The organism is Gordonia sp. Swx-4, assembly GCF_030316175.1.
Lineage (GTDB): Bacteria > Actinomycetota > Actinomycetes > Mycobacteriales > Mycobacteriaceae > Gordonia > Gordonia alkanivorans.
The window spans coordinates 3,275,250-3,332,920 of record NZ_CP128197.1 but is presented as its reverse complement, the minus strand read 5'-3'; the positions used below and the strand labels follow the sequence as shown (position 1 = coordinate 3,332,920).

The window sequence follows — 57,671 nt, the reverse complement described above, 5'->3', positions numbered from 1 at the left end:
GGCCTTCCTGCTCGTCGATGTGTTCTCGGGGCGCAACCGGGATTCCGGCCGATCGCTGGAAGACATGGTCCCCGGAGCCGGACGCGATGAGGTCGACACCGACAGCGACGACGCCGGTTTCGCCGGCGGCCGAAGCGATGCCGACGAGTCCCGGACACGCCGGCATCCGACGGCGATGCCGTCGGCGCGGGACTCCGACACCGGTGAGGCGACGGTCGCTTATGAGCAGCCCTCCTTCGAACCCGGTATGGGCGCACCGTCGGGGCCGACGCCATCTCGGCCCGTGGTGCCCGAGAGTCGCCCGGCGCACGAGCGTCGTGAGGGCAACCTCGAGGACTACCTGCGGTCGGTCGGCGAGCCGGTCGGCCAGCCGAACTCCGGTCCGACGCCCGTTCCCGGTCCGGCACCGTCCGGCCGGGGTGCACCGGGGCAGCCGCCTCGTGCCCCGTATCAGGCGCCGGGTCAGCAGTCTCCCGGCGGTCAGCCGTCGCGTCCCGACCCGTCGCCGCTGCCGCAGTACGGGAACCCGCCGTCGGGTCCCCAGCAGCAGTACGGGCAACCGACCTCCGGGCAGCGGGCGTCCGGGCAGCGTCCGGCGTGGCCTCAGGGTCAGGACTCCGCGCGACCCGATCCCGCCCAGTCGGGTGAGCGACCGCAGGGGGAGCAGCCCGAGCCCCCGGAACCGCGACCCGGCCGGCGTCGTGCGGCGGATTTCGATCCGCTCGACCCGAACTGGCGTCCACCGCTCGACTGAGACCTCTTTCGTGACCACGCACCGCCCGGACAGCGATACCGATTCGCCTGTCCGGGCGGTGCGTCGTTACACTGGTTGACGCGTCGATCCGGCCATCACCGGGGAGCACCCGGAAGAACAGAGCCGTCGCCCGAACCAGGGCAGCGCTCCCAGTAGAACCGGGCGGGCGTGGCCCGTCACAGCCACGGGACCGTACGGGTAGACCCGCGCGATCCGATGAGTGGCGCCGGAATGCCGGCGCAAGCGGGGTGGTACCGCGCAGACCTTACGGTGTGCGTCCCCGTGCCGAGGAGAGACATCACCAGGCACGAGGAGACGAGCCGTGACCGACACGAACGAGACGGGCGCGAACGCGACCGGACGTGTGTACCCCAAGGTCGACATGACGGTTGGGACAGGGCGCAGCGCCCCCGATTTCCCGTCCGTGGAGCAGAACGTCCTGCAGTACTGGGATGCCGACTCGACCTTCGCCGCGTCCATCGGGAACCGCGCCGACGCCGAGGAGTTCGTCTTCTACGACGGACCGCCCTTCGCCAACGGTCTCCCGCACTACGGCCATCTCCTGACCGGTTACGTCAAGGATGTGGTACCCCGGTACCAGACCATGCGCGGCAAGAAGGTCGATCGCCGATTCGGTTGGGACACACACGGTCTGCCCGCCGAACTCGAGGCCGAACGCCAGCTCGGGATCACCGACAAGTCGGAGATCGAGAAGATGGGCATGGAGAAGTTCAACGAGTACTGCCGTGACTCGGTTCTCCGCTACACCGGTGAGTGGCGCGACTACGTGACCCGCCAGGCGCGCTGGGTGGACTTCGACAACGACTACAAGACGCTCGACCTCGACTTCATGGAGTCGGTCATGTGGGCGTTCAAGGCCCTCTACGACAAGGGTCTGATCTACCAGGGCTACCGCGTGCTGCCCTACAGCTGGTACGAGCAGACGCCGCTGAGCAATCAGGAGTCCAAGCTCGACGACGCCTACCGCATGCGCCAGGACCCGGCGGTGACCGTGCGGATGCCGCTGTCGGTGCCGGATGGGCCGCTGGCCTCGCTCGACGGTGTCAACGCGCTGATCTGGACCACCACGCCCTGGACCCTGCCGTCCAACCTCGCGATCGCGGTCAACCCCGAGGTCACCTACGTGCACGTCAAGGCCGCCGACGGTCAGCAGTACCTGCTGGCCGAGGCGCTGCTGGGCGCGTACGCCAAGGAGATCGCCGACCCCGAGGTGATCGGTACCCACCTGGGCAAGGACCTCGAGAACCTCTCCTACACACCGCCGTTCGATTTCTTCGTCGGACACCCCAACGCCCACCGCGTGCTGCTCGGCGACTATGTCACCACCGAGAGCGGCACCGGCGTCGTGCACCTCGCGCCGGCCTTCGGTGAAGAGGACATGGACCTCGCGACCGCCAACGGCATCGAGGTCGTGCAACCGCTCGATCCGGGTGGCCGCTTCACCTCGCAGGTTCCGCCGTACGAGGGCCAGATGGTCTTCGACGCCAACCCGGTGATCATCAAGGACCTCAAGGCGGCCGGCCGCATCCTGCGCCACGAGACCATCGAGCACTCCTACCCGCACTCGTGGCGGTCGGGACAGCCGCTGATCTACATGGCGGTGCCGTCGTGGTTCGTCGCCGTCACCCAGTTCCGCGACCGCATGGTGGAACTGAACAAGCAGATCACTTGGGTGCCCGAACACATCCGCGACGGCCAGTTCGGCAAGTGGCTCGAGGGTGCGCGCGACTGGAACATCAGCCGCAACCGCTACTGGGGCGCGCCGATCCCGGTGTGGATCTCCGACGACCCGGAGCACCCGCGCATCGACGTCTACGGTTCGCTCGACGAACTCGAGCGCGACTTCGGCGTGCGCCCGGACAACCTGCACCGGCCGTTCATCGACGATCTCACCCGACCGAACCCGGATGACCCGACCGGGCGGTCGACGATGCGCCGCGTGCCCGAGGTCCTCGACTGCTGGTTCGAGTCGGGCTCGATGCCATATGCGCAGGTGCACTACCCGTTCGAGAACCGCGACTGGTTCGACGGCGGGGACTCGGCCTCGGCGGTGGCGCACAATCCGGGCGACTTCATCGTCGAATACAACGGTCAGACTCGCGGCTGGTTCTACACCATGCACGTGCTGGCGACCGCGCTGTTCGACCGGCCCGCGTTCAAGACCGTTGCCGCACACGGCATCGTGCTGGGTGACGACGGCCAGAAGATGTCCAAGTCCAAGCGCAACTACCCGGACGTCAACGAGGTCTTCGACCGCGACGGCTCCGACGCGATGCGCTGGTTCCTGATGGCCTCGCCGATCCTGCGCGGAGGCAACCTCGTCGTCACCGAGCGCGGCATCCGCGAGGGTGTCCGTCAGGCGCTGCTGCCGTTGTGGAACGCCTACAGCTTCCTGCAGCTCTACGCAGATCGCCCGGCGACCTGGCGGACCGACTCGCAGAACGTCCTCGACCGCTACATCCTGGCCAAGCTCGCCACCACGCGCGAGGTGATGACCGAGGCGCTCGACACCTACGACATCGCCGGTGCGTGTGACGCGTTCCGTGAGTTCGTCGAGTCGCTGACCAACTGGTACGTGCGCCGTTCGCGGGCACGGTTCTGGGCCGGCCAGGAGGCGGACACCGACGCCTTCGACACCCTCTACACCGTGCTCGAGGTGGCCTCGCGGCTCGCGTCGCCGCTGCTGCCGCTGGCGACCGAGGCGATCTGGCGCGGACTCACCGGTGGCCGTTCGGTGCACCTGACCGACTGGCCGACCGCCGACGAGCTCCCCGCCGACGCCGATCTGGTCGCGGCGATGGACGAGGTCCAGGCGGTCTGCTCGGTCGCGTCGAGCGTGCGCAAGGCCAACAAGCTGCGCGTCCGCCTGCCGCTGCCCGGTCTGACCGTGGCATCGCCGACCGCGGCCGCACTCGAGCCGTACGTCGACCTGGTCAAGGACGAGATGAACGTCAAGTCCGTCTCGCTCGCCACCGACGCCAGCGAGTACGGCCGCTACGAGATCGCGGTCAACGCCCGCGCCGCGGGCCCGCGCCTGGGCAAGGACGTCCAGCGCGCGATCAAGGCCGTGAAGTCCGGCAACTGGTCGGTGGAGACGAACGCCGAGGGCGCGGAGGTCGTCGTCGCCGATGGCATCGAGCTCCACGCCGGCGAGTACAGCCGCAAGCTGGTGGCGGTCGAACCGGACTCCACCGCCGAGCTGCCCGGTGGCAAGGGTCTCGTCGTGCTCGACACCGCGGTGACCCCCGAGCTCGAGGCCGAGGGCTGGGCCAAGGACCGCGTGCGCGAATTGCAGGATGCGCGCCGCAACCTGGATCTGGACGTCTCCGACCGCATCACGGTGCGCCTCGTCGTCCCGGCCGAGCGTCTCGAGTGGGCACAGACCCACGCCGACCTGGTCGCCGGAGAGGTCCTCGCCGTGGAGTTCGACGTCACCGCCGACGGTGCGCCGGGAGCCATCGAGCTCGGCGACGGCGTCACCGCCGATGTCGCGAAGGTCGGCTGACCAGCTATTTCGCAATGACTGTCACCTTTCTGCCGCCGTCGGTGTCTCGAGGATGACCACCTCGAACACCGACGGAAGGCAGAACGATGAGCACCACCGACACCACGCAGGAGATCCAGACAGTCGAGCGGACGCACGTGGTCGTCCTGGGCGCCGGCTATGCGGGGGCGATGGCGGCCAACCGGCTGCGGCGCAACCCCGCCGTCGACGTCACGGTCGTGAACCCGCAACCGTTCTTCGTGCAGCGAATCCGGTTGCACCAGTTCATCGCACGGACGGGTGAGCCGCAGGCCGCATTCGGCGACCTGCTCGGCGACGGCATCGACGTCGTTGTCGACACCGCCGTCCGGATCGACGCCCGCGCCCGGCGGGTACATCTGGCATCGGGGAAGCACGTCGACTACGACTACCTGATCTATGCCATCGGCAGCCGCCATCACCTCCCGGACATCCCGGGCGCGGCCGACCACGCGCTGTCGGCCTCGGACTGGGCTGCGGCACAGCACCTCCGGGAACGCATCGATGCCCTGGACGCCGGTGCGCCGGTGGTCGTCGTCGGCGGCGGCCTCACCGGGATCGAGCTCGCCGGTGAACTCGCCGGACGCGGCTTCGCGGTGACGCTGGCCGGTGGCGGTGCCGTCGCTCCGTCGGTGGGTGAACGCGGCCGTCGGGCCACCATCCGGCAACTCGGCCGACTCGGCGTCGACGTGCTCGACAACGCTCGGGTCATCGCGGTCGAGACCTCGCGGGTCATCCTCGAGACCGAGGGTCGCGAACAGTATTTGCCCAGCGCGGCAACGGTCTTCGCCACCGGTTTCCAGGCCCCGGAGCTCGCCGCGGACAGTGGGTTGACCACCGACGGGATCGGCCGTCTGCAGACCGATGAGAGCCTGACGAGCGTCGACGACGATCGGATTCTCGGCGCCGGGGACGCGGTCGCAGTCCAGGGGATCACTCTGCGGATGAGCTGCCAGGCGGCTCAGCCGCTGGGGGCCCAGGCTGCCGAGGCCGTGCTCGCCCGGATCGCCGGTGACCGGCCGATCCCCGTGGACCAGGCCTTCGTCGCACAGTGCACGAGCATCGGGCGCCACGCGGCCACCCTGCAGTTCACCCGGCGCGACGACTCGCCCGCGCGAGCGGTGGTGACGGGCCGTCTCGCAGCTCTGGCCAAGGAAGCGGTGTGCCGCGGTACCGTGTGGAACATCCGCCGCGAGGCCGCGCACCCGGGCGCATTCAGCTGGTTGCGCGGTCGCGAGGTGACCGCCGAGCGTGAGCCGGTTCTGCAGTGACCGGCTCGCCGACGAGAGGCAGGGTTCCGGTGAACGGCAGGCACTCGGAGATGAGTGAGAACGACCGGCGGGCAGCTCGTTTCGCCGAGTTGCGGCCACTGCTGTTCACCGTCGCCTACGAGATGGTCGGGACCGCGGCCGACGCCGAAGACGTGCTGCAGGACAGTTACCTGCGGTGGGCGGAGGTCGACGACACCGAGATCGCCGACACCAAGGCGTATCTGGCGAAGATCGTCACCCGGCAGGCACTCAACGCGCTGAGGTCGCGGTCGCGGCGACGCGAGGAGTACGTCGGACCGTGGCTGCCGGAGCCGATCCTGACCGACGAGCGGGATCTCGCCGACGACGTGGTGCTCGCCGAGGCGGTGTCGACGGCAATGCTGATCGTGCTGGAGTCGTTGAGCCCGAACGAGCGTGCGGTGTTCGTGCTGCGCGAGGTGTTCGGCTTCTCCTACGACGAGGTCGGCGACATGCTCGGCAAGCCGGCGGCCACGGTCCGTCAGATCGGGCACCGCGCCCGGAACCACGTCGAGGCGCGTCGTCCCCGGTTCGACCCGGTGGATTCCGAACGCGCGGTCGCGGTGGTCGACGCGTTCCTCTCGGCTGCACAGTCCGGTGACGTCGATGGCCTGCTGACCATGCTCGCCCCCGATGTCGAGTTCACCGCCGACAGCGACGGCAAGGTCATGGCGGTGAAGCACCCGATCCATGGCGCTCTGGCCGTGGCCCGGTTGCTGACGGGCTTCGCCCGGCTCGGCCGTGACCTGGATTACCGACTCGAACCGGCGGTCTTCAACAACCAGTCCGGCGTGGCGATCTACATCGACGACCGGCTCGAGGGCACGTTCACTCTCCACATCGTCGACGGCGTCATCGAGCAGATCTACGCCATGCGCAACCCGGACAAGCTGACCGGCCTGGAGGAGCCGCGCACCGTCGCGCGGTGAACTCCCGCGCCCCGGTGGCGACCTGAATTCCTCAGCCGTGCAGTGGGATTGGTACTAGTGCCGGAACAGCCCCGACAAGGTCAGCTCGATCTGCGACCGGAACAGGTCGGCGGGGTGGGCGAGGGTGTCGTTGCCGTATTGGCCGAAGGTCTCCAGGCTGATCGCACCGACGAGGACTGCCCAGAGGGTCGTCGACGCGGCCATCACGTCGTCCGGGGCGTCGATGCCGAACTCGTCGCGGATGGCGGACATGTCGCCGGCGACCCCGGTTGTGGGAGTGGGCAGGTCGTCCCGCAACAGTCCCTCGGACCAGGCGGCCGCGCACTCGCGCAGGAGCAGGGCCGGGATGCGTGTGCCCGGCACCGTCGTCTCCTCGCCCGGCGCGGCATAACCGGGTACCGGGCTGCCGTAGAGGAGTGCCCAGCGGGCCGGGTCGGCGAGTGCCCACTCCCGGGCGGCCTCCGCGGCGGCGAGCAGTCGCGCCCGTCGGTGGTCGGCTTCGACGGCCGCAACCGCCAGGTCGATGGCGTCGCCGACGTCGTTGTACGCCTCGACGAGCAGCATCGTCAGCAGGTCGTCGCGGCTCGGGACGTACCGGTAGACGGCCGAGGACACCACGCCCATCTCCCGGGCGATCGCGCGCAGCGACAGTCCGGGCGCGCCATGGGTGGCCAGGTGCTTGCGCGCCAGTCTGCGGATCTCGTCGGTCATCATCGCGCGGTTCTCCGCGCGGCTTCGTCCGGTCGCCATGGGTCGATCCTCGCACACTTCGAGAGCAGTGCTCTTGATTTCTTGCGCGAGTGGGTGCAGACTCGAAAACGAGAGCGGTGCTCTCGAAACCTGCCACCCACCACGAAGGGCTCATCACGATGACCGGCACGACCCACTACCGCGCTCCCGAGGGATTCGACAACGTCTTCAACCGCACCGTCCGCTGGCTCGCCGACCACGGCGTCAACCTCGCCGGCGCGCAGAACCTCACCGTCCCCGGCCGCAAGACCGGCAAGCTGCAGACCGTCCCGGTCAACGTCCTGCGATTCGACGGCGGGGAGTACCTCGTCTCGCCGCGCGGCAACACCCAGTGGGCTCGGAACGCACGCGTCGCCGAGACCGTGGAACTCCGGCGCGGACGCCGTCGGACCGTGGTGGCCCTCGCCGAGGTCGACCCCGACCGGCGCCCGCCGATCATCGGCGAGTACCTGCGCAAGTGGGGTTGGGAGGTTGGCCGTTTCCTGCCAGAGGGGCTCGACGCCAAGCCGTCCGACGCCGACCTCGCCGCGCATGCCGGCTCGATCCCGGTCTTCGCCATCACGTCCGCCGGCTAGCCGATTTCCCCAGCGCGTCGGCTCACTAGACTCGGACAGGTGGTGCGCCCGGATTCCGACTCGACGCTCGCGGACGGTTCATCCGTACCCGAACGGTGGATGTCCGGCGGGGGATCGGGCGGGGCACCGGCCGGTGCCGATTCCGAACGCGGCGCACGCTGGGTGATGCACCTCGACATGGACGCCTTCTTCGCCTCCGTCGAACAGCTCACCCGCCCGACGCTGCGCGGCCGCCCGGTGCTCGTGGGCGGTTCCGGCGGTCGGGGAGTGGTGGCCGGAGCGAGCTACGAGGCCCGGGTGTTCGGGGCCAGGTCGGCGATGCCGATGCATCAGGCCCGACGCCTCATCGGCCCCGCCGGCGTCGTGGTGCCCCCGCGCGGTGCGGTCTACGGCAAGGTCAGCAAGCGGGTGTTCCGCATTGTGCGCGAAGCGGTTCCGGTGATCGAGACGCTGTCCTTCGACGAGGCGTTCGCCGAACCGGCCGAACTCGCCGGGGCCTCGGTGGCGCAGGCGCGAGAGTTCGCCGAGGAGGTGCGCGCCCGCATCCGCACCGAGTGCGGACTCGCGGCTTCGGTCGGATTCGGCAGCGGGAAGCAACTCGCCAAGATCGCCTCGGGGATGGCGAAACCCGATGGTGTGATGGTGATCCCGCCGTCGGGCGAGATCGATTTCCTGCACGGACTGCCGGTGCGCAAACTGTGGGGCATCGGTCCGGTCTCGGGGGATCGTCTCGCGCGGCTGGGAATCGACACCATCGGAGACCTCGCGCGGATGTCGACGGTCGAGGTCGCGTCGGTGCTCGGCGGCACCGTCGGACCTGCGCTGCATCGGCTCGCCCAGGGCATCGACGACCGGCCGGTCGCCGAACGCGCCTCGGCCAAGCAGATCAGCGCCGAATCGACCTTCGCCGAGGACATCGTCGACCTCGACGAACTGCGCAAGGCGATCCGCAAGGCCGCCACCGACGCGCATCGCCGGCTGCTCAAGGACGGGCGCGGCGCGCGCACGGTGGTGCTGAAGCTCAAACGTTCCGACATGTCGATCCTGACCCGCTCGGCGACCACCGCCGCCGCCACGACCGACTTCGACGACCTCGAACGCACCGCCCAGCGCCTCGCCCTCGACCCGCGCACGGTCGGAGCGATACGTCTTGTGGGAGTAGGGTTCTCCGGTCTCAGTGCGGTACAGCAGTACGCGTTGTTCGACGATCTCGACGCCGCGCCGGACGAGACGACCCACCACGACACCGCCTCCGCGGGTGGCGCGGCGAGCCCGTCGTCGGACTCCGGCGGCATCGTGGAGGTGTCGGAGACCGTGCACGATACGACCGTCGACACCGAGTCACCCGAACCCGTGCGGTTCGCCCCGGGCGGAAATCCGCAGAGCCGTGCGCCGTTTGCGCCGGGCGCCGACGTGACCCATCCCGAGTTCGGGCACGGCTGGGTACAGGGGAGTGGGCACGGCGTCGTCACCGTCCGCTTCGAGACCCGCACCACCGGCCCCGGGCGCACCCGCACCTTCGGCGTCGACGATCCCGATCTACGGCCCGCCGACCCGCTCGACAGCCTCGAGTGGGACCTTGGCGCCGACGACGAGTGAACGTCGCGGGAGCGCCAGTGCCACATCACTTCCCGGATGCGGAGAAGAACTCGGCGATCGTCTCGGGACTCGCCTTGGCGGTGAGCAGTGCGATCAGTGCCATGCGGGCCTGCGGCGCACGCAGCCACGGCGACACGATCGCGCCGGCGCGATGCAGATCGACGGCGCCCCCGCCGCCGCCGTAGGTCGCCGACACCTCGCCGTAGGGCACCCGGCTCGTCACCACGACGGTCACGCCGTGGGTGACGGCGAGCGCGACCTCGGCGGTGATGTCCGGGTGGGTGTTCCCCGAGCCCGTCGCGGCGAGCACGATGCCCGCGGCGTTCTGCGCGACCGCCGCCGCTATCAGACCGGGGGACACCCCGGGATACAGCGCGAAGAGGTCGACCCGGGCGGTCCGGCCGAGCGGGATCTCGTCGGTCAGCACCGGACGCGGCAGATCGGTGCGCACCGAGTCGAAGGCGACAGCGTCGGACGTCGACACCTTGAACAGCCCGCGCGCCGGCAGGATGCGACCGCCGGCCGCCACCAGGACGCCGCGGCCCCGATTTTCGGGATCGCCGACCGCGGCCAGTGCGGCGGCCAGGTTGCGCGGACCGTCCGCATCGGGGCGGTCGGCCGGCAACTGGGCGCCGGTGAACACGACCGGCCGCGAGTCGACACAGTAGAGATCGGCGAGGAACGCCGTCTCCTCCATCGTGTCGGTGCCGTGGGTGACCACGACTCCGGCGACCTCCGGGTCGGCGAGGGCGTCGGCGATCCCCCGCACCACCGCGAGTTGGTCGGCCACGGTCATCGCCGAACTGTCCACCGACATCAGATCGACGGTGCGGACGGCTTCCATCCCGGCGTTCCCGGCCCCGGTGTTCGAGGCTGCTGACAGCAAGTCGTCGGCGCCGAGCGCGGGCACGGCACCGTCGGTCGTGGTCTGCGCGGCGATGGTGCCGCCGGTGGTGATCAGCACGGTCGTCGACGGACCGGGCGGGGGAGAAGCGGACATGGTCGTCAAGCCTCACGGCAGGCCGCCGAACCGTCAAGCCTCGAGCGGCGCGGCGTGGAACCGGGATCATCCGCCTGCGTTTGGCATAGTGGTGTGGGTTGTCGCCGGGCCCGACCCGGCAGACCCCATCGGCGAGTCATGGGAGAGCGCCACGGCGCGCCCACGTCCACAGACATAGTGAGGGAGATCGTTGAAGTATCGGAAGTTTCTTGGCGCGACCATGATCGCGGCCGCATTGATGACCGGTGTCGCAGCCTGCGGTGGCGACGACAGCGACGCACCGCCCGCCCCGACCCTGACCAGCACCGCGGATGCCGGTGCCGGTGCCGCCGGTGGTGACACCGAGTCCGAGATCACCAACGACAGCAAGCCGCCGTCGATCGCGGCTCTCAACGAGCTCGTGGACACCGCCGTCGACCCGAAGATCCCGAGCAAGGACAAGATCGTCCTCGTCGAGGGTTCGGAGAAGGACCCGGCCATCTTCGAGGAGCTGGTCAACGCCCGCGCGGAGAACTCCGACGTCGACTGGGTCCTGGTGAACCCGGTCATCAGCGCCGGCCCGAACAAGGCCCGCGTCAAGGTTCGCATCGAGACCGCCGGCAACCCGCCGACCAACGCCGAGTCGACCATCGTCTTCGACGACGGCCGCTGGAAGCTCTCCAACCAGACCGTGTGCAACCTGCTCGGCCTCTACCAGGTCAAGAGCGCGATGTGCACCCCGGCGAGCTAGCCGGACCGTTCGGCTGACCCCGGAGAACCGGGTTGTCCTCACCGCCAGGTGACGGACAACCCGGTTTTCTGTACCAGGGGACGCGACGGGTCGGCCCCGACGAGTTCCCGCGCACCGGTGTAGGTCAGCTGACCGCCGACCGGCAGCCCGCGCGAGAGGTCGATCTCGACGCTGCCGCCGCCCTCGGAACTGAAGCGGCTGATGGTGAGGGTGTCGCTGCCGCCCGGGATCGCGAAGACGGAGTTCACCGGGGTCTCCTCGGCGGAGAACTGGATGGTCAGACGGTTCCCGTCCCAGGCCGACAGCCGGGCGTCGATCGTCTGCGTGACCGTCGCGGCCGCCGAGATGACGCGTTCGGTGCGCCACCGCGCACCCACCGCGATCGGCTCGGTCGGCAGCGCGATGGAGGTGTTCAACGCCGTCACCAGGGACTGTTCGACGGCCAGGCGTGCTTCCTGGCCCGCCTGCTCGGGAGGGGCGAGACGCAACGCGACCGGCGCGAGTCCGGGGCCGGTGGTCAGTCCCGCCTTCGTGCCCGTCATCGCCGACAACTGCCCGTTGAGGGAGGCGTCCGGAGACGTCACGGTGCCCAGTTCGAGTTCCAGCTCCGATTTCTCGGCGCACGAGAACCGCGCGGTCATCGGGGTCTCGACGGTCTCGGCATCCGCCGAACCACGGGAGGCGACATCGGAGGTCGTCACCAGCGTCACGGTCTGCGCGGACGAGGTGTCGGGAGCGGGAGCGGCCACGCGGCGCTCACCGTCACCCGGGTCGACCAGGGTGACCGTGGCCCCCGCAATCGGCACCGGCGCCGCTCCGGCCGCACGGGAGGGCGATCCGTTCGCGCAACCGGCGACCGTCGCCGAACTGGCGCCCGCAGCATCGTCGGACCCCGACGAGCACCCCGCGACCAGTACGGACACCGCCGTCAAGAGGGCGCACGAGGAGACAACGGACCGGAGGACACGACGATGCGAGGACACGGGTAGCCAGCGTATTCGACGGGTCGTGGACAATGAGGCTGTGGATGACCAACCCCTGACGGATTCCGGCAACGCGGATCCGCACGGCGCCGATTCTCCGGACGCCGACCGCGATCGAGTCCGATCGGACGACGCAACCCCCGCACGACGCTTCTCCCAGATGACCGCAGCCGTTCTCGGCGTCGCGCTCGTCGTCATCGGGCTGGACCTGCTGACCAAGGTGATCGCCGTCGCGACGCTCGACCCGCAGCGCCCGATCAAGATCATCGGCGACGTCGTCACCCTCCGACTCGTGCGCAACAGCGGCGCCGCCTTCTCACTGGCCTCGGGATACACCTGGGTGCTGACGATCATCGCGCTGGTCGTCGTGGCCGTCATCGTCCGCTACAGCAGCAGGCTGAAGTCCTGGGGCTGGGCGATCGGTCTGGCTCTCGTGCTCGGCGGGGCGATCGGTAACCTGATCGACCGCATCTTCCGCGCCCCGGCACCGCTCCAGGGTCACGTCGTCGACTTCGTCTCGGTCGGCTGGTGGCCGGTGTTCAACGTGGCGGATTCCGCCGTGGTCTGCGGGGCGATCCTGCTGGTGGCTCTGTCGGCGCTGGGTTTCGACTATGACGGCAGCCGCACCGGGTGGGCGGCCCGCCGGAACAGGCACGACGACGACGGCGAAGACGGGGGCAGTACCCATGCGTGAATCACGTGTCGTGCCTGTACCCGACGGACTCGACGGCATGCGCGTCGACGCCGGGGTCTCCCGCATGCTGGGTCTGTCGCGGACGGTCGTGGCGACCCTCGCCGAGGAAGGCGACGTCATGGTCGACGGGGTCGTCGTCGGCAAGTCGCACAAGCTCGCCGCGGGGACCCTCCTGCACGTCACCTTGCCCGAGCCCGACGAGCCGCTGCGGGTCGAACCGACGCCGGTCGAGGACCTCGAGGTCATCTACCACGACTCCGACATCGTGGTCGTCGACAAGCCGGTCGGTGTGGCCGCGCACCCCTCGCTCGGTTGGAGCGGGCCCACCGTCATCGGCGCGCTGGCCGCCGCCGGCTTCCGGATCTCGACCTCCGGCGCCCATGAGCGCCAGGGGATCGTCCACCGGCTCGACGTCGGGACGTCCGGCGTCATGGTCGTCGCCGTGTCCGAACGCGCCTACACGTTGCTGAAGCGGGCATTCAAACAGCGGACCGTCCACAAGGGCTACCACGCCCTCGTCCAGGGGCACCTCGATCCGCCGTCGGGCACGATCGACGCGCCGATCGGCCGTCACCGCGGCAACGACTGGAAGTTCGCGGTGACCGCGAACGGCAAGCCGAGCATCACCCACTACGACACCCTCGAGATGTTCGCCGCGGCGTCGCTGATCGACGTCCACCTCGAAACCGGTCGGACACATCAGATCCGCGTCCACTTCTCGGCGCTGCACCATCCGTGCTGCGGTGACCCGACCTACGGTGCCGACCCGGTCCTGGCCAAGAAACTCGGTCTCGAACGGCAGTGGCTGCACGCTCGGACACTGCGCTTCGCCCACCCCGCGGACGGGCGCATGGTCGAGTTCAGCTCGGAGTATCCCGACGATCTCCAGCACGCGCTCGACGTGCTGCGCGACACCTGACCGACTTGCCGGATCCGTGCTGGTGGTGGCGGCATTCGTTCGGTCGTCAACCGGCGACATCACCGGGCAACTCGCCTAGATTGAGAGGGTGTTCGAGCCTGGAACGGTGATCGCCGGGTACCGCGTCGAGCGACTCCTCGGCAGCGGTGGAATGGGCGCTGTCTTCCTCGCGCGGCACCCCGAGCTCCCCAGGTACGACGCCCTGAAAGTCCTGAAGGACTCGGCGGGCCTGACCGACAACAACTTCCGTCGCCGGTTCCTCCGGGAAGCGGAGGTGGCGGCGACGCTGGACCACCCCAACATCGTCACCGTCTTCAACCGTGGCCGGGCGACGGTCCCCGTCGCGTCGAAATCCGGTCAGTCCGACCTGCTCTGGATCGCGATGCAGTACGTGCCGGGCACCGACTGTGCCCGCGAACTGCACAGCATCGGACGGTTCGCGCCGCCGCGGGTCGCCCACATCGTCTCGCAGGTCGCCCGCGGCATCGACCATGCCAACCGCCGTGGCCTCACCCATCGCGACGTCAAACCCGGCAACATCCTGCTCGCCGAGGTCGACGAGGACTCGCCGGTCGATGAGCAGCGGGTGCTGCTGACCGACTTCGGCGTCGCCAAGATCTCCGACGAGACCGAGGCGCTCACGTCGGTCGGCACCGTCCTCGCGACCCTGTCCTACGCCTCACCCGAACAGCTCATGGGGCGGACGCTCGACGGCCGCAGCGATCAGTACTCCCTGGCGGCCTCCACCTTCCATCTGCTCACCGGCTGGGTGCCGTTCGACGACCGCGACACCGGGGCGGTCATCGGCGCACACCTCAAGGAGCCGGTGCCGCGGGCGTCCGAGCTCGTACCCGGACTGCCGTCGGGGGTCGACGCGGTGATCTCGAGGGCCATGGCGAAGACGCCCGAGGAACGGTTCGCGAACTGTCGCGAGTTCGCCGAGGCGCTGACGGTGAGTGTTCGGCCCGCGCAACCGCCGTCGGTGTCCGACGCCGAGGCCGTCACCGTGCGCGGACTCTCGCCCCGACCGGTCTCGCGGAACCATCCCGCCCCGATGCCGGCGACACGTCGCCCGGGTCCGCCCCCGGCTCCGGGACGTCCGGCGTACCGCGGTCCGTCGCCGGCCCCGCCCGGCGGAGAGGCCACCCGGCGGGCCGCACCCCGGCCGAACCCGAACCGACAGCGACAGGAGCGTCCGACGCCGTCCCGTCCGGCCACCGGCGCGGACCCCGCCGTGTGGCAGCACCCGCCGTCCGGCCCGCACCGCCAGACCAACGATCACCTCCGGGCCGCCGGGTCGGGGCCGATGGACCGGCCATCGGGCGGTCCGCCGTTCCCGGGCGCGACGATGTCCTCCGGCGGTCCGAGCCGGTCGAATCCGAACCGCCTGCCCCTGGTGCTGGCCGGGGTCGCGGCCGTCCTGCTCATCCTGATCGTTCTCGTGTTCGTCGTGGCGTTGTAACCCCGACGTGTCGGCGTGTGCGAGGCGGACATGGTGTCACAGCCGCCCCATTCGTCACGGCCCGGAGTGCCTTCCGGTGGGTGTCGGTGCGCGCGCCTAAAGTAGACCCGGACTCGGCGACCGGCGTGCGCACGATCAGCGCGCGAAACGACCACGGACACAGCAACCAGCGAGCACAGCAACCAGCGAGCACAGAAGAGGCACAGTGACGGACTCGTTTGTTCACCTGCACAACCACACCGAGTACTCGATGCTCGACGGTGCGGCCAAGGTGTCACCGTTGTTCGCCGAGGCCAAACGGCTGGGCATGACCGCGATCGGCATGACCGACCACGGGAACATGTTCGGTGCCAGCGAGTTCTACAACACCGCGATCAAGAACGACATCAAGCCGATCATCGGTATCGAGGCCTACATCGCACCCGGTTCGCGGTTCGACACCAAACGTGTCCAGTGGGGTTCGCGCGAACAGAAGAGCGACGACGTCTCGGGTTCGGGTGCCTACACGCACATGACGATGGTCGCCGAGAACGCGACCGGTCTGCGGAACCTGTTCAAGCTGTCCTCGCTCGCCTCCATCGAGGGGCAGCTCGGCAAGTGGTCCCGTATGGACGCCGACCTGATCGCCGAATACGCCGAGGGCATCATCGCGACCACCGGCTGCCCGTCGGGTGAGGTGCAGACCCGTCTGCGCCTGGGTCACGACCGCGAAGCCCTCGAGGCCGCGGCGAAGTGGCAGGAGATCTTCGGCAAGGAGAACTTCTACCTCGAGCTGATGGAGCACGGCCTCGAGATCGAGCGCCGCGTGCGCGACGGTCTCCTCGACATCGGCCGCAAGCTCGGCATCAAGCCGATCGTCACCAACGACTGCCACTACGTCACCAAGGAGCATGCCGCCGCCCACGAGGCGCTGCTGTGCGTGCAGACCGGCAAGACTCTGTCCGACCCCACCCGCTTCAAGTTCGACGGCGACGGCTACTACCTGAAGTCGGCCGCGGAAATGCGCGAGCAGTGGGACTCGGTGGTCCCGGGCGCATGTGACAACACGCTCGAGATCGGCGAGCGCGTCCAGTCCTACAAAGAAGTCTTCACCCACCGCGACCGCATGCCGGTCTTCCCGGTGCCCGACGGCGAGACCCAGCAGACCTTCCTGCGCAAGGAGGTCGCGAAGGGTCTCCGGGAGCGTCGTTTCGCCGGTACCGAGGTGCCGCAGGAGTACCTCGATCGCGCCAACTACGAGCTCGACGTCATCATCCAGATGGGTTTCCCGGCCTACTTCCTGGTGGTCGGCGACCTGATCCGCCACGCCCTCGAGGTCGGCATCCGCGTCGGCCCGGGCCGTGGTTCGGCGGCCGGTTCGCTCGTCGCCTGGGCGCTGGGCATCACCAACATCGACCCCATCCCGCACGGACTGCTGTTCGAGCGATTCCTCAACCCCGAGCGTGTGTCGATGCCCGATATCGACATCGACTTCGACGACCGCCGTCGTGGCGAGATGGTCCGCTACGCGACCGAGCGGTGGGGCAGCGACAAGGTCGCCCAGGTCATCACCTTCGGAACCATCAAGACCAAGGCCGCCATCAAGGACTCCGCCCGAGTCCAGTTCGGCCAGCCGGGTTTCGCGATCGCCGACCGCATCACCAAGGCGTTGCCGCCGCCCATCATGGCCAAGGACATCCCGGTCTGGGGCATCACCAACCCCGAGCACGAGCGCTATGGCGAGGCCACCGAGGTCCGCACGCTCATCGAGACCGACCCGGATGTCAAGAAGATCTACGACACGGCACTCGGCCTCGAGGGCCTGATCCGCAACGCCGGTGTCCACGCCTGTGCCGTGATCATGTCGTCGGAGCCGCTGACCGACGCGATCCCGGTGTGGAAACGTGCGCAGGACGGCGCGATCATCACCGGCTGGGACTACCCGTCGTGCGAGGCCATCGGCCTGCTGAAGATGGACTTCCTGGGTCTGCGCAACCTCACCGTCATCGGTGACGCCCTGGAGAACATCAAGCTCAACCGCGGGATCGACCTGGACCTCGACTCGCTGCCGCTGGAGGACGAGAAGACCTACGAGCTGCTCGCCCGCGGCGACACGCTCGGCGTGTTCCAGCTCGACGGCGCGGCCATGCGCGAACTCCTGAAGATGATGCAGCCCACCGGGTTCGAGGACATCGTCGCCGTCCTGGCGCTGTACCGACCCGGTCCGATGGGTGTGAACGCCCACACCGACTACGCCAAGCGCAAGAACGGTCTCCAGGAGATCCGGCCGATCCACCCGGAGCTCGAGGAGCCGCTGAAGGAGATCCTCTCCGAGACCTACGGTCTGATCGTCTACCAAGAGCAGATCATGCAGATCGCGCAGAAGGTCGCCGGGTACTCGCTCGGACAAGCAGACCTGCTCCGTCGCGCGATGGGCAAGAAGAAGAAGGAGATCCTCGACGAGGCCTACGACGGCTTCGCGGAGGGTATGCGCAACAACGGCTTCTCGCAGGCGGCGATCACCGCCCTGTGGGACACGGTGTTGCCGTTCGCCGGCTACGCGTTCAACAAATCGCACGCCGCGGGCTACGGTCTCGTCTCCTTCTGGACCGCCTACCTGAAGGCGAACTATCCCGCCGAGTACATGGCCGGTCTGCTCACCTCGGTCGGCGACGACAAGGACAAGGCGGCGATCTACCTCGCCGACTGCCGCAAGCTCGGTATCACCGTCCTCCCGCCGGACGTCAACGAGTCGCAGCGCAACTTCGCGGCCGTCGGTGCCGACATCCGCTTCGGTCTCGCCGCCATCCGCAACGTCGGGTCGGGCGTCGTCGGGTCGATCATCAACGCGCGCGAGGAGAAGGGGAAGTTCACCAGCTTCTCCGACTACCTCGGCAAGATCGATGTCACCGCCTGCAACAAGAAGGTGACGGAATCGCTGATCAAGGCGGGCGCCTTCGACTCTCTCGGCCATCCGCGCAAGGGCTTGTTCCTCGTGCACGCCGAAGCCGTCGAATCGGTGATCGGCACCAAGAAGGCCGAGGCGATCGGACAGTTCGACCTCTTCGGCGATGCCGGCGGAGCCGACGACTCGATGGCCGAGGTCTTCGCCGTCAAGGTCCCCGAGGAGGAGTGGGACACCAAGCACAAGCTCGCGATCGAGCGGGAGATGCTGGGCCTCTACGTCTCCGGGCATCCGCTGGCCGGCGTCGAACACGCCATCGCCGCGCACACCGACACCTCGATCACGTCGCTGCTGGAAGGCAACATCTCCGACGGTGCGCAGATCACGATCGGCGGCATCATCTCGTCGGTGACGCGCCGGGTGAACAAGAAGGGCGAGCCGTGGGCCGCGGTCACCCTCGAAGACATGGTCGGTGGTGTCGAGGTCTACTTCTTCCCGCGCGCCTACGTCGCGTACGGGATGGACATCGTGGCCGACAACATCGTGCTGATCAAGGCCCGCGTGAACCTGCGCGAAGACAGCATGATGATCTCCGCCAACGACCTCGCCGTCCCCGACCTGGAGACCGCCGGCGCGACCAAGCCGGTCGCACTCACGCTGTCCGCCCGACTCTGCACCCCGGATCGGGTGCAGGCGCTCAAGCAGGTGCTGACCCGACATCCGGGTATGGCCGACGTGCACGTCACGCTGGTCAGCGACAAGCGGCAGACGCAGCTCAAGCTGACCGAGTCCCTGCGGGTCGCGCCGAGTTCCGCGCTGATGGGCGACCTGAAAGCACTGCTCGGACCCAGTTGTCTGGGCTGATTCCTGGGCGACCATCACCATGGTTTCGCCCCGCCGAACATTTCTCTTCGACAGGCGCTATACTCGACGGCACGTCCAGTCACGCCCAGCCGTCGAGGGGAGTGTTCGCAGATGACCACGATGATCGGCATCAACGCGCACCGTCCGGTTCGGCGTGCGCAGCGCACGGTCGAGGTCTTCGGCGTCGAGTGGCCGGCCCACAAGGCCCACGCGGTCCTCGCAGGTGTCGCCACCGCCGTCGTGACCCTGCTGATCTTCGGATCGTTGCAGGCCACTGCGTGGGTGACGGCGGTGGCGGTCCTCGCGGTGTGGTGGGGTGAGCGCTACCTGCCCGGGAACGCGGCGGTCGCGCCCCGATCGAACCCGCCCGGGATCTCGTAGATCCGTCCGTCGAATCCGGCCCGGTACAGACGTCCGGCCGCGAACCCGCGGTCGCCGCGACCGTAGGAGAGCACGCTCGACGTCGGCAGTCCGCTCGCCAGCACGCAGTAGCGTCCGGGCGAGGTGATCCGGACGATCTCACCGGTCGCGTTGAACGGCACAACGGGCCGGTCACGTGAATCGAGCGTCAGCCCATCGGGGGTCGACGGTGCACCCACGCCGAGCAGGCTCTGCACCACGCGCGGATTCGTCGTCGAGATCCGGCTGACACCCGTGTTCACGAAGGTGCGCGAGACGTAGAGCCAGCGGTCGTCGCGGCTCAGGACCGCGCCGTTGGCACTCGGCAGCGCGCCCCACGCGGCGCTCACCGCCCCGCCCGGTGAGACCCGTCCGATGAGATTGCCGAAGTCGTTGGTGGCGTACACGTTTCCGCTCGCGGCCACATCCATCCCGTTCGCGGCCGACAGCCCGGTCACCCACGGCCGAAACGCGCGGGTGTTGACATCCAGGCGCCCGATGGACGCGTGGCGTAGCGCGTCACCGACGAAGACGCGGGGATCGGCTCCGTAACCGACCAGCAGGGTTCCACCCGGAGTCCAGGCGAGCGCGCCCGCACCGCTACCGCCGGGAACTCGCGCGATCGGGACCGCAGGTGCACCAGGGCCGTTCAGCCGATACACGCGACCCGAGATGAGGTCGGTGGTGTAGAGGCGTCCGCCGGCGTCGACGGTGAGGCCTTCGAGCGCGGCGCCCGGAACGACGCCGACGAGTCGGGCGGGGGCGGCACCCGGACACGACGGCGCAGCCGAGGCGGGCGCCGGACCGATGGCGGTGGCCAGACCCAGCGCCATGGCCGCGGACGCCGCGCCGGCGGCGATCCGGGTGAGGCGAGAGGTACGCCGGGACCGGCGCGGAGATGGATGGCGAGATGTCATGACTGCTCCCTGTTCAGGTGGCGGGTCGTACGTGCCTTCTCCTCGCGCGGCCCTGCATACCGTCCGCGTGCGACGAGCGACGTCGCGAACATACCCACCTGCGGGGTGGGGCAACCCCGGAATGAGGCCGACCGCAGCGGCCGAGCACACCGACCTTGCCGAAATCGATGTACCCGGGCGCCTCGAACGATCTCGCGCAGTGAGACCATGGCAGTCGTGAGTACGCACCACGTCCCCGTTCACCAGCACGGTCCGGCACTGAGTCTCGACGCCATCGAGGCGGCGTCGGAGCGAATCGCCGACGCCGTGGCGCGTACCCCGCTCGAGGCCTGCCCGCGACTGTCGGGGTCGGGTGCCCAGATCTACCTCAAGCGCGAGGATCTGCAGACCGTACGCTCCTACAAGATCCGCGGCGCGTACAACGTGATGGCCCAACTCTCGGCCGAGGAGCTGTCCCGCGGTGTGGTGGCGGCCAGTGCCGGAAACCACGCCCAGGGCGTCGCTTTCGCGTGCAAGAGCATGAAGGTGCCCGGACGGATCTACGTCCCGACCACCACCCCGAAGCAGAAGCGCGACCGGATCGCATGGCACGGCGGCGATTTCGTTGAGCTGAAGGCGATCGGGGAGACCTACGACGCCGCGGCGGCGGCCGCGCAGGCCGATGTGATGAGCACCGGCTCCGCATGGATTCACGCCTTCGACGACCCGCGGACCGCGGCTGGGCAGGGAACCATCGCGCGCGAGATCGTCGAACAGCTGGGCCGCGTGCCCGACGTCGTCGTCGCGCCCGTCGGTGGCGGCGGTTGTCTGGCCGGCATGGCCACCTATCTGCGCGGACTCTCCGACGAGGTGACGATCATCGGCATCGAACCGACCGGCGCCGTGTCGTTGAGTGCGGCGCTGGTCAACGGCGGGCCGATCACCCTCGACGAGATCGACCCCTTCGTCGACGGCGCGGCCGTGAAGCGGATCGGCACCATCGGCCACCGGGTGATGTCCGAACTCGGCGCGAGCGTCAGTGATCACCCGATGCTCGCCGGCATCTCCGCGACCCCCGCTGCGCAGATCATCGACGACGGTCCGGTGTCTCCGACCCCCGGGACGGCGCACATCACGCACGTCGACGAGGGCGCCATCTGCTCGGCGATGCTGGAGCTGTACCAGAACGAGGGCATCATCGCCGAACCGGCCGGAGCACTGGCGGTCGCCGCATTGGACAAGCTGCGACTGCCCGACGACACGGTCGTCGTGTGTCTGGTGTCCGGCGGCAACAACGATGTCTCCCGCTACGGCGAGATCATCGAACGCTCACTGGTGCATCGCGGCCTGAAGCACTACTTCCTGGTCGACTTCCCGCAGGAGCCCGGCGCGCTGCGTCGCTTCCTCGACGAGGTCTTGGGACCCGACGACGACATCACCCTCTTCGAATACGTCAAGCGCAACAACCGCGAGACCGGTGCCGCACTGGTGGGTGTCGAGCTCGGCAGCCCCGACGGCCTCGGTGCCCTGATGGACCGGATGGCGCGCTCGCGCCTGCACTGTGAGCGCCTCGAGCCCGGTTCGCCGGCCTACGAGTATCTGACCTGATCTACCGCAGCCCGACGATCACGTTATGGCCGGGCGACACACCGTCGGCCGGTTGCTCCCAAGCCAGCCGGATGTCGAGCGGCCAGGGGAGTGACACGGGCGCGTCGCCGGGGACGCACACCACCGACCACTCGCCGCGGTGCATCGCGAACCAGCCTGCCGCCTCGTCGAATTCGGCGTCGACGGAGGAGAACGCCGGATCATGCAGGGCTGCTTCGGTTTTCCGGAGCGCGATCAGTGACCGGTAGAAGTCGAGCACGCGGGCGTGGTCGGGCCGGGCCGGCTCCGACCAGTCCAGCTTCGACCGCTCGAAGGTCTCCGGGTCCTGCGGGTCGGGCACATCGCCACTGTCCCAACCGTGCTCGGCGAACTCCGCCTTCCGGCCCTCCGCGGTCGCCCGGCCCAGTTCCGGTTCGGGGTGGGAGGTGAAGAACTGGAACGGCGTTGCGGCGGCCCACTCCTCGCCCATGAACAGCATCGGGGTGAACGGGGACAACAGGATCAGGGCGGCCTTGATCGCGAGCTGTCCGCCGTCCAGGTTGGCGCTCGGCCGGTCGCCGATCGCGCGATTGCCCACCTGATCGTGGGTGCACGTGTAGGCCAGCAGCGACGACGCGGGCACCCGATCGGTCGGGATCGGCCGGCCGTGGCAGCGCCGCCGGAACGACGAGTAGGTGCCGTCGTGGAAGAACCCGCCCGTCAGGACCTTTGCGAGACACTCGAAACTGCCGAAGTCGGCGTAGTAGCCCTGTCGTTCACCCGAGACGAGGGTGTGGACGGCGTGATGGATGTCGTCGTCCCACTGGGCGGCCAGCCCGAGACCGCCGGCCGACCGCGGCAGGAACAACCGCGGGTCGTTCAGATCGCTCTCCGCGATCAGCGACAGCGGACGCCCGAGTTCGGCCGACAGTGCATCCGTCGCGGCGGCCAGTTCCTCGAGGATGTGGACCGCACGATGGTCGGCGAGGGCGTGGACGGCGTCGAGTCGTAGTCCGTCGACGTGGAACTCGGTGAACCAGCGCAGTGCGGTGCCGGCGATGAACGCCCGTACCTCGTCGGAGTCGGGTCCGGACAGGTTGACCGACGATCCCCACGACGTCGTGCCTTCGCTGAGATAGGGCCCGAAGTCAGGCAGATAGTTGCCCGACGGGCCCAGATGGTTGTAGACGACGTCGAGGACGACGCCGAGCCCCTTGGCGTGGCACGCGTCCACGAACCGGGCGAGTGCCGCCGGGCCGCCGTAGGTTTCCTGCACGGCGTACCATCCGACTCCGTCGTAACCCCAGTTATGGGTGCCGTTGAAAGCGTTGACCGGCATCAGTTCGACGAGATCGACGCCGAGATCGACCAGGTGGTCGAGCCTTTCGATCGCGGAGTCGAGAGTGCCTGCCGGGGTGAAGGTCCCGAGGTGGAGTTCGTAGATCACCGCGCCGTGCACATCGCGGCCCGTCCAGCCGGCGTCGCTCCACGACGAGTCGTCGACGGTGAACAGCGCCGACATCTCGTGGACGCCTTCGGGTTGACGGACCGAGCGCGGATCGGGACGCACCGGTCCACCGTCGATCGAGAACCCGTAGCGGAGGTCCGGACCGGTTTCGATCGCGGAGTCCGCGGGGACCCGCCACCACCCTCCCGCGTCGGCGGACAACGGTACCGACCGTGAACGGGAGTCCGAACCTCCGGATCGTACGACGAGGTCCACCCTGTCCGCCTCTGGGGCCCACACTCGTATCTCGTTCACCGAGGTCGGCGGTTGAAACGGAGCTGCATTGGAACGAAGTGGGGGGTTCTGTTCCCGTTGGTCGGCCGACCAAGTTGTGGTGCTCTGGTCGGTCGCGGACATCGTCGGGGAGTTGCTCACATCATGCAAGGTATGTCGGGGTCACCGAAGTCGCACCGCGCGATACTGTGAGGCCGCACACACTCGAAGATGAGAGTGGGGTATATTACGGCGACGCTCATGCCCATGGGGGCACCTCGAGCAGATCAGCCTAGCGGTTCGGGAGTTTGAGACAACACCGACGCACGGCGACCTGACGGCCGGTGAACGGGTAAGCCGAGACGCAAGGGTAGGGATTGAGCACAGACGCAGTCACCTCGGATGACGAGGAGGTCGGTCGGAAGAGACCGGGTGCGGTTCGGTCGTGGTTCGACAAACATGTCGTCGCGTCCTTCGACACCTTGGGCCTGGTGCACGGATAGGTGACAGGGTTAGTCACGCGGCCTGAGGGGCCTCGTGGTTGATGATGGTCTCGAATTCAATGGGGGTCAATCTGCCGAGGCGGTCCTGTCGTCTGCGGCGGTGGTAGGTCCGTTCGATCCAGTGCACGATGGCGGCCCGGAGCTCGTCTCTGGTGGCCCAGGATCGACGGTCGAGGACGTTGTTCTGTAGCAGCGAGAAGAAGCTCTCCATCGCCGCGTTGTCACCACACGCACCGACCCTGCCCATCGACCCGAGCATGCCGTGCCGGGTGATGGCCTTCTGCATCTTCTTCGAACGAAATTGAGACCCTCTATCGCTGTGCAGAACGCAGCCGGCCACGTCCCCTCGCCTGGCGACAGCGCTGTTCAGGGCGGCCACGGCCAGGCGGGACTTCATTCTCGAGTCGATCGAGTACCCGACGATCCGGCCCGAGTAGACGTCCTTGATCGCGCACAGGTACAGCTTGCCCTCGGCCGTCCAGTGCTCGGTGATGTCGGTCAGCCACAGCTCGTTGGGGCCGGGCGCGGTGAAGTCTCTCTTGACGAGATCGTCGTGTACAGGCGGGCCGGCCTTGCGGTGCTTGCCGCGGCCTCTCTTGCTGATGGTGCTGGTCCAGCCGCCGGCGGAGCAGATCCGCCACGCCGTCCGCCGGCACATCTTCTCGCCTGCGGCTTCGGCCTCGTCGGCGAGGTAGCGGTAGCCGAACTCCGGGTCTTCGCGGTGGGCGTCGAACAGGGCGTTGGCCCGGTACGCCTCGGCGAGCTCGGCGTCGGTGATCGGGTTCTTGCGCCACCGGTAGTAGGGCTGGCGAGCGATCTTGAGTACCCGACACGCCACCGTGACGGGGATGCCGTCAGCGGCCAGCTCACTCACGAGCGGGTACCACCTTTTCCCGGCAGATTCGCTTGGGACAGGTACGCCGCCGCCCGGCGTAAGACCTCGTTCTCCTGTTCAAGCAGGCGCACACGCCGCTTGGCCTCGCGCAGCTCACGCGATTCGGCCGACGTGGTGCCGGGCTTGATCCCGGCCTCCACGTCGGCCTTGCGGATCCACTTGTTCAGGGTCATCGGGTGGATACCGAAGTCGGCAGCGATCTGTTCGAGAGTCACACCGTCTTCACGGTTCTGGGCGACGCGGACAACGTCGTCGCGGAACTCCTGGGGATAGGGCTTGGGCACAGCTGGCATCCTTCCAGGCCGCCCGGCAGGGCAAGCCAGATCAGATGTCACCTACTCGTGCACCAGCCCCCTTCGGACGCCAGCTGGGCATGTTCGTCGAGGTGTTCCGTACGCTCTTCGTCGACCTCTTCAAGCGGCGTTTCCCATTCGGTGAGTTCATCCGACAGTGCGCCTTCATGGCGAGCACCTCGGTGTTCCCGACCCTGCTCGTCGCCATCCCGATCGGCGTCATCGTGTCGATCCAGGTGTCCAACATCGCCGGCCAGGTCGGCGCGACGTCGTTCTCCGGCGCGGCCACCGGCCTCGGCGTCATCCGTCAGGGTGCGCCCCTGGTCACCTCGCTGCTCCTCGCGGGCGCGGTCGGTTCGGCCATCGCGGCCGACCTCGGTTCCCGCACCATCCGCGACGAGATCGACGCCATGAAGGTGATGGGCGTCAACCCCATCGAGCGTCTGATCTCGCCGCGTCTGCTCGCCACGATGGTGGTCAGTTTCCTGCTCTGCGGCTTCGTCTGCTTCGTCGGCTTCATCACCGGTTACGTCTTCAACGTGTACTTCCAGGGCGGTACGCCAGGCAGTTACACGGGCACCTTTGCGTCCTTTGCGACGACCGCGGACCTGATGTTCGCGTTGGCCAAGGCCGTCATATTCGGCGCGATCGTGGCGATCGTCGCCTGCGATCGCGGCCTCTCGACAAAGGGTGGTCCCGCCGGCGTCGCCAACTCGGTGAACGCCGCGGTGGTCAACTCCGTCCTGCTCCTGTTCACCGTGAACGTGATCCTCACGCAGCTGTTCGCGATCCTCTTCCCGGCGAAGGTGGTGTGAGATGACCGCGTCACGGTATGTGCCACCCGCGCTGAAACCCCTGGAGGCCGCCAAGGCCGTCTATCGCGGTCCGCGCGACGCCCTCGCGGCGATGGGGCATCTCATCACCTTCCTCGTCCGCTCGATCGGCGCGGTCCCGCTGGCCTTCCGGCACTACAGCAAAGAAGTCTGGCGCCTGCTCGCCGACGTCGCGTGGGGCAACGGCGCGATCGTCGTGGGCGGCGGCACGGTCGGCGTCATGGTGATCCTCGGGATCATGGGCGGTGCGACCGTCGGCATCGAGGGTTACACCGCGCTGAACCTGCTCGGCATGTCGCCGGTGACCGGTGGTCTGTCGGCGTTCGCGACGACGCGTGAGATCGCCCCGCTGCTCGCGGCGACGGCGTTCACCGCGCAATCGGGTTGCCGCTTCACGGCCCAGCTCGGTTCGATGCGCATCGCCGAGGAGATCGACGCCCTCGAGGCGATCGCCATCCGGCCGCTGCCGTACCTGGTCACCACCCGCATGCTGGCCGCGGTCATCGCGATCGTCCCGCTGTACTCGGTGTCGCTGGCCGCCAACTACCTTGCGTGCCAGTTCATGTTCATGCTCCAGAGCGGCCAGGGCGAGGGCACCTACCTCTACTACTTCAACCAGTTCATCGTGTCCTGGGACATGGTGTTCTCGTTCATCAAGGTGATCGTCTTCGTGCTGCTGACGACGTTCATCCAGTGCTACTACGGATACTTCGCCGCTGGGGGACCCGAAGGTGTGGGAATTGCTGCCGGACATGCCATCCGGCTCGCGATCATCGTGATCGTGTTCGCGAACCTGGTCATGACACTCGTGTTCTGGGGCACCTCGCCCGGAATCAAGATCTCGGGATGAGGGAGCGCCGGTGAACATCGCAACCGACGGGCGTAACCCCTCGCTGATGCAATTCGTGCTGCGCGGCATCGCCTTCCTGCTGGTGCTGCTGGTGATCTTCGTGCTGCTGTTCATGCGGTACCAGGGAACCTTCAGCAAAACGGTGGGTGTGACCGCCGACCTCGTCGACATCGGTGACGGTCTGACGTCGGGCGCCGACGTCCGGTACAACGGCCTCATCGTCGGCTCGGTGAAGTCCATCTCGGTCGGCGATTCCGGCGACCGGGTCGACGCCGCGAAGGTGATCAAGAAGGTCGAGATCGACATCGTGCCCGCGCAGGCCGAGGGCATCCCGGCGTCGGTGACCGCACGGACCGTGCCGTCGAACCTGTTCGGCGTCAACTCCGTCGAACTCGTCCGACCCGCCGAGCCGGGTACCGAACGACTGTCGTCGGGTGACTCCATCCCCGCCGACACGTCGCTCGAGACGATCAAGCTGCAGGACGCGCAGAACGAGTTGAATGCCATCCTCGACGCGGTGCCGCCGGAGGAACTCGCCCAGGTACTCGGCGTCGTCGCCGACGCCCTCAAGGGCGGCGGATCGGTGTTCGGCTCGTTCGTCGGCGTGCTGCGGACCTACTTCGACGCGATCAACGCACAGTTCCCGCCGGGTGCACCCCCGGGATTCGACAACTTCGACGCCGCGATCAGCGGTCTCGCGGAGTCCTCGCCGGAACTGCTCGACGCCCTGGGGCGCAGCGTGATCCCGGCGGTGACCATCGCCGAGAAGCAGCGTGACCTCGCGGCGCTGCTGTCCGGCAACCAGGGACTGCTCGACCAGCTACAGCTGATGTTCGCCCGCAACGGCAACGGCGGTCAGCGACTCGTCACCGACCTGAACCGCATGCTCGGCGCCACCGTGCTCGAACCGAACTCGTTGCCGCAGGCGGTCATCGCGCTGAACAACCTGGCGGCTCGGGTGCTCACGGTCTTCACCGGGACGAACGGACACGTCCAGCTCAACATCGGCGTCAGCTTCGGTGCCTTCGTCCGCTACACGCGTCAGAACTGTCCGGTGTACAACGGCGGCCCGTACGGCACGCTGCGCGGGCCGGGTTGCGTGGGGCCGGGAACCGGTACCGGACCGACGATGTCGGGTCCGCTGCGGATCTATCCGTCCGACGGCATGCGCAAGAACCGTCCGGTGGGCATGGTGACCACCGACGCCGACAACAAGACCCTCGGCGCAGTGCTGCGCCGGGCGCCGTCGGCCGCCGACACGATCATGCTCGGACCGCTGGTCCAGTCCATCGACGCACGTGACGCTGCCACTGATCAGGGAGGGGGACGATGAGCGCGGCCTCGGATTCGATCCGCAAACCGTTGATCGGCTTCACGATCTTCGGTCTCGTCGCGTTGCTCGTGACGTATGTGATCTTCTCGACCCTAGAACGATCGGTGTCGGGATCGACCAACAACTACACGACGTTCTTCACCGACGCCTCGGGACTCGCCGCCGGCGACGACGTCCGCATGGCGGGCGTCCGCGTCGGGCGCGTCGACAAGATCGAACTCGACAACGGGCGCGCCCGAGTCGAATTCGAGGTGCAGAACGACCAACAGGTCTACACCAACACGCGCGGTGCGATCCGCTATCAGAACCTCATCGGTCAGCGGTATCTCAATCTGACCCTGGTCGAGGGCCGCGACAGCAAGCCGCTGGCGCCCGGGTCGACGCTGGAGTTGCCGTCCGAGGACTCCTTCGACGTCACCAAGCTCCTCGCCGGATTCCAGCCGGTGTTCGAGACCCTCGACGCCGAGCAGGTCAACGCATTGTCGCAGGGTCTCCTCGAGGCTTTCCAGGGCAATTCGGTCTCGTTGAGCTACACCGTCGCCGAGGTGGGCCGGCTGGCCGAGGACACCGCCAACCGCGACATCGTGATCGGCGCGATCATCAACAACCTGAGCACCGTCATGCGTGACCTGTCCCGTCAGGGCGGTCAGCTCGGCACCGTGATCGAGTCGATGTCCGATCTGATCGCGAACCTCAACTCGAACTCGGCGGCGTTCGGCAGCGCGGTCTCCGACATCGGCCGCACGGCAGACGGTTTCGCCGACGTCCTGAGCCGCAGCCGGGGCAGCCTCGCCGCCGCCGCGACCAACGGGCGGATTGCCACCAGGACGCTCATCGAGAACGGCTCCAAGCTCGACCGGATGGCCGTCGACGCGCCGATCTTCCTCGGCCACTTCCCGCTGGTACTCGGAGAGGGTGCATACCTGAACATCTATGCCTGCGACCTCGACGTCGCGATCGGTGATGTCCTGCTGCCGCCGGGGATCTTCAACAAGATCGGTGGCACTAATCATTCGGTGGTGTGCCGATGAGCTGGTTCCGCAAGAAGTTCCGCAGCAACACCCGCGTCTGGTACGGCGTGATCGGGGCGGTCGTCATCGTCGCACTTCTGCTGGGCGTGACGGCGCTGGCCGGTGCGCATCTCGGGAAGAAGACGCTCACCGCCGACTTCGCCCAGGCCGGCGGAATCCGGCCGGGGGACAAGGTGCGCGTCGCCGGCATCGACGTCGGGGAGGTCACCGAAACCGAACTCGCCGGCCAGCACGTCGCGCTCACCATGAAGGTCGACACCGACGTCAAGGTGACGAAGAACGGCATGGCCGAGATCAAGATGTCGACGCTGCTCGGTCAGCGCTACGTCGATGTGTCGCTGGGCGATTCGCCCGAGGAAGCACCCGACGGCCACATCGAGCGGACCGCGGTGCCCTACGACCTGAACCGCACCATCGAAGCGGGTGCACCGATCCTGACCGGTATCGACGACCAGACCCTCTCGCAGAGCATCCGCACACTCAATCGTCAGCTCGCCGGTGTCCCCGCGATCACCGAGCCGACGTTCGAGGCCCTGACGCAGATGTCGGAGGTCATCACCAACCGCAAGGACCAGATCAATCAATTGATCGCCGACACCAAGACGATCACGAACATCGTCAACGACAACCAGGCGCAACTGGCGGTGATCGTCGGCCAGGGACGCGACCTGACCCAGAAGATCGTGGCCCGTGAGGAACTGGTGACACGCCTGCTCGACGGCATCGCCGAACTCACCGAACAGGCCAGTGCGGTGGCAGGGGAGAACGCCAACCAGTTCGCCCCGATCATGGCGAACCTCAACACCATCACGCAGGGGCTGGAGAAGAACCGCAACAACCTGCGCAAGCTACTGGAAATCCTCCCCGTGACGGCTCGTCTGACCAACAACGTCATCGGCGACGGCCCCTACGCGAACAGTTACCTGCCCTGGGGCATCTTCCCCGACAACTGGCTGTGCCTCGCCCGGGTGGTGGACGGATGCTGAATCCGCAGAAGCTGCGTCGTTCGACGCTCCTCGTGTGCATCTCCCTGCTCGGCATCGTGGGACTCTCGGGGTGTTCGATGATCCCGGGCAGCTGGAAGGCCGCCTTCGGGCAGGCGATCGAGGTCACCGCCTACTTCGACAACGTCGCCGGCCTCTACGTCAGCAACGACGTCGCGGTCCTCGGCATGCCGGTCGGTCAGGTGACCGCCGTTGAGCCGCAGGGCGACCGGGTCAAGGTCACCATGACCATCGACAACGATGTGCCGGTGCCTGCCGACGCGACGGCGGCCATCGTCAACACCTCCATCGTGACCACGCGCCACGTCGAGCTGACCCCGGCCTACGAGGGCGGACCCAAGCTCGAGGACGGCTCGGTGCTGAAGGAGACGAAGGCCCCGGTCTCGGTCGGTGAACTGTTCGACGCCATCGACGGTCTCGTCGTGGGCCTGAAGGGGGAGGGCCCGGGTCCGGGACCTCTCGCGGACATGATCGACATCACCTCGGGCATCGCCACGGGCAACGGCGAGGAAATCCGTGCCGCCCTTGATCAGCTCGGCCAGGCGTCGAACGTGATCTCGGGCAACAGTGACGCGCTCGTCGACATCATCGAGACCATCGAGGGACTCACCACCACGCTGGTGAAGAACTACCCGAAGATGACGGCCTTCTCGAAGTCGGTCAACGAGGTGTCCCAGCTGCTCGGCGCGCAGTCGCCCGGTCTCGTGGCGACCATGCGCAACCTGAACCAGAGCCTGCAGAACACGACGGCGTTCCTGCAGAACAACACCAACACGATCTCGGTCTCCTTCGACCGCCTCGCCGCGCTGACCGCCAACCTGAGCGACTACTCGCGGCAGGTTGTGGAGACCATCGACGTCGGTCCGCTGCTGTTCCAGAACCTGAGCAATTCGATCTCCGCCGAGCAGGGCGCCTGGCGTGCACAGGTGCTGCTCGACAAGTCGCTCCTCGACAACGAGTTGCTCGCCAAGTTCTGCGACGCGATCAACCTGCAGAAGGACGGCTGTCGCACCGGCAAGCTGAAGGACTTCGGTCCGGACATGGGCATCTACTCCGCGATGCTGGAGCTGACGAAATGAGAGCGGTGACAAGCGCTTCCCTTGGTCGCACGGTCGCTGAACCGACACGTGGCCGTTCCCGCATGCGACGCGGCGCGGTGACGGCGGTGCTGCTCAGCGCTCTGATGGGGCTCACCGGCTGTGGCCTGTTGCCCGGCCTCACCGTCGAGCAGATCCCGCTGCCGGCCCCCGGTGGCATCGGTGACTCCATCCGGCTGACGGCGAATTTCGACAACGCCCTGAATCTGCCGACACGCGCCAAGGTGAAGCTCAACGGCACCGACGTGGGGCAGGTCGACACCATTGTCGCCAAGGACTACTCGGCGATCGTCACCATGGACGTCAGCAAGAAGACCGAACTGCCCGTGGGCACGGGTGCCGAACTCCGGCAGGCGACTCCGCTGGGCGACGTGTTCGTGGCGTTGCTGCCGCCGCCCACTGCCACGAAGGGCTTCATGGTCGATGGAGACACCCTGACCGGTCCCACCTCCGCGGCGTCGACCGTCGAGGATCTGCTCATCAGCATGAGCGGCGTGGTCGACAGCGGATCGCTGAACTCGCTCACGGTCATCCTCACCGAACTGAGCGCGGCCGTCGCGACCAATCCGACGGACCTCAACGGTGCGATCCGCGGTCTGACGACCGGCATCCGCAAACTCAATCAGAGTTCGGCGCAGGTCGACAGGTCGCTGGAGAACACCCGAATCCTGACCGGTCAGCTGGCGGACGGCCGAGCACAGATCATGGCCTCGATCAACAAACTGGGCCCCGCGCTTCAGTCGCTGAACGGCCAGATCGGCTCCATCCTGACCTCGCTGGACAAGGCCCAGCAGGTGACCGCGGCAACCAACGACTTCCTGCGCACCGATCAGGACAACCTCGTGGAGATGCTCGGGCATCTGTCGACGGTGCTGGCCGGTCTGCGGCAGGCCGCCGGCCCGCTTGGGTCGCTGGCCGACAACCTGCACACGTTGACCCCCAAGTGGATCAAGTCCACGCCGGGTAGCGCGGCTGCGGTGTCGGCAAAGGTGTACTGGCTGAACCCGGGCGTCGGGTTCGACTCGGCGAGCAGGCTTCCCGAGCTCGAGGACGTCGATTCGGGCTCGGCAGCGCTCCAGCAGACGCTCACGCGGCTGCTCGCCCGACTCACCGGAACCAAGGGGTGCTGCGGATGAGCGGCGTATTCGGTTTCCTCCGCAAGCATTCCGTACTCGCCGGCAACATCGGGCTCGTCCTGGTCATGGTCGTCGGGCTCGGCTACCTGTCGCTCGGCACGTTGCGGTGGGAGCCGTTGGCGGGCAAGTACAAGCTGACCATCGAGTTCCCGATCTCCGGCGGCCTGCAGGAGACCTCGGGGGTCACCCTTCGCGGGGCGCGTATCGGCGAGGTCGACACCATTCGCGTGGAGCCGGATTCGGTGACGGTGAAGGTCTCGGTCGACGACCGGTACAAGATCAACCGCAACACCCAGGTCTCCGCGCTGGGGTTGTCGGCGGCCGGCGAGCAGTACGTCGACTTCCAACCGACCACCACCGACGGCCCGTACCTCGAAGACGGCGACGTGATCGAGGCCGGGCAGACCAAGGTCACCGTGCCGTTCTCCGATCTCCTCGAGTCCTCGCTGGAACTCATCCAGCAGATCGATCCGGCGCAACTGCGCTCGGCCGTGGACAACCTGAAGATCGCGCTGTACTCCGAGGACGGCTCCAACGATCTCGAGGTGCTGTTCGACTCGGGCGGAACGATCTTCGCCCGGCTCTACACCGCATTGCCCGAGACGACGAAGCTGATCCAGAATGCGGGCACCATCTTCAAGACGACCGCCGACATCCAGCCCGACTTCGGGACCACGGTGTCGGGGCTGAGCGACCTGATCAACGCCGCCGCGGCCTCCGACAAGGAGCTGCGCACGCTGCTCGACCGCGGCCCGTCGCAGATGACCAGCCTCGCCGGTTCGATCAACCAGCTGACCGACCCGGTGACCGACGTGATGAAGCAGTTCCTCGACATCGCCGAGCAGGGCGCGCTGCGTGCACCGGCCCTCGCGACGCTGATGCCATCGATCCGGGATGCGAGCATCAAGAGCCTCACCATGTTCCACGACGGCGCGTGGTGGACGTTCGGTTCGGTGTATCCGCGACCGAGCTGCAACTACCCGGTCACCCCGCGTCGGCCGACCCAAGTCCTCGAGCTGACCATCCCGACCAATCTGTACTGTGTGACCGAGGATCCGAACCAGCAGATCCGTGGTTCGGCCAACGCACCACGACCGCCGGGCGACGACACCGCAGGGCCCCCACCGGGTTACGACCCGAACGCCCGCACGGTGCCGCTCGACAAATGACGACCAGACAAGTTGCGTGACCTGTAGATGACAGACCCTGAGAAGCCAGATCACGAGAAGCACGTGTCCGACGAGGAGACCAGCACCGAGAAGGTCGGCACCGAGAAACCCGTTGCGGATGCCACTGCCACTCCGCGCGGAAAGTCGGCGCGTCGCAGCGGTTCCGGTCCTGTGGGGCCCGAGCCTGCGACCGCGCCCGAGCCGCAGCCCGCGACCGGTAAGGAGTTCTCGCTGACGGTCACCGCGAGCGGGATCAAGCGCGCACTCGGTGCGTTCCTGGTCATCGCCCTGATCGCGGCTGTCGGGTTCCTCGGCTGGCGGACGTACACCTTGCAGAGCGAGGCGACCGCCTTCGCCGACGCCAAGACCGCCTCGGCGGATTTCGTCACCAAGCTGGTGACGACCCTCAACGCCGACAATGCGGGCAACTCCAAGGAACTGCTCGGTCCGCTGTCGACCGGGGAGCTGCGCAAGCGTCTCGAGCAGGAGCGCGCCGACACCGAGCAGAATGTCGAGGCCCTCAAGATCGAGGTGTCCTCGAAGATCAGTGTCGTCGCGGTCGAGACGGTGGAGACCGACTCCGCCAAGACGGTCGTGATGGCCGAGGTGACCGGCCGAAGCGTCAAACTACCCACCGGCGGAACCAGTCTCATGGTGTTCCGGCTCGACCTGGACAAGGAGGACGGCAAGTGGCTGGTCTCCAAGGTCGACGGCCCGCCCGGTAGCCCCAGCGGTCAGATCGACCCGTCGCAGTCGTTGCCGGGTGCCGGCGGTGCTCCCGCGCCGCAGCCGAGTCCCGCGCCGGCCCCCAACCCGGGCGGCTAGCCCGAGAGCTCAGTCGCGGACGAGGATCGCCACCGGGTGGTCGGTCCTCGCCGCGGCGAGATCGACGGTGTCGGAATGGGTGACGCCGGTGCGGACATCACGCCAGCGAGTGCCGCGCGGCAACTCGATGACGGTGTCGGCCGCCGATTCGGGTTTGAGGCTGTGGGTGAACCGCGCGGCGATCACGACGACCTCGGGTGCGTCGTCGGAGCCGCGGCCGAAGGCGATGGCGTGATCGGAGGCCGGACCGTCGACCGGCAGGCGGTGGTACGTGCTCGATGCACCGAATGCCTCCGGGTGCCCGGCGCGGACACCGAGCGCGGTACGCACGAGTTCGGCCTTCGGATGTTCCAGGGACCGAGCGAAATCCACCGGCCGTCGGTTGTCCGGGTCGACGAGTGAGTCGTCCCACCATTCGGTGCCCTGATAGATGTCGGGGACGCCGGGTCCGAGGAGTGCGATCGCCTTGCGGGCGAGGGTCTCCTGCCGCCAGGCGGAGGAGGTCCGGGCGACCAGATCGCTGACCGCGGTCGCGATCGGATCGGTGGTCACCTGGTGGATCCAGCGCTCGATCGCCGTTTCGAAGTCCTCGTCGATCTCGGTCCACGTGGTGCGGAGTCCGGCCTCACGCGAGGCCTTGCGGGCGTACTCGACGAGGCGCGCACGCAACTCATCCGTGACCTCGCCATCGGCCGGCCAGACACCGAAGATGTTCTGCAGCAGGAAGTAGCACGTCAGGTTGTCCGGGATCTCGGTCCCCAGCCAGACGCGTTCGATGACCAGCGACCATCGTTCGGGCACCTGCGAGAGGAGTGCGATCCGGGCGCGGACGTCCTCGCCCCGCTTGGTGTCGTGCGTCGACGTCGCGGTCATCGCCAGCGGCCAGCGACGGGCGCGTTGGGCGTTGTGATCGTGGAATTCGTTGAGCGACACCGCCGGATTCGCCGGATCGCCGCCCACCTCCTGAGCCGACACCAACCGCGCGGTGCGGTAGAAGAGGCTGTCCTCGACGCTCTTCGCCGTCACCGCGCCACAGGTCTGCGCCAGGCGTGAGGTCGCGGCACCGGGACTCCGGGTGGCGCGCATGATGGCATCGAGTGCTCGTGTCAGCGAGGGGTTCGCGGCGGCGATCCGTACGGCGGTCGTTTCCAGGCGCGGCCGCAGGGACGGATAGTCGGCGCGGTACACCCCGAGGGCGGCGATGAGTTCGGCGCAGGCGTCGGCGATGGATTCGGAGTCGGCGGCCGGGTCGGAATGGGTGATCGTCCGGACGAGTCGTCGCAGTTCGGTGGGGAAGGACTCGCGCAGCGTCGTCAGCTTGCGCTGGTGCTCCACCGACGCGAACCACTGCGCGTCGCCGGTGTCGCCGGTGAGGTGCTCGTTGAGTTCGGTGAGTTGCACGACGCCAGACGGTGCGACGAACAGCCCGTCGATGATCCGCATCTGGTCGTAGCCGGTGGTGCCCTCGACGGGCAGCGTCGGTTCGAGGGGCTCGTCCGGGGCGAGGATCTTCTCGATGTAGATCAGCCGGTCGTCGCCGACGTCGTGGCGGAGATTGCGGAGGTACTGCTGGGGGTCCCAGAGTCCGTCCGGATGATCGACGCGCACGCCGTCGATGAGGTCCTCGGCGATGAGCTCCCGCAGCCACCCGTGGGTGGCGTCGTAGACCGCGGGGTCCTCCTGCCGGAGGCCGGCGAGTTCGTTGACGGTGAAGAACCGGCGGTACCCGATCAGCCCGCTGTTCCACGGCACGAGCTTGTAGTGCTGGCGCGCATGGACTTCCGCGGCGGTCCCGTCCGCGGTCCCGGGGGCGATCGGGAAGGCGTGGTCGTAGTACCGCAGGTTGCCCTGCTCGTCGATCTCGAGCGGACTCAGGTCGCCGTCGGCGGCGACGACCGGCAGCGCGATCTTCCCGTCGGCGCCGTTGTCGTCGCTGAGGTCGACGTCGAAGTACGAGGCGTATTGCGACCGGTGGCCGTGACGGAGCAGGTCGGCGAACCACGGGTTGGCGAGCGCATCCGCCACACCGGTGTGGTTGGGGACGATGTCGATGATGATGCCGAGCCCGCGATCGGTTGCCGCGCGGCGGAGTTCACGCAGACCGTCGATGCCCCCGAGGACATCGGACACGGCGGGCGGCGGAAGCCAGTCGTAGCCGTGGGTGGACCCGGCCGCGGCCGTGCCGATGGGGGACAGGTAGACGTGACTGACCCCCAGGTCGACGAGGTGATCCAGCGTCGCGGTGACATCGGCGAACCCGAAGTCGCCGTTGAGTTGGAACCTGTAGGTGGCCCGCGGTGTCGGTCGTGTGCTCATCGAGGCGGTGCCCAAGGTCAGGACGTCTTCCGCAGGACGAGCACGGACCGGCCGCCGACCGTCACCGAATCTCGGCAGGCGGCGGTCAGATCCGAGTCGCCGGTCGGATGGGTGGTGTCGAGTTCACCGACCCACTCGAGGCCGTATTGTTCCGGCGGTAGATGGAAGTCGATGGGTTCGTAGTGGGCGTTGAAGCAGATGAAGAACGAGTCGTCGACGACCCATTCACCCCGTTCGTCCTTCTCGCCGAGCCCCTTTCCGTTCAGGAACACCGCGAGACTCTTGCCGAAGCCGCTGTCCCAGTCCGCGGACGTCATCTCCACACCGGCGGGTGTGAGCCACGCGATGTCGAGGGACTGATCGCCCCACCGGATCGGCTTGCCGCCGAAGAAGCGTCGACGGCGGAACACCGGATGCGCGGTCCGCAGCGCGATGGCCTTGCGGGTGAACTCCAGCAGATCGGCGTTCTCCTCGGCGAGAGACCAGTCCACCCAGGACAATTCGGAGTCCTGGCAGTACACGTTGTTGTTGCCCTGCTGGGTGCGGCCGATCTCGTCACCGTGGGCCAGCATCGGCGTGCCCTGCGACAGGAAGAGCGTCGCCAGGATGTTGCGCTGTTGCCGGGCACGCAGGGCGTTGATCTCGGGATCGTCCGTCGGGCCCTCGACGCCACAGTTCCAGGATCGGTTGTGGCTCTCGCCGTCGCGGTTGTCCTCACCGTTGGCCATGTTGTGTTTCTCGTTGTACGACACCAGGTCGCGCAGCGTGAAGCCGTCGTGGGCGATGACGAAGTTGATGCTCGCGAGTGGCCGCCGGCCGGTCGCCGCGTAGAGGTCCGACGACCCGGTGAGCCGGGAGGCGAACTCGCCCAGCGTCGACGGCTCGCCGCGCCAGTAGTCGCGCACCGTGTCGCGGTACTTCCCGTTCCACTCGGTCCACAACGGCGGGAAGTTGCCGACCTGATAACCGCCCTCGCCGATGTCCCACGGCTCGGCGATCAGCTTGACCTGGCTCACGACCGGATCCTGTTGCACCAGATCGAAGAACGCCGAGAGGCGGTCGACGTCGTGGAGTTCGCGGGCCAGCGTGGAGGCGAGGTCGAAGCGGAATCCGTCGACGTGCATCTCCAGGATCCAGTAGCGCAGCGAGTCCATGATCAGCTGCAGCGTGTGCGGATGCCGGCCGTTGAGGCTGTTGCCGGTACCCGTGTAGTCCATGTACATCTCGGGCTCGCCGTCGACGAGGCGGTAGTAGGCCGCGTTGTCGATGCCGCGGAAGCAGACCGTCGGACCCAGGTGGTTGCCCTCGGCGGTGTGGTTGTAGACCACGTCGAGGATGACCTCGATGCCCGCGTTGTGGAATTCGCGGACCATCGCCTTGAACTCGGTGACCGCGCTGGCGGGTTGATCCGGGGTCGACGAGTACTCGATGTGCGGCGCGAGGAATCCGAAGGTGTTGTATCCCCAGTAGTTTCGCAACCCCTGGTCGCGGAGGGTGAAATCCTGCATGAACTGGTGGACCGGCATCAGTTCGATCGCGGTGACACCCAGCGACTTCAGGTGATCGATGATCACCGGATGGCAGAGGCCCGCGTAGGTGCCGCGTAGGTTCTCGGGCACGCCGGGATGGGTGGCGGTCATGCCCTTGACGTGGGCCTCGTAGATGACCGTCTGGTGGTAGGGGCGATTGGGCGAGCGGTCGTTCTGCCAGTCGAAATACGGGTTGATGACCACCGAGACCATCGTGTGTCCGAGCGAGTCGAGCCCGGGCATCGGGTACTCGGGAGCGGGCGGGTTCTCCGGAAGAGGTTCGAGTTCAACTGTTTCCGCATCGTCGGTGGCCTCGGCGACCTCGCCGTCGGTGGCCTCGGGTGCGGCCTCGTCCTCGGCCGCGTCGACCTCCGAAGCGTCGGCGTCCGCCACAGGTTCCTCGGTGGGGTCCTCGGGCGGGCCCTCCGCGTCGTCGGGCGTCGGCAGGGGGTAGGAGAACAGTGAGGCGTCACCGTCGAAGTCGCCGTGGAAAGCCTTGCCGTACGGGTCGAGAAGCAGCTTGCTCGGGTCGCATCGCAGTCCGCGGGAGGGGTCGTAGGGGCCGTGCACGCGGAAGCCGTAGAACTGTCCCGGCACCACGTTCGGCAGGTAGCAGTGCCAGCAGTAGCCGTCGACCTCTTCGAGACGGATGCGACGTTCCTTGCCGTCCCGGTCGATGAGGCACAGCTCGACGGCTTCGGCGACCTCGGAGAACAGCGAGAAGTTGGTTCCCGCACCGTCGTAGGTCGCCCCGAGCGGGTACGGGGTGCCCGGCCACACCGGGATCGGTGCGGGTTCGGGTTCGACGAGTGCGTCGGCCTGGACCGGGTCGTCCGGCATGGGGAGCGGCGGGGTGTCGCTCGTACCCGGATCCGGTTGTTCACCCGCGGTTGGCGAAGCGGTACTGCCCACCTTCGGAGACGACGTCATGGGTTGACCCTAGTCGTGTTGTGTCAGGTGGTCATCTCGGAGAGCGAAACGTCCGCCCGGAGCGGCCGGTCCGCCCGGCGGCTTATACGCGACACCGGAAGGAATGTGAAAGACGCAGGTCACGGCACCTGCGGGCCGGTCCAGGGCAGTTGGGCCTCCATCTGCCGGCCGAGCTCGTCGGTGAGACTCCGGACAAACGTGGCCGAGAGGTGATGGGGGTCCTTGTAGACGGTGATGTTGCCGATGATCGCCGGGCAGAAGTCGTCGGTGCAGATGCCGTTCGACATGTCCAGCGGGTGGAAGTCGGGGCGGGTGGCGGCGAGCTCGAGCGCCGGGTCCTCGGGTGCGAGGACGGCGGCACGTCGCGAACCGCAGCTCTCCGCGTCGCCGCCGTCGGCGAGGCAGATGGGCGTGTCGATGGTGCCCTTGCCGTTCTTCGGCCACGGCGTGTCCCGCATGCCGAACACCGGGACGCCGGCACCGAGGAAGCGATCGAAGATCGGGGTGTAGTCCGGCGGCACCCAGTCGCCGGGTTGGTAGTCGCGCGGTCGCGTCGAGTTGGTGAACACCGCGTCGGGTTTGTCGGCGATGACCTGTTCGATGACACGCTGGCCCCAGTCGTAACACTCGGGGTAGGGGACGCCGCGCTGTTTGGGGACCTCGTTGGTCGACAGCGGACAACCCATCTTCAGGTAGGTCTTGACCTTGAACCCGTTGCGCTTGCCGAGGGTGTCGAGCGCGGAGATCCACATCTCCGCGTGCGAGCCGCCGGCCAGTGCGATCGTGCGGGTGGCGTTCGGGTCGCCGTACACACCGACATGGATCTCGTTGTCGGTGAAGTCGCTCATGTATCCGTCGGTGGAGGTCTCCGGGTAGTCCTGGATGACTTCCAGCGCCGACGGTTGGGGATCGAGGGCGGGGACCGGCCACCCGTCGAGCAGGGCACGCGCACCCGGGTACGACCGCGGGTCGAGGTTCTTGGTGTCGACGACGATGTTGTCGACGTGGTTCTCCCACACCTTGATGGCGACGCCGGCCACCACGCTGCCGAGCAGCAGGATCGCCGTCACCACCGACGTGTAGGACAGCCACCGCGACCGTCCCGCGCGGTTGCCCCGGGGGAGGGCCGCCCGGTCACCGCCGCGGAGCGGGTCCTCGATGTAGCGCTTGGTGAGCCAGGCGAGACCGATCGACACCCCGAGGATGCCGACTCCCTCGAGGAAGTTCGCGTGGTTCTTGTCCCGCCAGGTGAGGTAGAAGATCAGCAGGGGCCAGTGCCACAGGTACAGCGAGTAGGCGATGGTGCCCAGCCACACCGGCCAGGTACTCGCCAGCATGCGGTTGGCGGCCGGCATCCCGTCCGGGGCGGCATGCGAACCGCGCGGCGCCTTCTGCAATGCGGTCGCGCCCGCCCAGATGATGATCAGCGTCGCCCCGACCGGAACGAGTGCCATCGGGCCCGGGTACTCGGCGACGCCGTCGATCCAGAACCCGCAGCTGACGATCAGCGCGAGGGCCGCGACGGTGGCGACGTTGCGCAGCCAGTTGGGGACGCGGAGGCTCGGCAGCCAGATCGCCAGCAGCCCACCGGCCAGCGGCTCCCACAGCCGCGAGAGCGTGGAGTAGTAGTTGTACGGCTGGTTGATGGCCATGCCGCGATGTGCCCACCAGAACGATCCCAGCGCGACCACGAAGACCGCGGCGCCGACCAGGAATCTGATGACCCGCGGGTCGGCGAACGGGCGCGCGAAGTGTGCGAGCAGCTTGAGGACGCCGGCGAACGCCAGGGCGACGAGCAGGGTCAGCAGGAAGAACTGTCCCTGCATCGACATCGACCAGATGTGCTGCAGGGGACTGTTGGCCGAACTCGCGGCCAGGTAGTCCTGGGAGTTCAGAGCCAGGTACCAGTTCTGGTAGTAGAGGGCGCTGGCCACGACCTCGTTGCCGATGTTGGCCCAGCGGGTCTGCGGCAGGACCACGACGGTGAGCACCGTGACCGCGAGGAGCACGGTGATCAGTGCGGGCAGCAGTCGCTTCAGTAGTCGCTTCAGTCGCGGCCACGGATCGAGGGTGTCGCGGAAGGTGACGTTCGGCTTCTGCGCGTAGATCGCATGCCGGAGGAGCGAACCGAGGAAGAAGTATCCCGACAGGGTGAGGAAGACGTCGACGCCGCCGGAGACCTTCCCGAACCACACGTGGAAACAGGCCACGAGGGTGATCGCGATGCCGCGCAGTCCGTCGAGGTCGGTGCGGTAGGCAGGGGTCGTCGGCGTCGAGGGGGCCGACTCCGGCGCCACTACTCGAGTCGTCGATGCCACAGAGAAGTCTTTCGGGTCGGGAACGGTTTCGGCCGGGTAGCAATGTACCCGCAGAAGCTGTGAATTCCTGAGTCGTGACGGTCGCGACACCCGGTGGAGTTGGTCACGGGGCGCAGGAATGTCAGCGACGCGCTCGGGTGCGGGCCCCGTCGAGGATGATCGTCAGTCCGTCGACGAACTCGCCGGTGAAGTCGCGGCCCGACGGTTCGATGACGCCGAGGCGTTCCATCTGTGCGCGGGTCTGTTCCTCGATGGTCAGGCCGATGACGAGCTGACAGATCGCGACGCCGGCGGCCTCCGCGTCACGCAGCGAGAGCCCGCCGGAATGTCCGGCCGCGACGATGTCTGCGGCGATGGCCTTGGTGGACAGGCCGCTGGCCCAGCTCGACGACACGACCTCGGCGCTGTCGGGCACCTCCAGCAGGGCCGCGCGCATCCCGGTGGCGAGCAGCCGCAGCCGCTCGTCCCACCGCAGATCGGCGGCGGGGATCGTCACCGCGCCCAGGATGTCGTCGGCCAGAGCGGCCAGCAGGGTCTGTTTGTTGGGGAAATGCCAGTACAGGGCGTTGGGGCGAACCCCGAGCTCCGTGGCGAGCCGGCGCATCGACAGGTCGGCCAGGCTGTGCTCGCGCAGGATGTCGCGGGCGGCGCGGAGGACGTCGGTGCGGCTGTTGCTCACGCGGTCAGCGTAGTGACCCCGATCGGGCCGCCCGACGCGAGCCACCTGTACACCGTCCAGGCTCTCCCTGTACGGTGTTCAGGAATCCTGGACGGTGTCCAGGCGATCCGGGGAGAGCAGGAGGAGTGCGTCGTGGACCAGGCCGAGGTCAGCCGCGTCGACGCCGAGCACATCTGGCATCCCTACGGGGCACTGCCCGCAACGACCGAACCCCTGGTGGTCGCGTCGGCGTCGGGGGTTCACCTGGAGCTGGCCGACGGACGATCGGTGGTCGACGGCATGAGTTCGTGGTGGGCCGCGATCCACGGTTACCGGCACCCGCGCCTCGACGCCGCGGCCGCCGTCCAGATGGGGCGCATGTCGCATGTCATGTTCGGTGGCCTCACCCACGAACCCGCCGCGCGGCTCGCGCAACTCCTCGTCGAACTCACCCCCGAACCGTTGCAGAAGGTGTTCTTCTGCGATTCGGGATCGGTCTCGGTCGAGGTCGCGGCGAAGATGGCATTGCAGTACTGGCGGAGCCGCGGGGAGACGCAGCGCACCCGTCTGCTGACCTGGCGCGGTGGCTACCACGGGGACACCTTCACCCCGATGAGCGTCTGCGACCCCGACGGCGGCATGCACGCGATGTGGTCGGCGGTGCTCGCACGGCAGGTCTTCGTCGACGCACCTCCGGCCGACTTCCGACCGGAGTACGTGGCCACCCTGGAGGACGCGGTCCGCGAGCACCGCGACGAGCTCGCCGCCGTCATCGTCGAACCGGTCGTCCAGGGCGCCGGCGGTATGCGCTTCCACGACCCTGCATATCTGTCCGCCCTGCGCGACATCTGCGACCGTCACGGCGTCCTGCTGATCTTCGACGAGATCGCCACCGGCTTCGGCCGGACCGGAACCCTCTTCGCCGCCGACGCCGCGCGGGTCGCCCCCGACATCATGTGTGTCGGCAAGGCGCTCACCGGCGGATACATGACGCTCGCGGCGACACTCTGCACGTCCCATCTCGCCGAGGTCATCAGCGCGGGGGAGGCCGGCGGACTCGCCCACGGCCCGACGTTCATGGCCAACCCGCTCGCCTGCGCGGTGGCCGTCGCCGCGATCGAGCTGCTGCTGGAGACGCCCTGGGCCGAGCGCGTGGCGGAGATCGGTGCGGGCCTCGCCGAGGGGCTGGCGCCGTTGCGGGACCTCGACGGCATTGTCGACGTCCGCGTACACGGTGCGATCGGCGTCGTCGAACTCGACCGTCCCGTCGACATGCCGGCGGCCACCGCGGCCGCGATCGACGCCGGCGCGTGGCTGCGGCCCTTCCGCAACCTCGTCTACACGATGCCGCCGTTCATCTGCACGCCCGAGGACGTCGCGACGATCGTCCGCGGAATCTCCGCAGCCGTGCGTGCCACGCTCGGCGAAACATCCTCTGCATCTTCCGAACTCGTGGGGGCGCGATCATGACGATCACCTCGGGACAGCCGGTGGCCGGCCAGGATGTCACCTCGGGTGAGGTCGGACTCGCCTGGCTCGCCCGTGCCGCACGTGATCGTGCCGAGGCCGGCCTGCATCGCGAGCCGCATGTCCGACGAGCCGGTGCCGACGCCGTCAATCTCGGCTCGAACGACTACCTCGGACTGTCGACGCACCCCGACGTCATCGCCGGTGCGCAGGCCGCGGCCGCGCAGTGGGGTGGCGGGTCGACGGCGTCGAGGCTCGTCGTCGGCACCACCGCGGCCCATGTCGACCTCGAGAACGAACTGGCCGATTTCCTTGGTTTTCCTGCAGCACTAACCTTTTCGTCTGGCTATCTCGCCAACGTCGGTGCGGTGACCGCACTCGCCGGACGCGGCGATTTGATTGTCAGTGACACCGGGTCGCATGCGTCGCTGATCGACGGGTGCCGCCTGTCTCGGGCACGCGTGGTGGTCGTCGACCGCGGCGATCACGAGGCAGTACGGGCCGCGCTTGCCGCGCGCACCGAGGAACGTGCTCTCGTGGTCACCGACTCGGTGTACAGCATCGACGGTGAGCCGGCCCCGGTCGCCGACCTGTACGCCGCGGCCCGCGCGCACGGTGCGGTGCTGCTCGTCGATGAGGCCCACGCCGTCGGCGTTCGCGGTCCCGGTGGACGCGGGCTCGTTGCCGAACAGGGACTTTCCGGTGCGCCGGATCTGGTGGTCACCACGGTCTTGTCCAAGTCCTTCGGGGCGCAGGGTGGGGTGGTCCTCGGACCGGAGATCCTCCGGTCGCACCTGATCGACTGCGCGCGCCCGTTCATCTTCGACACCGGACTGAATCCGGCGGCGGTCGGCGCGGCTCGTGCCGCACTACGAGTACTGCGGGCCTACCCCGCGCTGCCGGACCGGTTGCGGGACAACGCTCGCCACCTGGCGCGCGCTTGCGGCGTCGACGAGCCTGCCGCCGCCGTCATCTCGATCATCGTCGGCGATCCGCAGCGAGCCGTCGACGCGGCCGCGGCCTGCCGTGATCGCGGAGTCCTAGTCGGGTGCTTCCGCCCGCCGTCGGTCCCGCCGGGCACATCCCGCCTGCGGATCACCGTCCGCGCCGACCTCGACGCCGCGACTCTCGACCACGTCGCCGAGGTCGTCGACGCCGCGCTACGTGAGGTGGGTGCCCGATGAACGCACAGCCATCTCCGGCCCGAGGTCGCGTCCTTGCCGTCACCGGTACCTCGACCGACGTCGGCAAGACGGTCGTCACCGCCGCCCTCGCCGCTGCGGGACGCATGGACACCGTCGCCATCTGCAAACCCGTCCAAACCGGCATCGCCCCAACCGAACCCGGCGACCTCGCCGAAGTCGTGCGCCTGGCGGGGGACGTGAGTGCGGTCGAGTCCTATCGCTACCCCGAGCCGCTCGCACCGGACACCGCGGCGCGGCGTGCGGGTATGCCGCTCGCCGATCCGTCGGTGATCGTGCGCGCGGTCGACGACCTCGCGGCCACCCACGACCTCACCCTCGTCGAAGGGGCAGGTGGGGTCCTGGTGCGGCTGGGGGAGTCCGCGACGATCCTCGACATCGCCGCCGAGACCCTCGTGCCCGACACAGGCGACGGCGTCGTCATCGTCGTGGCTCCCGGCCTCGGTGCCCTCAACCACGCCGAGCTGACCGTGAATGCGGTGCGCGCACGGGGACTCCGGCCGGCGGGGCTCGTGATCGGCTGGTGGCCGGAGGAGCCCGACCTCGCCATGCGCTGCAACCGATCCGACCTGCCGCGGATCACCGGTGTCCCGGTGGTGGGTGTGCTGCCCGCCGGGGCTGCCTCCCTCGATCCCGCGGAGTTCCGTCGAACCGCCCCGACGTGGTTCGACCCCCACTGGCTGGCCGGATCACTCACCAGTCGTCCGGCCTCGTTCGCCCACACCCCGTAGCTCGATCCAGCCCGCCCGAACCGATTCCAGTACAAGGAGTTCAGCCCCGTGACACAGGCAACCGTCGACACCGCCCACGACGCACAGACGTCCGACGACATCCTCGCCATCGCCCGCGAACAGGTACTCGAGCGTGGTGAACCGCTCGACCGTGAGCAGGTCCTGGCCGTGCTGCGCCTGGACGACGATCGCCTGACCGAGCTGCTTCAGCTCGCCCACGACGTGCGCATGAAGTGGTGCGGTCCGGAGGTCGAGGTCGAGGGCATCATCTCGTTGAAGACCGGTGGCTGCCCGGAGGACTGTCACTTCTGCTCGCAGTCGGGACTTTTCGCCTCGCCGGTGCGCAGCGCCTGGATCGACATCCCGTCGCTGGTGGAGGCCGCCAAGCAGACCGCCAAGACCGGTGCGACCGAGTTCTGCATCGTCGCCGCCGTCCGTGGCCCCGACGAGCGTCTGCTGAGCCAGGTCGCCGCCGGCATCGAGGCGATCCGCAACGAGGTCGACATCCAGATCGCCTGCAGCCTCGGGATGCTCACCCAGGAGCAGGTCGATCAGCTCCGCGACATGGGTGTGCACCGCTACAACCACAACCTGGAGACCGCGCGCAGTCACTTCCCGAACGTCGTCACGACGCATACGTGGGAGGAGCGTTGGGACACGCTGCGCATGGTGCGCGAAGCGGGCATGGAGGTGTGCTGCGGCGGCATCCTCGGCATGGGGGAGAGCCTCGAGCAGCGCGCCGAGTTCGCCGCCGACCTGGCCGCACTCGAGCCCGACGAGGTGCCGCTGAACTTTCTCAACCCCCGCCCGGGTACGCCCTTCGGTGACCTCGAGGTGCTCCCGGCGTCCGAGGCGCTCAAGTCGGTGGCCGCCTTCCGCCTCGCCCTGCCGCGCACCATCCTGCGCTTCGCTGGCGGTCGCGAGATCACCCTGGGCGACCTCGGGGCCAAGCAGGGCATCCTCGGCGGCATCAATGCCGTCATCGTCGGCAACTACCTGACGACGCTCGGCCGGCCTGCGGAGGACGACCTCGACCTCCTCAGCGATCTGTCGATGCCGATCAAGTCGCTCAACGACACGATCTGACCTCTCCGCCACTCCCGACCTTCCCAGACGATCGGTAGCGTGTTCTTTCATGATCGACACCGTCCCGGGGCCGCTCGCCGAACCGTGCAGGTTCGGCGTGTACACCGGCCTCGAACTGGAACTGCAGGCACCCGACGCCATCCCGCCGGCCGCGCGACTGGGGCTTGAACCGCCGCGTTTCTGCGGACAGTGCGGACGTCGCATGGTCGTGCAGGTCCGTCCCGACGGCTGGAGCGCACGATGCTCCCGCCACGGGACGGTCGACTCGGCCGAACTGGGTCGTCGGTGAGCGGTCCGGTGTCCGGACGGCGTCCCGCCCGGCCGGTCACGACCCTGCTCACCGTGACCGCGGTGGTGATCGTGCTCGGCGGGGTCGCCGGCGGGATCTGGGCGCTGGTTACGCCGCCGACCACCGGCGTCGTCCTGAAGGGTCTGACTCGCGACGGCATCTCGACCGATTTCGACGGTGTCGGTGCCTTCGCGCTGATCATGTTCACCTACGGCGGCATCGCCGCACTGGTCGCGTGGGCTGCGGCGCGGCCGTGGCGAGGCGTCACCGGTTTCCTGGTGCCGGCCGCCGGCACGGTGGCCGGCTCCGCGCTCGGCGCGCAGGTCGGAATGTGGCTGGCGGGCTTCCGGTTCGACGATGACCTCGCCGGACCTCCGCTGGAGTCGGTCTACCGCGTGGTGCCCGAACTCTGGCTCGACGGCGGTACACGCGCCGGACACAGCGCGCCCTGGACGCTGCTCATCTGCGCGCCGTTCGCGTGTGCGCTCGTCTACCTGGTCTGCGTCTTGTCCTCACGTACAGCAGATCTCGGCGTCGGGGATCTCGACGACGAGCACCCCGCCGACGATCCTCCCGGGTCGGCGGTCACATCGGCGGACGCAGCGTCGCGAACTCATCTGTGACGCGTAACTCGTTGTCGGCGAAGGCATAGAGCGCCGGCGGCCGCCCGCCGGACCGGCCCGTCTTGCCGACGGTACCGGTGGACACCACCACGGCGCGTCGGCTCAGGATGCGCAGCAGGTTGGTCGTATCCACCGGGTAACCGAGTGCGGCGCAATAGATCTCCGACAGCTCCGACATCGGGAACTGCTTCGGTGCCAGCGCGAAAGCGATGTTGGTGTAGGAGAGTTTGGCCGCCAGTCGATGCCGGGCGGTGTCGATGATCTCGGCGTGGTCGAAGGCCACCGGCGGCAACGCGTCGACGGCGAACCAGGCCGCCCCCTCGGGCAGGGTCACCGGGCTGTCCGAGCGGACGAGACCCATGTAGGTCGACGCGATCGTGCGGACTCCGGGAACGCGTGCCGGATCGGAGAAGACCGACAGTTGCTCGAGGTGAGCGATGTCGCGGACGTCCATCGTGTCGGCGACGAGGCGTCGCGCGACGACCGACAACGTCTCGTCGCCGGCGACATCGCCGCCCGGCAGTGACCAGCGGCCGGGTTCGGTGGCGGTGCGGGAGAGCAGGACGCAGAGCGCGGCGTGGACGTCGCAGCCGTCCGCGGAAGGCGGGGTGCGGACCTGGAAGACGACGCTGAGGACCTCGACCCGTAGACCGGTCGCGTTGTCCGACGCTTGTGAGCCGTCGGAACTGGAGGGATCGGACCCGGCGGCTGGCATGGCGTCGATTGTATGGCCCCCGACGCCGCGTGATCAGCGAACCTTCGACGTCAACACGCGTGCCGCGCCGTCGGTGACCGCGATGGTGTGTTCGCTGTGCGCACCGCGAGAGCCGTCGAACGATCGGATCGTCCAGCCGTCGGCGTCGAACTTGATGCGGTCGGTGCCGAGCGTGAACCAGGGTTCGAGCGCCAGTGTCAGCCCGGGCCGCAGTTTCATTCCGCGACCGGCCTTGCCGATGTTCGCCACATGCGGGTCCTCGTGCATGGTGCGCCCGAGGCCGTGGCCGCCGAACTCCGTGTTGACGCGGTATCCGTAGGACTTGGCGACGGTTCCGATCGCGGCGGAGATGTCGCCGAGCCGGGCGTCGGGGCGGGCGGCGTCGATGGCCGCCGACAGGGCCTCCTCGGTCGCCCGGACGAGACGCTGATCCTCCGGGCGGGGTGTGCCGACGATGACGCTGCGGGCGGAATCGGCGACCCAGCCGTCGATCGAGACCGCGATGTCCATGGACAGCAGGTCGCCGTCGGCCAGGACGTAGTCGTGGGGGAGGCCGTGCAGGACCGCATCGTTCACCGACAGGCAGATGACGTTGCGGAAGGGGCCGTGGCCGAACGAGGGCGAGTAGTCCCAGTAGCAGGATTTCGCGCCGCGATCGGCGATGAGGTCGCGGGCGCGCTGCTCGAGGTCGAGGAGATTGACCCCGACGTCGGCCCGTTCCGCGAGGTCGGCGAGCAGGTCCGCGATGAACGCGCCGGTCACCGCCATGGCGTCGACCTCGGACGGTGACTTCAGCTCGACCATTCCCATTTCCCCTTCGCTGACGTTGGCGGTATGCGGTATAGAAATACCGGACTCTCGGTATATGTATACCGCATCGGCTAGGATCGTGGGCATGGTCCGCAACCCGTTGACGCCGGAACAGATCGACGCCGGCCGCCGTCTGGGCGCCCGGCTGCGCGAACTCCGTGGCGCCCGTCCTCTCGGTGAGGTGGCCGTCAGCGCGGGGATCTCCCCGGAGACGCTGCGCAAGATCGAGACGGGCCGCATGCCGACGCCCGCGTTCGCCACCATCGCCGCGCTCGCTCGGTCGCTGAACACCTCGCTCGACGACCTGGCGGCGGTGCATGACGACACCGTCCTCGACGCCGAGGTGGCGCGCGCCGGGTGACGCCGCGTCCGTCGGGCCTCACCTACGCGGAGGTCGGTGCGACCGCCGGAGAGCTGCCGGCGGGTTATCACCATCTGCGGCGATCGCGCGTGATCGGTGCGAGCGAGGGATGTTTCACCACCGTCGCAGACCGAATCCTGAACTGGGACATGCACCGTCGCGCCGGGATCGGCGTCGACGCCTCCACTCCTGCTGCCGAGGTCGGTGCCACGGTGTCGATGCGTCTGGGCGTGGGCCCCGTGCGGATCTCTGCCGCGTGTCGGGTCATCGAGGTGATCGATTCGGGGTCGATCGATTCGGGGGCTGAGCGCGGCTTCGCCTACGGGACCCTGCCCGGTCACCCGGAGATCGGGGAGGAGCGGTTCTGGGTTCAGCGACTCCCGGACGACTCCGTGGTCGCGCACATCGTCGCGTTCTCGAGACCGGGCCGCTGGTTCACGCGACTCGGTGGCCCGATCGGGCGGGTGGCGCAGTCGCGGATCGCCGAGCGGTACCTCGACGCCCTGATGTGCTCCTGACCGGTCGGCCTGCTCTGGCGCGAGGGACGACGGGAATGAACCGGGTGTGGTGAATGTTACGATGCATAGCGTTTTCGACCATGAGTCGAAAACCTGCTTCGGACACACGGCCCGTGCTCCGGGGACACCGATGACCCGGTGGTGGTAGACGCCCGCCGGGACAGCCAGAGGAGTGGCAATGAGCATCACCAGTGATCGCCCGGCGGCCGTGGCCGCCCCCGGGCTCCTCGATGCCGAATGGTTCGACGCACCGGGCGGCTACGCCGGCGTCGAACCGACTCAGGAGTGGGCAGACGAGGTCCGGCGCCTCGCTCGTGCCCGCAATGCGACGCTGCTCGCGCACAACTACCAGCTTCCCGCCATCCAGGACGTCGCCGATCACGTCGGTGACTCCCTTGCCCTGTCGCGCATCGCGGCCGAGGTGGACTCCGACGAGATCATCTTCTGCGGTGTCCACTTCATGGCGGAGACAGCCAAGATCCTCAGCCCTGAGAAGCGGGTACTCATCCCCGACGAGCGTGCCGGCTGCTCGCTGGCCGACTCGATCACCGCCGACGAACTGCGCGCCTGGAAGGCCGAGTTCCCGGAGGCGGTCGTCGTCTCGTATGTGAACACCACCGCCGAGGTGAAGGGTCTGACCGACATCTGCTGCACCTCGTCGAACGCCGTCGACGTCGTCGCCTCGATCGACCCGGACCGCGACGTGCTGTTCCTCCCGGACCAGTTCCTCGGTGCGCACGTCAAGCGGGAGACCGGCCGGGACAACATCCACATCTGGGCGGGCGAGTGCCACGTGCACGCCGGCATCAACGGTGACGAGCTGGCCGACCAGGCCGCGTCGCACCCCGATGCAGACCTGTTCATCCACCCCGAATGCGGCTGCGCCACTTCGGCTCTCTATCTGGCAGGTGAGGGTGCCGTGCCCGAGGATCGCGTGAAGATCCTCTCGACCGGCGGCATGCTCGACGCCGCGCGGGAGACCGGCGCCAAGCAGGTTCTCGTCGCCACCGAGATCGGCATGCTGCACCAGCTCCGCAAGGCCGCACCGGGGGTCGACTTCCAGGCCGTGAACGACCGCGCGTCGTGCCCCTACATGAAGATGATCACCCCTTCCGCACTGCTGCGCTGCCTGCGTGAGGGCCGCGACGAGGTATTCGTCGACGTCGACGTCGCGGAGAAGGCTCGCAAGAGCGTCGAGCGGATGATCGCGATCGGTAACCCGGGGTCGGGCGAGTGACCGGAAACTCTGCTGTGAGTGAAGGTTTCATCGGCCAGGCCGCGGCCGGCGGCGCGCTCGAACTGGCCATCGACGACGATGTCCGCGCCCTCATCCGTACCGCGCTCGACGAAGACCTGCGATACGGGCCCGACGTCACCACGTTGTCGACGGTCCCGGCCGGCGCTGTCGTCGACGCCGCGATCGTGAGTCGTGCGCATGGCGTGATCGCCGGTGTGCCGGTGGTGATCGCGGTGTTCGACGAGGTCATCGGCGCGGGCAATTTCGAGGTGACGGACGCCGTCGCCGACGGCAGCGTCGTCGAACCCGGCGATGTCGTCCTGCGCGTCCACGCGCCGACGGCCGCGCTCCTGACGGCCGAACGCACCGCGCTGAACCTGATCTGCCATCTGTCCGGGATCGCGACCGCGACCCGGGCGTGGGTCGACGCGGTCTCCGGCACATCCGCGCAGATTCGTGACTCCCGTAAGACGCTCCCCGGCCTGCGACTGCTGCAGAAGTATGCGGTCCGCGCAGGTGGGGGAGTCAACCACCGCATGGGTCTCGGCGACGCCGCACTGATCAAGGACAACCACGTCGTCGCCGCCGGTTCGGTCGCAGCGGCGCTGGAAGCGGTTCGCGCCGCAGCTCCGGGCCTTCCCGTCGAGGTCGAGGTCGACTCCCTGTCCCAGCTGGACGAGGTCCTGCCGCTCGAGCCGCAGCTCGTGCTGCTCGACAACTTCGAGCCGTGGGAAACCCAGATGGCCGTGCAGCGACGCAACACCCACTCGCCGCAGACCAAGCTGGAGAGCTCCGGTGGTCTGACGCTCGACGTTGCCGAGGACTACGCCCGCACGGGCGTCGACTACCTGGCCGTCGGTGCACTCACCCATTCGGTCACGGTGCTCGACCTCGGGCTGGACATCCCCGCGCCGTAGTCTGACGACGTCAGTCCGCGGCGTCATAGGCCTCACTGAGCCACCGGTGGACCTCCTCGTCCACCTCCGCGGCCCCACGCACCTCCAGGTGGTGCATCCACACGCGCGGTGAGGGGTGCGCGACTTCCTTGAAGCGGGCAGAGTCGATGCGGTGCGGAAGGGCGATCGACAACACCGCTGGTACTTCGGATCGCAGGTACAGGCCGGGACGCCACACGAAGGCGAAACCGGTCCGACGTCGAAAGTTGACTTGGCTCTTCGTAACTCGGACGGTGATGTCGTCTCCCAGTTCATGAATGGCGTCCTCGACCGCACGGTGGATCGACAGGCCCACCGGCGAGCCTGCAAAGAAGTCCTCGACCTTGTGCGGGGTGTCCATGGTCATTCTGGCTCCAGAATCGCACGGAATCCTCGACGACGGTCCACCACCTTCTTCACGACCGCGATTCTCACCGGTGCGGGTAGGCGGCGGCGAGGAGTATCGAGGCGAGGGTGGCTTCGGCGTCGGAGGCGTTGCGGAGGTCGATGATCTGGCGCATCTGGAGGCGTGGGGTATCGCCGGACTCCGGTTCGGGTCCGTGGATCTCGTTGCGTACCTGTTTGAGTTGTTCGTTGAATCGGCGGGGGATGTCAGGTCGGCGGTTGATGCGTTCGGGGTTGGGTGGTGCGCCGGGTTCGGCGTTCAACCGCCAGGCGCAGCGGCCTTCGTCGGGGCCTTCACGGACCATGCGGGTGGTGTAGCCGCCGGGTTCATTGCTGACCATGCGATTGTGTTTCGGGCACGCCGGTGCGAGGTCGGTGATGTCGGTGAGTCCACCGAGACCCCAATCCAGTTGCGCGTGGTGCATTTCCACGTGCGCGGCGGATATGCCGCAGTCGGGGGTGGAACAGACCTCGCCGTCGGGTCGGGCGAAGGACACGAGACGTTGTTCACGGGTGGCCAACCTCTTGCCGCGTCCGAAGTACAGCGGGACGGCGGTGGCGTCTTTGAACACCGCCAGCCAGGGCTGGGTGTCGGCGGCCATGTTGACGAGGTCGGTGATCGGGATCAGGGTGCCGGTCGCGGTGGTGGCGAACCCGGCTTCGCGTCGTAGGTCGTTGAGATCGGCTTTGATGATCAGCTGGATGGGTAACCCGCGGTGGCTCTTACCCAGGAGTCCGTCGTCGAACACGGCTTTCAGGAGTGCGTTGAGGGCGTCGTGGTTGAGCTGGGCGGGGGTGCGGTCGTCGCGTGCGGCTGCGGCTTCGACCGCCTCGGGGTCGGCGTCCTCGATGGAACCGTGGGGGGAGTCGGGGTCGTCGGGGTTGTTCATGCCGGGTTTGGCCCAGACGGCGAGCAGCATGGTGATGCGGGCGAGGAGTTCGGGGGTGAGGTTGGCGGTCATCTGGGCGGTGCCGTCGGCGCGTTGCCGGTTGACCGACAGATTGCGTCGACGTTTGCGGTCGGTGTCGTCGGTCAGTGTGCCGTCGGGGTCGAGGTGGGCCAGCAGTCGTGCACCGAGGGCGGTGATGTCGGCGGGGGTGTGGTCGACGGCGATCTCGGCCATCTGTCGTTCGGCGGCGACCTTTACGTCGTGGTCGACGGCGTGTGGGATCTGGTCGAGGACGTCGAGTACTGCCCGGACGTGGGAGGTGCTGACCTTGCCGTCGGCCAATGCCTCTGCCAGAGCGGGGCGTTCGGGTTCGAGTGGTTCGCCGGTCGGGCTGAGGTGGGTGGCGGTCGCGTGGCGTTGTTTGGTGCGGCGCATGGGGTCGGCCACGCGTAGGCGGTGGGTCATGAACTGGGTGATGCTGCGGTGGCCGGTCTTGTGGGGTAGGTCGCGGTCGGCGATCTCGATGATCTGTCGGTCGCCGGCGAAAGTGAGTCGGGCGATGGCCTGTTCGGTTCCGGCGGCGACGTCGATGAGTTCGGCATCGGAGCACTGCGCCAGATCGACGGCCTGGAGTTCGGCGGTGATCCGATGCAGTTCCTGCACGAGTTCGGAGGGGCGGGTCGACGGCCCGACGTCGGTGGTCGAGATTCCGGTCAAGACGGTCACCCCCGATGCCGTGTTCGAATGTACATTCGACTTTAGCCGGAATCATGCTGCGGTGCAACGCTTATCGAAATCAGATAGGTGACCCACGTTTGTCGGAGGTGTGTGCTATCGGGTCTCCCACGGCGGGCCGGGTGTCGGCGAACCTCGCAACGAAGATTGGCTATTACGATATACGGGTATGGGGTATATAGTCGGTCGCATGAGTGCTACAGCGATCCATCCCGCGCACGACACGGGTACGCACGAAGGTCACCAGCACGCTGGTGGCGAACACGGCGGTCACGCCGACCACGTCGGCCGGTTCCGCCGACTGTTCTGGATCATGGTGGTACTGGCCATCCCGACGGTGGCGTTCAACGAGATGTTCGCCCACCTGATCGGATACTCGCTGCCTCACCACGGGTGGGTCATGTGGATCTCGCCGGTACTGGGCACGGTCATCTACTTCTGGGGCGGCCGGCCGTTCCTCGCCGGTGCGGTCGGGGAGATCCGGTCCCGCCGGCCGGGGATGATGCTGCTCATCGGGCTGGCCATCACTGTCGCCTTCGTGGCGTCGTGGGGCGCGAGTCTGGGGTTGTTGTCCGGTGAGCTGAACTTCTGGTGGGAGCTTGCGCTCCTTGTCGCGATCATGCTCCTGGGGCATTGGGTCGAGATGCGTGCGCTGGCCCAGACGACATCGGCCATCGACTCGCTGGCGGCCTTGTTGCCCGATGAGGCGGAGAAGGTCGACGGCGCCGGAACGGTCACCGTCGCCGTCTCCGAGCTGCAGGTGGGCGACGTGGTACTGGTTCGGCCGGGTGCATCGATCCCGGCCGACGGTGACGTCGTCGACGGTACGGCGGATGTGGACGAGTCGATGATCACCGGTGAGTCGCGCCCGGTACGACGATCGGTCGGGGATCGCGTGATCGCCGGGACCGTCGCTACCGATTCCGCGGTTCGTGTCCGGGTCACCGCGATCGGTGATGACACCGCGCTGGCCGGGATCGAACGGCTCGTCGCCCGAGCGCAGGCGTCGACGTCGCGTGCCCAACGTCTTGCCGACCGCGCCGCCGGGTGGCTCTTCTGGTTTGCCCTCTCCGCGGCAGCTGTCACGGCAGTCGTCTGGACCTCGGTGGGAATGCCTGACTCCGCGGTGGTCCGGGTGATCACTGTCCTCGTCATCGCCTGCCCGCACGCTCTCGGTCTTGCCATCCCGTTGGTGGTTTCGATCGCGACGGAGCGCGCGGCGCGAGGGGGAGTGCTGATCTCCGACCGGCTCGCCCTCGAGACCATGCGGTCGGTCGACGCCGTCCTCTTCGACAAGACCGGGACGCTGACCCGTGGAGCTCCGACGGTCCGTTCCGTCGAACCAGCGCGCGGCCGCACCCCGGACGAGGTCCTGGTGCTGGCCGCGTCGGCCGAGGCGGACAGCGAGCATCCACTCGCCGTCGCAATAGTCGAGGCCGCCCGGGGGCGGGGACTGGAGGTGCCGGCGGCGCAGGACTTCACCTCCTCACCGGCGGTGGGTGTCTCGGCGAGAGTGGACGGAGTGCACATTGCGGTGGGCGGGCCGAGATTGCTCGACAGCCAGGGTGTTGCAGAGCTGTCGATCGCGGGCACCTGGCGCGATGAGGGCGCGATCATCCTGCACGTCGTCGCCGACGGTGAGGTCGTCGGAGCGCTGGCGTTGACCGATGAGGTGCGACCGGAGTCGCGCGAAGCGATCGACGGCCTTCGGCGCCGTGGGGTCGAAGCGGTGATGGTCACCGGAGACGCGCGAGCGGTGGCCGAGGATGTGGCTCGCGAGCTGCGGATCGACCGCGTCTACGCAGGTGTCCGGCCAGAGGACAAGGCCGACAAGGTGGCCGAGCTGCAGCGCGAGGGTAAGCGGGTCGCGATGGTCGGTGACGGGGTGAATGATGCGCCGGCGCTCGCGCAGGCGGACGTCGGGATCGCCATCGGCGCCGGTACCGACGTCGCCATCGCCTCCGCGGGCGTGATCCTGGCGTCCTCGGACCCGCGGTCGGTGCTCTCGGTGATCGAGTTGTCGCGGGCGAGCTACCGGAAGATGGTGCAGAACCTGTGGTGGGCGGCCGGGTACAACCTGATCTCCGTTCCACTCGCGGCCGGTGTGTTGGCGCCGATCGGATTCGTGTTGCCGATGAGCGTCGGCGCGATCCTGATGTCGGTGTCGACGGTGGTCGTCGCGCTCAACGCCCAGTTACTCCGTCGGCTCGATCTGTCCCCCGATCGGCAAGCGTCACGGTGACTGCGATCGGGTGACCTGACGCCTGGTCTGCCCGAGGGCTCGGACCCGCTGTCTCCCGGCGGTTCCGAGCCGTCGCCGTGTCTGCGAAGGGCCTCTCAAGGTTCGTGATCGAGAACGGCTACATCACGCTGGTGATCTCACTCACACAGGATCATTTGTCCAGCATGGCCCTACCTGCGATGTTATCTGAAATACACTGCACCACAACATGTTTCAGTTTCCTATATGAAACAGGATTCTACGGGTCTTGAAAGTATTCTCTGGGATTCTTGAAATCGTCCCGTAATAGTCGAATTTTCATATCTACTGCTAAGTAACAACAATGTGGAAAGGGGGGTCGAAAGACCCTCTCCGTCCGCACCTGTTGTTCCGTCTCCCCAACGATGTGAAGATTTGTGACATCCCCTCATGAAATACTCTTCCTCTGCGCGTAAGCCCCGACACGCGTGCGACAGAACCGGCAAAGCGTCTCAGTTCGTCGGTTTTCGATCTGCTCGTCAATGGGCAATTGGTCTGGGTGGAATAGCGCTCACTGCGAGTGTCGCGGCAACCGCATTCGGAGGGGCTGGTGCCGGCGTCGCCGCTCCGCCTCCGACGGTTTCGACCTTCAATCTCTTCATTCCCGGGACCTGGGAAACGGATGCGGCCGCTGACCCGACCCACGCCACCGGAGCGCTGGCGGGGGTGGCCGACTCGATCTCGCGGACGCATGGCGACTCGGCGACCATCTACTTCCTGCCTTACATGGCGCGGGCCTTCGACAACGGGCGGACGTACGGGGACAGCAAGGCCACCGCGATCGCGAACGCGTCGAAGGTCCTCGCCGACCGGGCGGAAGCCGATCCCGATCTGAAGTTCACGATCAGTGGCTACAGCCAGGGTGCGGACGCGGCGGGAGATCTCGCCGCGGCGATCGGCAACGGCGACGGCCCGATCCCGGCGGACAAGGTGCTGGCAGTCGGCCTACTCGCCGACCCCGGTAACGGAACCGCTGGTCAGTAGACCGTCGGCCCGAAGCCGCGCGGCATCGGGATCGCCGACCCGCGACCCGAGGGGATGGGGAAGCTGTCCGGGAAGGTCACGAGCATCTGTGCACCCTCCGACCTCTACTGCTCCATCGACAAGCG

Annotated in this window: 49 protein-coding genes (2 of these 49 cut by a window edge); 35 read left to right on the top strand and 14 right to left on the bottom strand. The window is 67.9% G+C overall.

Going from position 1 to position 57,671, the window contains the following annotated elements:
• From PWF70_RS15175 to PWF70_RS15160, 4 genes are all read left to right on the top strand, one after another.
• Window positions 1-754 carry the 3' portion of a chromosomal replication initiator protein DnaA gene (locus PWF70_RS15175; protein WP_035752652.1) on the top strand. It extends 116 nt beyond the left edge of the window, so only the last 754 of its 870 coding nucleotides appear in the window; its start codon lies off the left edge, out of view; the stop codon is at window positions 752-754.
• Window positions 755-1,076: 322 nt separating this feature from the next.
• Window positions 1,077-4,280 carry an isoleucine--tRNA ligase gene (gene ileS, locus PWF70_RS15170; RefSeq protein WP_035752649.1) on the top strand — a complete coding sequence of 1,068 codons (3,204 nt, stop codon included), beginning with the start codon at window positions 1,077-1,079 and terminating at the stop codon, window positions 4,278-4,280.
• A gap of 86 nt (window positions 4,281-4,366) precedes the next feature.
• On the top strand, window positions 4,367-5,569 hold the full coding sequence (locus PWF70_RS15165) for an NAD(P)/FAD-dependent oxidoreductase (protein WP_035752648.1): 1,203 nt from the start codon (window positions 4,367-4,369) through the stop codon (window positions 5,567-5,569).
• A gap of 50 nt (window positions 5,570-5,619) precedes the next feature.
• Window positions 5,620-6,516, top strand: a complete 897-nt coding sequence (locus PWF70_RS15160) for an RNA polymerase sigma-70 factor (RefSeq protein ID WP_035752770.1) — start codon at window positions 5,620-5,622, stop codon at window positions 6,514-6,516.
• Between the two features lie 54 nt (window positions 6,517-6,570).
• Here PWF70_RS15160 and PWF70_RS15155 read toward each other — a convergent pair whose 3' ends face one another.
• A complete protein-coding gene (locus tag PWF70_RS15155; protein ID WP_280072763.1) occupies window positions 6,571-7,266 on the bottom strand; it encodes a TetR/AcrR family transcriptional regulator in 696 nt (231 codons plus the stop codon).
• Between the two features lie 119 nt (window positions 7,267-7,385).
• Between PWF70_RS15155 and PWF70_RS15150 the strand changes: the two genes are divergently transcribed.
• Entirely contained in the window at window positions 7,386-7,841 is a 456-nt protein-coding gene (locus PWF70_RS15150) for a nitroreductase/quinone reductase family protein (protein ID WP_280072800.1), read from the top strand.
• Between the two features lie 99 nt (window positions 7,842-7,940).
• Window positions 7,941-9,440 (top strand): DNA polymerase IV, encoded by a 1,500-nt coding sequence (locus PWF70_RS15145; RefSeq protein ID WP_280072799.1) that lies wholly within the window; start codon window positions 7,941-7,943, stop codon window positions 9,438-9,440.
• Between the two features lie 25 nt (window positions 9,441-9,465).
• Here PWF70_RS15145 and PWF70_RS15140 read toward each other — a convergent pair whose 3' ends face one another.
• Entirely contained in the window at window positions 9,466-10,440 is a 975-nt protein-coding gene (locus PWF70_RS15140; RefSeq protein WP_006356893.1) for an asparaginase, read from the bottom strand.
• 190 nt (window positions 10,441-10,630) lie between these two features.
• Here PWF70_RS15140 and PWF70_RS15135 point away from each other — a divergent pair, with 190 nt between their 5' ends.
• The gene (locus tag PWF70_RS15135) at window positions 10,631-11,170 is read left to right on the top strand and encodes a WKL family lipoprotein (protein WP_462433824.1); all 540 of its coding nucleotides are present in this window, start codon (window positions 10,631-10,633) and stop codon (window positions 11,168-11,170) included.
• A gap of 38 nt (window positions 11,171-11,208) precedes the next feature.
• On the opposite strand, the gene PWF70_RS15130 is transcribed toward PWF70_RS15135, so the two are convergent.
• Complete coding sequence (locus tag PWF70_RS15130; protein ID WP_035752641.1) at window positions 11,209-12,153, bottom strand: hypothetical protein; 945 nt, start codon at window positions 12,151-12,153, stop codon at window positions 11,209-11,211.
• Between the two features lie 40 nt (window positions 12,154-12,193).
• Here PWF70_RS15130 and lspA point away from each other — a divergent pair, with 40 nt between their 5' ends.
• The 5 genes from lspA to PWF70_RS15105 all read left to right on the top strand — a co-directional run bounded on the left by lspA (window position 12,194) and on the right by PWF70_RS15105 (window position 19,357).
• Window positions 12,194-12,847 carry a signal peptidase II gene (lspA, locus tag PWF70_RS15125; protein ID WP_127962844.1) on the top strand — a complete coding sequence of 218 codons (654 nt, stop codon included), beginning with the start codon at window positions 12,194-12,196 and terminating at the stop codon, window positions 12,845-12,847.
• Window positions 12,840-13,766, top strand: coding sequence for an RluA family pseudouridine synthase (locus PWF70_RS15120; protein WP_005198843.1), 927 nt, complete (start codon window positions 12,840-12,842; stop codon window positions 13,764-13,766). Before lspA ends, PWF70_RS15120 begins: the two co-directional genes overlap by 8 nt.
• An 88-nt stretch (window positions 13,767-13,854) precedes the next feature.
• Window positions 13,855-15,228 (top strand): serine/threonine-protein kinase, encoded by a 1,374-nt coding sequence (locus PWF70_RS15115; protein WP_241548819.1) that lies wholly within the window; start codon window positions 13,855-13,857, stop codon window positions 15,226-15,228.
• Window positions 15,229-15,433: 205 nt separating this feature from the next.
• Window positions 15,434-18,976: a DNA polymerase III subunit alpha gene (gene dnaE, locus PWF70_RS15110; RefSeq protein WP_035752637.1), complete on the top strand. Its 3,543-nt coding sequence runs from the start codon at window positions 15,434-15,436 to the stop codon at window positions 18,974-18,976.
• Between the two features lie 111 nt (window positions 18,977-19,087).
• Window positions 19,088-19,357, top strand: a complete 270-nt coding sequence (locus tag PWF70_RS15105; protein ID WP_005198846.1) for a hypothetical protein — start codon at window positions 19,088-19,090, stop codon at window positions 19,355-19,357.
• On the opposite strand, the gene PWF70_RS15100 is transcribed toward PWF70_RS15105, so the two are convergent.
• Window positions 19,300-20,208 (bottom strand): SMP-30/gluconolactonase/LRE family protein, encoded by a 909-nt coding sequence (locus PWF70_RS15100; protein WP_081724805.1) that lies wholly within the window; start codon window positions 20,206-20,208, stop codon window positions 19,300-19,302. The genes PWF70_RS15105 and PWF70_RS15100 overlap by 58 nt on opposite strands.
• A gap of 291 nt (window positions 20,209-20,499) precedes the next feature.
• On the opposite strand from PWF70_RS15100, the gene ilvA reads away from it, so the two are divergent.
• A complete protein-coding gene (gene ilvA / locus PWF70_RS15095; RefSeq protein ID WP_035752631.1) occupies window positions 20,500-21,879 on the top strand; it encodes a threonine ammonia-lyase IlvA in 1,380 nt (459 codons plus the stop codon).
• 1 nt (window position 21,880) lies between these two features.
• Here ilvA and treZ read toward each other — a convergent pair whose 3' ends face one another.
• Window positions 21,881-23,605 carry a malto-oligosyltrehalose trehalohydrolase gene (gene treZ / locus PWF70_RS15090; protein WP_035752629.1) on the bottom strand — a complete coding sequence of 575 codons (1,725 nt, stop codon included), beginning with the start codon at window positions 23,603-23,605 and terminating at the stop codon, window positions 21,881-21,883.
• A 489-nt stretch (window positions 23,606-24,094) separates the two neighbouring features.
• Window positions 24,095-25,260, bottom strand: a protein-coding gene (locus PWF70_RS15085) for an IS3 family transposase (protein WP_085948641.1) whose coding sequence is annotated in 2 segments (ribosomal slippage) — window positions 24,095-24,973 and window positions 24,976-25,260 — 1,164 coding nt in all. Because the reading frame shifts where the segments join, the coding sequence is not laid out codon by codon here.
• Between the two features lie 44 nt (window positions 25,261-25,304).
• Between PWF70_RS15085 and PWF70_RS15080 the strand changes: the two genes are divergently transcribed.
• The 9 genes from PWF70_RS15080 to PWF70_RS15040 are packed head-to-tail and all read left to right on the top strand — an operon-like array spanning window position 25,305 to window position 34,547.
• Complete coding sequence (locus PWF70_RS15080; protein WP_286352656.1) at window positions 25,305-26,084, top strand: MlaE family ABC transporter permease; 780 nt, start codon at window positions 25,305-25,307, stop codon at window positions 26,082-26,084.
• Between the two features lies 1 nt (window position 26,085).
• Window positions 26,086-26,952, top strand: a complete 867-nt coding sequence (locus tag PWF70_RS15075; RefSeq protein ID WP_035752627.1) for an MlaE family ABC transporter permease — start codon at window positions 26,086-26,088, stop codon at window positions 26,950-26,952.
• A 10-nt stretch (window positions 26,953-26,962) separates the two neighbouring features.
• Window positions 26,963-28,285: an MlaD family protein gene (locus PWF70_RS15070; protein WP_035752626.1), complete on the top strand. Its 1,323-nt coding sequence runs from the start codon at window positions 26,963-26,965 to the stop codon at window positions 28,283-28,285.
• Window positions 28,282-29,316 carry an MCE family protein gene (locus tag PWF70_RS15065; protein WP_042377405.1) on the top strand — a complete coding sequence of 345 codons (1,035 nt, stop codon included), beginning with the start codon at window positions 28,282-28,284 and terminating at the stop codon, window positions 29,314-29,316. Before PWF70_RS15070 ends, PWF70_RS15065 begins: the two co-directional genes overlap by 4 nt.
• Entirely contained in the window at window positions 29,313-30,302 is a 990-nt protein-coding gene (locus PWF70_RS15060; protein ID WP_075864074.1) for an MCE family protein, read from the top strand. Before PWF70_RS15065 ends, PWF70_RS15060 begins: the two co-directional genes overlap by 4 nt.
• Complete coding sequence (locus tag PWF70_RS15055) at window positions 30,296-31,399, top strand: MCE family protein (protein ID WP_119032610.1); 1,104 nt, start codon at window positions 30,296-30,298, stop codon at window positions 31,397-31,399. Before PWF70_RS15060 ends, PWF70_RS15055 begins: the two co-directional genes overlap by 7 nt.
• Window positions 31,396-32,553, top strand: a complete 1,158-nt coding sequence (locus tag PWF70_RS15050; RefSeq protein WP_372512876.1) for an MlaD family protein — start codon at window positions 31,396-31,398, stop codon at window positions 32,551-32,553. Before PWF70_RS15055 ends, PWF70_RS15050 begins: the two co-directional genes overlap by 4 nt.
• On the top strand, window positions 32,550-33,722 hold the full coding sequence (locus tag PWF70_RS15045; protein WP_035752767.1) for an MlaD family protein: 1,173 nt from the start codon (window positions 32,550-32,552) through the stop codon (window positions 33,720-33,722). Before PWF70_RS15050 ends, PWF70_RS15045 begins: the two co-directional genes overlap by 4 nt.
• Before the next feature lie 27 nt (window positions 33,723-33,749).
• Window positions 33,750-34,547, top strand: a complete 798-nt coding sequence (locus PWF70_RS15040) for a hypothetical protein (RefSeq protein WP_006359652.1) — start codon at window positions 33,750-33,752, stop codon at window positions 34,545-34,547.
• A gap of 9 nt (window positions 34,548-34,556) precedes the next feature.
• Here the strand turns inward: PWF70_RS15040 and treY are convergent, their stop codons facing one another.
• From treY to PWF70_RS15020, 4 genes are all read right to left on the bottom strand, one after another.
• A complete protein-coding gene (gene treY, locus PWF70_RS15035; protein ID WP_035752764.1) occupies window positions 34,557-36,863 on the bottom strand; it encodes a malto-oligosyltrehalose synthase in 2,307 nt (768 codons plus the stop codon).
• Between the two features lie 17 nt (window positions 36,864-36,880).
• Window positions 36,881-39,322, bottom strand: a complete 2,442-nt coding sequence (gene glgX / locus PWF70_RS15030) for a glycogen debranching protein GlgX (RefSeq protein WP_280088820.1) — start codon at window positions 39,320-39,322, stop codon at window positions 36,881-36,883.
• A 119-nt stretch (window positions 39,323-39,441) separates the two neighbouring features.
• Window positions 39,442-41,619: an acyltransferase family protein gene (locus tag PWF70_RS15025; protein ID WP_006359649.1), complete on the bottom strand. Its 2,178-nt coding sequence runs from the start codon at window positions 41,617-41,619 to the stop codon at window positions 39,442-39,444.
• A 142-nt stretch (window positions 41,620-41,761) separates the two neighbouring features.
• Window positions 41,762-42,319 (bottom strand): TetR family transcriptional regulator, encoded by a 558-nt coding sequence (locus PWF70_RS15020; protein ID WP_006359648.1) that lies wholly within the window; start codon window positions 42,317-42,319, stop codon window positions 41,762-41,764.
• Between the two features lie 132 nt (window positions 42,320-42,451).
• On the opposite strand from PWF70_RS15020, the gene PWF70_RS15015 reads away from it, so the two are divergent.
• The 6 genes from PWF70_RS15015 to PWF70_RS14990 are packed head-to-tail and all read left to right on the top strand — an operon-like array spanning window position 42,452 to window position 47,696.
• Complete coding sequence (locus PWF70_RS15015; protein WP_006359647.1) at window positions 42,452-43,768, top strand: adenosylmethionine--8-amino-7-oxononanoate transaminase; 1,317 nt, start codon at window positions 42,452-42,454, stop codon at window positions 43,766-43,768.
• Complete coding sequence (locus PWF70_RS15010) at window positions 43,765-44,949, top strand: 8-amino-7-oxononanoate synthase (RefSeq protein WP_006359646.1); 1,185 nt, start codon at window positions 43,765-43,767, stop codon at window positions 44,947-44,949. The genes PWF70_RS15015 and PWF70_RS15010 overlap by 4 nt, the downstream gene beginning before the upstream one ends.
• Window positions 44,946-45,698 (top strand): dethiobiotin synthase, encoded by a 753-nt coding sequence (bioD, locus tag PWF70_RS15005; protein WP_155225367.1) that lies wholly within the window; start codon window positions 44,946-44,948, stop codon window positions 45,696-45,698. Before PWF70_RS15010 ends, bioD begins: the two co-directional genes overlap by 4 nt.
• A 48-nt stretch (window positions 45,699-45,746) precedes the next feature.
• On the top strand, window positions 45,747-46,784 hold the full coding sequence (bioB, locus tag PWF70_RS15000; protein WP_035752615.1) for a biotin synthase BioB: 1,038 nt from the start codon (window positions 45,747-45,749) through the stop codon (window positions 46,782-46,784).
• A 49-nt stretch (window positions 46,785-46,833) separates the two neighbouring features.
• Complete coding sequence (gene bsaP, locus PWF70_RS14995) at window positions 46,834-47,073, top strand: biotin synthase auxiliary protein BsaP (RefSeq protein WP_005198868.1); 240 nt, start codon at window positions 46,834-46,836, stop codon at window positions 47,071-47,073.
• Window positions 47,070-47,696 carry a DUF2567 domain-containing protein gene (locus PWF70_RS14990; RefSeq protein ID WP_006359643.1) on the top strand — a complete coding sequence of 209 codons (627 nt, stop codon included), beginning with the start codon at window positions 47,070-47,072 and terminating at the stop codon, window positions 47,694-47,696. Before bsaP ends, PWF70_RS14990 begins: the two co-directional genes overlap by 4 nt.
• Here PWF70_RS14990 and PWF70_RS14985 read toward each other — a convergent pair.
• Together PWF70_RS14985 and map are read right to left on the bottom strand one after the other, a co-directional pair.
• Window positions 47,659-48,411 (bottom strand): NUDIX hydrolase, encoded by a 753-nt coding sequence (locus PWF70_RS14985; protein ID WP_006359642.1) that lies wholly within the window; start codon window positions 48,409-48,411, stop codon window positions 47,659-47,661. The genes PWF70_RS14990 and PWF70_RS14985 overlap by 38 nt on opposite strands.
• Window positions 48,412-48,444: 33 nt before the next feature.
• Window positions 48,445-49,215: a type I methionyl aminopeptidase gene (gene map / locus PWF70_RS14980; RefSeq protein WP_286352655.1), complete on the bottom strand. Its 771-nt coding sequence runs from the start codon at window positions 49,213-49,215 to the stop codon at window positions 48,445-48,447.
• A 91-nt stretch (window positions 49,216-49,306) separates the two neighbouring features.
• Between map and PWF70_RS14975 the strand changes: the two genes are divergently transcribed.
• The 4 genes from PWF70_RS14975 (at window position 49,307) to nadC (ending at window position 52,254) form a co-directional block, all read left to right on the top strand.
• Window positions 49,307-49,582 carry a helix-turn-helix domain-containing protein gene (locus PWF70_RS14975; RefSeq protein ID WP_040004234.1) on the top strand — a complete coding sequence of 92 codons (276 nt, stop codon included), beginning with the start codon at window positions 49,307-49,309 and terminating at the stop codon, window positions 49,580-49,582.
• Window positions 49,579-50,100 carry a DUF1990 domain-containing protein gene (locus PWF70_RS14970; RefSeq protein ID WP_006359639.1) on the top strand — a complete coding sequence of 174 codons (522 nt, stop codon included), beginning with the start codon at window positions 49,579-49,581 and terminating at the stop codon, window positions 50,098-50,100. Before PWF70_RS14975 ends, PWF70_RS14970 begins: the two co-directional genes overlap by 4 nt.
• A 178-nt stretch (window positions 50,101-50,278) precedes the next feature.
• On the top strand, window positions 50,279-51,337 hold the full coding sequence (gene nadA, locus PWF70_RS14965; protein WP_006359638.1) for a quinolinate synthase NadA: 1,059 nt from the start codon (window positions 50,279-50,281) through the stop codon (window positions 51,335-51,337).
• A gap of 14 nt (window positions 51,338-51,351) precedes the next feature.
• Window positions 51,352-52,254, top strand: coding sequence for a carboxylating nicotinate-nucleotide diphosphorylase (gene nadC, locus PWF70_RS14960; RefSeq protein ID WP_081724804.1), 903 nt, complete (start codon window positions 51,352-51,354; stop codon window positions 52,252-52,254).
• Between the two features lie 10 nt (window positions 52,255-52,264).
• Here nadC and PWF70_RS14955 read toward each other — a convergent pair whose 3' ends face one another.
• Together PWF70_RS14955 and PWF70_RS14950 are read right to left on the bottom strand one after the other, a co-directional pair.
• Window positions 52,265-52,639 (bottom strand): DUF5655 domain-containing protein, encoded by a 375-nt coding sequence (locus PWF70_RS14955; RefSeq protein ID WP_006359636.1) that lies wholly within the window; start codon window positions 52,637-52,639, stop codon window positions 52,265-52,267.
• Window positions 52,640-52,703: 64 nt separating this feature from the next.
• The gene (locus PWF70_RS14950) at window positions 52,704-54,284 is read right to left on the bottom strand and encodes a DUF222 domain-containing protein (protein ID WP_483154465.1); all 1,581 of its coding nucleotides are present in this window, start codon (window positions 54,282-54,284) and stop codon (window positions 52,704-52,706) included.
• 208 nt (window positions 54,285-54,492) lie between these two features.
• On the opposite strand from PWF70_RS14950, the gene PWF70_RS14945 reads away from it, so the two are divergent.
• From PWF70_RS14945 to PWF70_RS14935, 3 genes are all read left to right on the top strand, one after another.
• Entirely contained in the window at window positions 54,493-56,544 is a 2,052-nt protein-coding gene (locus tag PWF70_RS14945; RefSeq protein ID WP_081474364.1) for a heavy metal translocating P-type ATPase, read from the top strand.
• A gap of 684 nt (window positions 56,545-57,228) precedes the next feature.
• On the top strand, window positions 57,229-57,546 hold the full coding sequence (locus PWF70_RS14940) for a cutinase family protein (protein WP_231380932.1): 318 nt from the start codon (window positions 57,229-57,231) through the stop codon (window positions 57,544-57,546).
• 54 nt (window positions 57,547-57,600) lie between these two features.
• A protein-coding gene (locus PWF70_RS14935) for a hypothetical protein (RefSeq protein ID WP_006360066.1) crosses the window boundary here: on the top strand, window positions 57,601-57,671 show its 5' end (the start). The gene runs 823 nt beyond the window's last position; only the first 71 of its 894 coding nucleotides appear in the window; its start codon is at window positions 57,601-57,603; the stop codon falls past the right edge of the window.

Excerpts from the sequence above, each read along its gene's own strand:
- ilvA (WP_035752631.1), top strand. The coding sequence starts at position 20,500 with ATGGCAGTCGTGAGTACGCACCACGTCCCCGTTCACCAGCACGGTCCG.
- PWF70_RS15045 (WP_035752767.1), top strand. The coding sequence starts at position 32,550 with ATGAGCGGCGTATTCGGTTTCCTCCGCAAGCATTCCGTACTCGCCGGC.
- PWF70_RS15160 (WP_035752770.1), top strand. The coding sequence starts at position 5,620 with ATGAGTGAGAACGACCGGCGGGCAGCTCGTTTCGCCGAGTTGCGGCCA.
- PWF70_RS15060 (WP_075864074.1), top strand. The coding sequence starts at position 29,313 with ATGAGCTGGTTCCGCAAGAAGTTCCGCAGCAACACCCGCGTCTGGTAC.
- PWF70_RS15120 (WP_005198843.1), top strand. The coding sequence starts at position 12,840 with ATGCGTGAATCACGTGTCGTGCCTGTACCCGACGGACTCGACGGCATG.
- PWF70_RS15140 (WP_006356893.1), bottom strand. The coding sequence starts at position 10,440 with ATGTCCGCTTCTCCCCCGCCCGGTCCGTCGACGACCGTGCTGATCACC.
- PWF70_RS15075 (WP_035752627.1), top strand. The coding sequence starts at position 26,086 with ATGACCGCGTCACGGTATGTGCCACCCGCGCTGAAACCCCTGGAGGCC.
- PWF70_RS15100 (WP_081724805.1), bottom strand. The coding sequence starts at position 20,208 with ATGGCGCTGGGTCTGGCCACCGCCATCGGTCCGGCGCCCGCCTCGGCT.
- PWF70_RS14985 (WP_006359642.1), bottom strand. The coding sequence starts at position 48,411 with ATGCCAGCCGCCGGGTCCGATCCCTCCAGTTCCGACGGCTCACAAGCG.
- PWF70_RS15150 (WP_280072800.1), top strand. The coding sequence starts at position 7,386 with ATGACCGGCACGACCCACTACCGCGCTCCCGAGGGATTCGACAACGTC.
- PWF70_RS15010 (WP_006359646.1), top strand. The coding sequence starts at position 43,765 with ATGACGATCACCTCGGGACAGCCGGTGGCCGGCCAGGATGTCACCTCG.
- PWF70_RS15080 (WP_286352656.1), top strand. The coding sequence starts at position 25,305 with ATGTCACCTACTCGTGCACCAGCCCCCTTCGGACGCCAGCTGGGCATG.
- PWF70_RS15165 (WP_035752648.1), top strand. The coding sequence starts at position 4,367 with ATGAGCACCACCGACACCACGCAGGAGATCCAGACAGTCGAGCGGACG.
- PWF70_RS15065 (WP_042377405.1), top strand. The coding sequence starts at position 28,282 with ATGAGCGCGGCCTCGGATTCGATCCGCAAACCGTTGATCGGCTTCACG.
- PWF70_RS15050 (WP_372512876.1), top strand. The coding sequence starts at position 31,396 with ATGAGAGCGGTGACAAGCGCTTCCCTTGGTCGCACGGTCGCTGAACCG.
- treY (WP_035752764.1), bottom strand. The coding sequence starts at position 36,863 with ATGAGCACACGACCGACACCGCGGGCCACCTACAGGTTCCAACTCAAC.
- PWF70_RS14955 (WP_006359636.1), bottom strand. The coding sequence starts at position 52,639 with ATGACCATGGACACCCCGCACAAGGTCGAGGACTTCTTTGCAGGCTCG.
- nadA (WP_006359638.1), top strand. The coding sequence starts at position 50,279 with ATGAGCATCACCAGTGATCGCCCGGCGGCCGTGGCCGCCCCCGGGCTC.
- glgX (WP_280088820.1), bottom strand. The coding sequence starts at position 39,322 with ATGACGTCGTCTCCGAAGGTGGGCAGTACCGCTTCGCCAACCGCGGGT.
- PWF70_RS14945 (WP_081474364.1), top strand. The coding sequence starts at position 54,493 with ATGAGTGCTACAGCGATCCATCCCGCGCACGACACGGGTACGCACGAA.
- PWF70_RS15055 (WP_119032610.1), top strand. The coding sequence starts at position 30,296 with ATGCTGAATCCGCAGAAGCTGCGTCGTTCGACGCTCCTCGTGTGCATC.
- PWF70_RS15040 (WP_006359652.1), top strand. The coding sequence starts at position 33,750 with ATGACAGACCCTGAGAAGCCAGATCACGAGAAGCACGTGTCCGACGAG.
- bioD (WP_155225367.1), top strand. The coding sequence starts at position 44,946 with ATGAACGCACAGCCATCTCCGGCCCGAGGTCGCGTCCTTGCCGTCACC.
- PWF70_RS15145 (WP_280072799.1), top strand. The coding sequence starts at position 7,941 with ATGTCCGGCGGGGGATCGGGCGGGGCACCGGCCGGTGCCGATTCCGAA.
- bsaP (WP_005198868.1), top strand. The coding sequence starts at position 46,834 with ATGATCGACACCGTCCCGGGGCCGCTCGCCGAACCGTGCAGGTTCGGC.
- PWF70_RS15105 (WP_005198846.1), top strand. The coding sequence starts at position 19,088 with ATGACCACGATGATCGGCATCAACGCGCACCGTCCGGTTCGGCGTGCG.
- map (WP_286352655.1), bottom strand. The coding sequence starts at position 49,215 with ATGGTCGAGCTGAAGTCACCGTCCGAGGTCGACGCCATGGCGGTGACC.
- PWF70_RS14975 (WP_040004234.1), top strand. The coding sequence starts at position 49,307 with ATGGTCCGCAACCCGTTGACGCCGGAACAGATCGACGCCGGCCGCCGT.
- PWF70_RS15155 (WP_280072763.1), bottom strand. The coding sequence starts at position 7,266 with ATGGCGACCGGACGAAGCCGCGCGGAGAACCGCGCGATGATGACCGAC.